Raw genomic sequence first — 42056 nt, 5'->3', positions numbered from 1 at the left:
CTATGATGAAACGTCTCGACAGCATCGCTCTATCCCACAACGACATCGCTTTTGCTTTCATATTCTTACGCACGTTCGTCACCAACTTCACGCCTTTCTCCAGCAATTCACTGGACAGCGCTTTACTGATATACCCTTTATCAGCATAGAGTTTATTCATGTCACTGTGCACCATCTCATTCACCGGTTTTGTGTCATGTACATTCGCAGGGGTCACTTTGGCCGCCACGATTCCGCCTTGATGATTCATAATCAAATGCAGCTTAAAGCCATAGAACCAACCCATGGTGCCTTTACCTCTGCACGCAAGTCCAGCTAAGGTTTTATGGCGATGAATACGTAGGTTATGACACACTTTGATGCTGGTTGAATCAACAAATTCGATGCCAGTAGGGTCACTCTTAAGGCTGGCAAAGTAGCTGCAAAGCGGCACTAAAGCAGTGGGCATCACCTCAAGAAAGCGGGTATAGCTGAGTAAATTGGGAAAAGCGGATTTGTAGAAATGAGCCAGATAGCCGATGTAGAAGTTCTTGAAATCACGGTGGTGAGACATCTGAAAAAGTATGATGATGGTCATCACTTCGCTCATCGTCATACGGCCAGCGCGTTGACGCTTGCGTGTACCATCGGTTAACAGCGTTTTTTCCCATTCTGGAATAAAAACAGCGCAAAAATCATCGACATCACAAAACACTTCCACTAATTTATGCATAGGCCCTCCGGTGTGATGGGGTTTCTCTTGGTCGAAAGATCCGATCACTTGGAGGGCTATTAGTTCAACATTTCTTATCCCGAGTTCAGGTTAGTTAATAAGGTATGGCTGGAATAGCTGCATAGTAAGTAATAGAAGGCTGCGACAAAATCTGTCGCAGTAATATGAAAATAGAATTTATGTAGTTAATTCGATTAAATAAGTTCGCCAAGTGTATATGTTAGCGGTATAAAGCAAACGGATTAACACTGCGGCCAAGTGTCAAGATGAAGGAATAAATACAATGGATGTTAAGACGTATCTACAAGCATTGAGTGCTATTTACGCCAACATGAATCAAACATTAGAACTGGATCGTGGCTTATCAAACTCAGTTTTAGATGAAGCCGAAAAACAATTAGGTTTTACACTTATTTCCCCGTTAAGGGAGCTTTGGGGATATGCCAATGGCGGCAATGAGTGGAGCACAGTCTTTGCCCGAAAAGATTACTTTTGCCGGTATGATTTTTTGTCACTAGCCTCATCATTTAAATTTCGTGACCGAATGAGAAAACAGGCCCAGTACTACGTTGATTACCACGAGCCAGAAGTGCGGGATCCCAAAATCCAATCAGGATGGTATCAAGAAGGTTGGTTGCCCTTCGCTCAATTTGGGGGCGGCACATTACTCTTGATTGCGGATCATTCACCCTCAGCATTAGGTAAAATGGGACAAGTCATCGCATACACCCATGACCCCGATATGATGGACTTTATCAGCCCAAACCTAAGCCAATTTTTTGCACAATCCTTGGCGCAAATCGCACTATATCCAGGTGAATTAATTGAGGATTAAGGATAACGAAAATGAACGATCCATTATTCAACAAACCTAGTGAACTGATTATTGAAGGTGAGCTTCAGGGCAACGATAAGTTACGCATAAAAATGCTCGAAGACGTTTCTCTGATGACACAAGAGACGAAGTATCAAATTCTAAATGCTATGCTCAAAATGCATAAATATTTTGAAAATTATTGCGGTGATTTGGAGGTTTCTTTAAATACAATCAATGAAATAGCAGAAAATACCCAGCCGTTGTACATTATATTGGATGACACCAGCACAATGGAGACTCGGGCAATTCGTTATCATTACGCCTGCAACTGGGAAACCGATCATGGGGTAGAAGTGATGGTACTCAATGGTAATCAAGTGATTTTTGTGGGCAACTGCGGTTACACCTATGGTGTGTTATTAGCCTCCATTGATAGTGCTTTATCCCTTCAAGATGAAGAGCTTAATTTTCTATGAGTTGCTGACTAAATTTTACTACTATTATTCCCGCGCAATACTGTGTTACTCAGAAAGGCAATTTTAGCTAAGCATTTTAGCCAGACATCTACATATGATGGCTCTTGTTCAAGTAATTTTAGCCAGTATAGGTGGTAGAGAAACCGAAAGTGCATTATGTTGTTGATTTAAAATGGGTGGCTAGACTTTGGCGGGTAAACCAAGCTAAGGAGCCAAAACGTAACAAAGCGTTTAAAATCCTTCGCTTTACTCACTGGAAGTTCAAACTACTGCTTCAGTTTGAAACTCCTTTAACACGGAGTTAACTTCTTATGACACCTGAATATCTAGCCAAACAAGTTGAATTTATTGACTGGCTCTCGGCTGCAAGTCCCATTGAAGGCGTATTGGGTTCTACATATGGATGGGAGTGGCTGCCTACAAGCAGAGATCAAGAGGATCCTTTGAATGGTCCGAAAAAATGTGAGGAAACAAAAGACGCGGAGATGCTTGTGTATAAATCGGCGCTCAGATCTCTGAGAAAAATTGGCCGGTCACATCCTTTGCTTGTGTATGGTCCTCATGATTTTACTGAGAGCTTTAGAGGCGGCGCACTCTTTGCCTTCAAAATGGCAGCGAGAGAGGCCGCTCTCAGACAAAAGGGCGTATGGAGTGAGGTGGCTGAGTTGTATAGCCAAGGCCGATGGCCATGTGGTTTTAAAGAAAATCGTGAATTTGTTGTTTTGTGACTAAAGCTAACTATGCCAAGCATTAGGACAGCTTTTCCGTTGCCTTGAGTTTCTTTAACTGAGATCCGCCATCCCTATCTTTTTTCAGGTTGATTTATCTAAAAGCTGGATTCCAGCCCACAGCATTGCGGGAATGACGGTTAAAGACAGCCTCTAATGAAGCACAGTCTTTTTTACCTTTATCATTAAATCTATTAACAATTTCTCCTTGTCCGTGTAGTTTAGGTAGCTTATAAAAACAACAATAGGCTATCGCTATGACTTTACCCTCAGTATCACTTGCTGCATCAACATCATTTGAATTTAAGCCCCTAGTAAATAAATCCCATTTTTCTAAGACCTTACTCGCTTCAGCCTTAGCCTTGAGTTTTATGGGCACGGGTTTTAATTCGGCGCAAGCGGCGACCAGTGCTATGCCTGATGCGGCTAAGTTGGCGGCGGGTGTGGAGCAAAAGGTGATCGACTGGCGTCGTGATTTGCATCAACACCCTGAGTTGTCTAACCGTGAGTTTCGCACCAGCAAGATTATTGAAAAACATCTGAAATCCTTAGGATTAGAAGTGCAAACGGGTGTGGCACATACGGGCGTGGTGGCCATTTTGAAAGGCGGGAAGCTGAAGGGCGGCAAGCCTGGTCCGTTGATTGCGATTCGAGCGGATATGGATGCACTGCCTGTGACTGAAGTGGTCGATGTGCCTTTTGCCTCTAAGGCGACTGACACTTATCGCGATCAAAAAGTGGGTGTGATGCATGCCTGTGGGCACGATACCCATGTGGCCATGTTAATGGGCGTGGCCGAAAACTTGGTTAAAGTGAAAGACAGCCTAGCGGGGGATGTGATGTTTATCTTCCAACCCGCTGAAGAAGGTGCGCCAGAGGGTGAAGAGGGCGGCGCGGAATTGATGCTCAAAGAAGGGCTGTTTGCTCAGCGCAAACCCGAGCAAGTATTTGGTATGCATGTCACCTCGAGTATGCCGAGTGGCATGATTGGCCTGCGCAGTGGCCCTGCGATGGCGAGTGAGGATTCTTTTACCATCAAAGTGAAAGGCCGCCAAACCCACGGTTCGCGCCCTTGGAATGGGGTCGACCCTATTGTCGCTGCGGCGCAAATTATTACCAATGTGCAAACGATCGTCAGCCGTCAGGTGGATATCACTAAAGCCCCTGCCGTGGTGAGTTTTGGTGCGGTTAATGGTGGCATACGCTCTAATATTATTCCCGATGAAGTCGAGCTGATTGGTACTATTCGCACCTTCGACCAGCCCATGCGCGCCGATATTAAAGTGCGTTTAGCGCAAATGGCCGAGCTGTCGGCGAAAACCCTTGGTGCGACCGCGACCACAGAGATCCAGCCAGGTTACCCTGTAGTGGTCAATAATCCCGAGTTAGTCGCTAGTATGAGGCCTGTGCTTGCCAGTGTGGTGGGCGATAAGATGCTGATTGAACCTGGGTTAATCACAGGTGCCGAGGACTTTTCCTTCTATGCCTTAGAGTCTCCTGGGATGTTTTTCTTCCTCGGGGTGACACCAAAGGGAACGGATCCAGAAACCGCGGCCAGCAATCATTCTCCGGCTTTTTATGTAGATGAAAGCGCGCTAAAAGTGGGAGTTGAGGCCATGACTAAAGTGGCGTTGACTGCGCTAAATGCGCAATAAGTCGGACAGACGTTATTCCGTAAGCTCTTCGGTATAACTTGAGCTTACAAAAAATCGGCGCTGGATACGCTTTCTGCGCTTGATTTGTTAAACAATTTACCTCTATATGTGGATATTTACAGCAAGGAGCAAACCAAATGAAGCGCACGCTATCGGCTCTTGTGTTGGCCATGGGATTTTTGACTCCCCTAAGCCAAGTACAGGCCACCACGGCAGAAGACATTAAGAGTTTCACGCTAGATAACGGCATGAAAATCATGGTGCTAGAAGATGCCTCAATTCCCAATGCCAACATGTATTTGTTTTGGAAAGTCGGTTCACGTAACGAAGTGCCCGGCATTACCGGTATTTCGCACTTTTTCGAACACATGATGTTTAACGGTTCGAAAAAGTACGGCCCGAAAATGTTCGACCGCACTATGGAAGCCGCAGGTGGTGCGAACAATGCGTATACCACTGAAGACATGACGGTTTATACCGATTGGTTCCCCGCCAATGCGCTCGAAACTATGTTCGATCTCGAGGCTGACCGCATCGCTAACTTAGATATCAACCAAGCCATGGTCGATAGCGAACGTGGCGTAGTGCAGTCGGAGCGTTCCACTGGCTTAGAAAACTCTAACTGGAATGCCCTCGAAGGCGAAATCAAAGGTGTGGCGTTTTTAGCCCACCCTTATTCGTGGTCGGTGATCGGCCATGAGTCGGATATCGCCGCTTGGTCGCTGGAAGATTTAGTCCAGTACCATAAAACCTATTACGCGCCGAACAATGCCGTGGTCGTGATTGCCGGTGATGTAAAGCTTGCCCAAGTAAAAGCCTTGGCAGACAAGTACTTTGCGCCTATTCCGGCACAGACTCCGCCTAAAGCGATTCGCACTGTCGAACCTGAGCAAAAGGGTGAGCGTCGCACCTTTGTGCAAAAGGCATCGGTCAGCACACCTAATGTGATGTTGGCGTATCACATTCCAGCGGCAACTCATGCGGATTTTTATGCGCTGGACTTATTAAGCTCGATTCTAAGCCAAGGTAATAGCTCGCGTTTATATCAATCATTGGTTGATAAACAAGTGGCCTTAGAAGCGCAAACCTACATGCCGATGTCGGTCGATCCTAACCTCTTCTATGTGATGGGTGTTGCTACACCTGAGGTGAAAGCCTCGACGCTGGAGCATGCGTTGATTGAGCAAATCGATGCGATTGCGGCCCAAGGTATTACCCAGCAAGAATTGGATAAAGTTAAAAATATTAAGTTGATGGATTTTTATCGCTCGATGGAAACCATTAATGGTAAGGCTAATACCATAGGCACCTATGAGATGTATTTTGGCAGTTACGACAAGTTATTTAATGCACCTGAAGCCTATAACAAGGTGACGCCTGCGGATATTCAACGAGTTGCCCAAACCTACTTACGTAAATCGAATCGCACTGTGGCTGTGCTGGCGGCAACTGAGGAGTCTTCCCTATGAAATCGACAGCAGTGAAATCACTTAAGATGGCATCACTTGGGAAATCGTCTAAGTTAATGGCAGCATTGGCTTTAGGCACAAGCTTAATCATAGCGGGCTGCGCGGCGACATCGGCACCAAAGCGGGTCGATACTGGCAGCTTTGCGATGCCAAGTTACGATAAGTTTGTGTTAGATAACGGCTTAACTGTGTACTTAATGCCGCAGCGCGAAGTGCCGTTAATTACCTTAAATGCCGTGGTACGCGCCGGTGCAGTGAATGACACCACCGCAGGCGTGGCACAAATGACAGCAGAAGGTTTGTTGTTAGGTGCGGCGGGGAAATCTAAGGCGGATATCGAGCAGCAAGTGGATTTTCTCGGTGCAAGTTTAGTGGCCGAAGCGGATAAGGAAGGCAGTTATCTGAGTGCTGACTTTATGGCGAAGGACATTGACTTGATGCTGGGCTTATTTAGCGCGGCGATGTTAACGCCTGATTTTGATGCCGCCGAGTTCGATAAACTCAAACAGCGCGCGATTGCTGGGCTGCAGCAGGATAAAGAAAGCCCACGAGCGGTGATTGGTCGTTACTTCGATAAGCTCGTATTTGGTGCACATCCTTATGGTAATGCGGCTTCGGGTAACAGTGATTCGCTTGAACAAGTGACTGTGTCGCAGCTGCGCGCCTTCCATAAGAGTTACTATCAACCTTCCAATACCGCGATAACTGTTGTGGGTGACTTTGATGTGGCGACGATGAAAGCCAAGCTGGCGCAAGCCTTTGGTCAGTGGCAGGGCAGCGAAAAGCTGGTGCAGCCTGATTTAAACCAAGGTTTGCCTCAGTTGAGTGAGGCCAAAGTCTTGCTGGTGGATAAACCCGATGCAATCGAAACTACTTTTGTGATTGGGGGCTTAGGTATTAGTCGTGACAATCCAGACTATGTAGGTTTAACGGTAGTGAACACTATTTTAGGTGGTCGTTTCACCTCTTGGCTTAACGACGAGCTGCGGGTGAACGCGGGGCTAACCTATGGCGCGCGCTCAGGTTTTAGCCCTTATACCGATTCGGGCGTATTCACAATCAGCACTTTCACTAAGACGGAAACCACTCAAGAAGCGATGGATCTAGCCTTAAAAACCTATGCACGTTTATGGGAGAAAGGTGTAGATCAAGCGACTTTAGATTCGGCTAAAGCCTATGTTAAGGGTCAGTTCCCGCCTCAGTTTGAAACCTCAGGTCAGCTGGCAGGGCTCTTATCTGGCATGTATTTGTACGGTTTCGATGATAAGTTTATCAATGAGTTCCAAGCTAAGGTGGATGGTTTGACCTTAGAAGAAACCCAAAGGTTAGTGAAAACTTACTTCCCGCAAAAAGATCTGCAATTTGTGCTGATTGGCAATGCGGCTAAGATTGCACCGATTGCTGCTAAGTACGGCAAAGTGCAAACCGTCGATATTAAAGCCACGGGATTTGGCCAATAAGCCATCATTGCGAGGCTTGATTCGATAAAGAAAAGGTCTGCATAGTGCAGACCTTTTGCTTTTCTGTTCTAGGTTCTAGGTGCTGCGTTTATTGTCCACCTGGCTTAGCATAATGGGTCATCCAATCTTTCACTTGGTTATACCAATAGATAGAGTTATTGGGTTTCATAACCCAATGATTTTCATCGGGGAAGTAAATCATCCGTGATTCCACATTGCGAGTTTGCAGGGTGCGGAACAGTTCAAATCCTTGTCCCACAGGTACCCGGTAGTCGAGCTGACCGTGGCTGACTAAGGTCGGAGTGTTAAAGTTAGCCGCAAAGTAATGCGGAGAAATAGCTTTATACAGCTCAGGATTATCCCAGTAGTTGCCAAATCGGGTGCTGTGCACGGCAAAATCCGACGCCATTTGTGAATACATGTCGTAAACCGCAGCGTGGATCAACAAGGCTTTAAAGGGATGTGGTTGACCTAAAATAATTGAGGTCAGATAACCGCCGTAACTTGCGCCACCCGCCACCATGCGGTCGCTGTCTATCCAGCTTTGCTGTTTAAACCAGTCGGCCGCCTTGAGCACATCTTCGAGGGATTTATTCTTCCAATCTGGGTTAATCGCATCGGCAAACGCTTGTCCGAAGCCGCTAGAACCATGGAAGTTTGGCCAAGCAGTGACATATCCCCAAGAGGCGAAGGTTTGTGCGTTCCAACGGTAATGGAAACCGTCGGTAATGGCGTTATGTGGCCCGCCGTGAACCAGCATAAAGAGGGGATATTTTTTACTGCGATCAAATCCGGGGGGATAGTGAACCCACATTTGAATATCTTGATCTTGATATCCCTTGTAGGTCACTGATTCGTAAGTGCCTAAATCAACATCTTTGAGAATATCGTCATTAAAATTCTCTAGGCGTACCGTCTTACCATTGCGGGGATTAATGCTGACCAAGCGCGCTGGGTGCAAAAAGCTCTCGTTGGTGGCAATCAGTTCACCGTCTTTGCCTATGGCGGGTTGGCCAAAGTCAGTTGCCTCTGTAATGGCTTTGACTTTACCGTTTTTGGCATCGATATGATAAATGCGGTTAGTGGCGGCATCTTCGATGGTGGCATAAAAGCCTTTACTGTCGGGGGTCCAATTAAATTGGCTGACCGAGCGATCCCAGTCTGGTGTTAGCGTATTAAGTTTGCGGCTATCAATATCCAGTAACATCAGCCTTATGGTATCGGCATAGAAACCGGGGATTTTCTGACGGGTAAAAGCCAGCGTTTTGCCATTGGGACTAAAGCTGGGATCAGCATCTGCGGCTTGATTTTCTGGGGTGATATTCTCTGCTTTACCACTGCCAATCGTCGCAAGGAAAATATCCAGTTTAGGGTCGACACGGTTGTCTGATCCATAAGTACTGAAGGCAATTAAGCGTTCATTAGGCGAAATATCGTAACTTGAACTGCTTTGGCTCGAGCGTGGTAACTCATGGCCGAGCGCTTGCGTCACGGATTCGACTTCGCCGCCCGAAGCGGGGATCTTAAATACATGGGCTTGGCGACGTTCATCTAACCAATGATCGAACTGAGCGTAGGGCAAAGCATTCCACTGGCGAGCGGAGACCTTATTGTCCTCGTCGGCTTTTAGTTGGGTTTTCATCTCGTCCCATGTTTGATTTGGGAATACATTGCTGATGAAATACAAATGCTTGCCAACCCATTTAATACCATTTACGCCAGTAGGTATGTCGGTTAAGCGCTGCGCTTCACCCGGACCGTCCATAGGCAATAGGTAGATTTGGCCTGCGTCGTCTTCATTTCGCTCACTCACAAAGGCCAAGGTTTTGCCGTCGGGCGAAAACACGGGCTCGCTCACCTTTAACCCTTTGACTGTAATAGCGCGATTATTTTTACCTTCGCCATCAAAACGCCATAACTGGGTCGAACCTTTATCTTCCTTCAGATCATATTCTGTGACTGGCGCAATAATATGCTCACCAGAGGGCGATACGACTGGGGTACCAATACGCTTAAGTTGCCAGAGTAATTCCACCGAGAGCGGTTTACCCTGCTCCGCAAATGCTGAGCCGAATGGCATCAACAGACAGAGCAATAAGATTCCTGTCTTCTTCACTGTGAGTCTCCTTATCATACATATAGTTATAATGATTTTATTTGTAGTGCAGATTCGAGAGTATAGAAACCGAGCATGAAAGCAAACTGAGTGATAACCCATAGCGGGACGCTTTGTGTAAGCATCTGTGAATGGTTGTCGGCTAATTGTGATTTGTTGATGACAGAATTACAGGCTAATCTAGGGTGATATTTCGGCTGAGGACTAGGTAGATGCAGAATAAAATCAACCGATTAAGACTATTATGGGGAGTGACAATTGCACTGAGTACTGTTATTCCTCTGGCTGCGCACGCGGCTAAGGTAAGTTTTAGTGAGTTTTGCCCTCAGTTTACCGGTCAATGGGTGGGCGATGCCGCCAAAGTGGGGGAAGTGCCACGAAAAGTCACAGTCACCGGATTTTGCTCCCATGATATGCGGCAGCTGTTATTGTCTGTGAGTGTTGGCACGCGTGCGCCCTATAGTGAAACCTGGTGGTTTAGGGAGCAGGGCGAGCAAGTGTTGTTGACCTATTACGATGGCGTGTCCCAAGAGAAGCAGCAAGTCTTTAGCTTATATCGTCAAAATGGCGATTATTCTTTGCTGGGTGAGGGCGTGGTGACTGCCCGGTCTGCGTTAATTCAATTACTGTTTGAGGTAAAGGGGGCGGGTGCTCAAGCTAACGCATGGCAATGGACGCAGAATATTCAATATTTAGATGATGATGTTGATCGCTATCAGCTTTTTCGCGGGATAGAGATGACGCCAGTCGCGCCATCTCCTTAGTCGCCAATCCGATTTACCTTCGATAGCGCTTAAAGTGCGCCAGCAAAATCCAGTTGGCGCCACGCTTCATAGCTGATAATTGCCACCGCATTAGACAGATTCAAGCTACGGCTGGTGGCCGCCATGGGGATGCGTAGTCTCTGCTCAGTGGGGATGGATTCGATAATCGCCATCGGTAAACCTCGGGTTTCTGGGCCGAATAGCAGCACATCGTCTTTGGCAAAACTCAGCTCTGTATGCGGGCGACTCCCCTTAGTGGTGCAGGCCATAATGCGTTTGCCTGCCATGGCTTCGAGGAAAGCATCGAAGTCTTTATGGCGAGTCACATTGGTTAAGTCGGCATAGTCCAAACCCGCGCGGCGTAGCTTTTTCTCTTCTAGATCAAAACCTAATGGCTCAATCAAATGCAGCTGGCAGCCATTGTTTGCGCAAAGGCGAATGATATTACCTGTGTTAGGTGCGATTTCTGGCTCATAGAGTGCGATATGGAACATACTGGCCCGCCTGTAGAAAATGACGGCCGATTATACGGCAAACGGCGCCCAAGCGCAGTGTCTGTTGTGGGTGGATTTGGCTAAGTTCATGCAATAGAGGTTGTAATCGGTGGAATTGTTAGCTCAAGGCTTGCCTGTTTTATTATCTCAAAGTAATATATCTCAACATCAAGATACTTTTTAAGAAGTCATTATGCCCTTTATTATTGCGTTACTCGCTCCTGTATTTTGGGGGACAACCTATGCGTTAGTGAGTCTCTACTTACATGACATGTCGCCCTACTGGGTAGCCGTGTGGCGCGCGCTGCCTGCGGGGATTCTGATGTTGATGCTGCGTCCTCGCTTGCCAACGCTGGTGTGGTCAAGGCTCGGTTTGCTGGCTTTTTGTAATATCGGCGCCTTCTTCACCTTGTTATTTATCGGCGCGTATCGTTTACCGGGCGCAGTGGCGGGTACCTTAGGGGCGACGCTGCCGTTAATTTTCTTAATTTTAGCTTGGGTGATTGATAAAAAACGCCCAGGAATGAAGTGGTTATTATTAGGTTTGATGGGATTAGGTGGGGTCATTTTACTGCTTAACCCTTCGGCAGATCTCGATCCTATCGGCGTACTTTGCATGCTGAGTGCCACGACGTTAATTGCCTTTTCTTCTCGCTGGATGCAAAAGTGGGATGTGGGTGACTTTTTAGTGCTGACCGCGTGGCAGCTATTATTGGGCGGTTTGATGCTGATCCCACTGGCTTGGTTTATGGCTGGGCCACCGCAGCTACCGAGTATGACGCTTGTACCTTCACTGATATGGTTAGTGATTGCCAACACCGCCGTTGCCTATTGGGCTTGGCTGTGGTCTATGCGAAACTTAGGGCCAGAAATCATGGGTATGGTCGCTTTAGTCAACCCTGTGGTTGCCGTATCATTAGGGGTCATGATTGTGGGGGAAACTTTAGATATGCGCCAATGGATGGGAATAGCTGTGATTTTATTGTCACTGTTATTGATGAAGTTGCCGCAGAATTTAAGGTTAAATCCATTTAAAAAAGTGCAACCCTAGTCATTATTTTGGGGTGAATGAGGCATAGATGCTAAAACGTTTGGATCTGAATTTACTGCCCGTACTCGAAATTCTACTTGAGGAGCAAAGCGTGACCGCCGCTGCTGCGCGGTTGCATTTGAGCCAGTCGGCGGTGAGTAAACAGCTCACACGTTTGAGGGAAGTATTTGATGATCCTTTATTTGAGCGTACCGCCTACGGCCTAAAACCGACGCCCAAGGCTTTGTCACTCGCGCCTGAGTTGCGCCAATGCTTACAGCAATTGGCGCAATTTACTCGGCCGGACACCTTCGAACCCGCCTTGAGCCAACGACAGTTTAGAATGCATTTGGTCGAAACCACCTATTCACTGACCTTTCCCCATTTTATGCCCATGTTGCTCACTCAAGCGCCCGGTGTGAGTCTCAATTGCCAAACGTGGCGACTCGATACCATGGACAGATTACTGCGCTGCGACATCGACTTAGCCATAGGTTGCCGCGAGTGGGACGAGCGCTCGCCCATGCATGTGAATAATATTCCCGATGACTTATGCCATGTTGAGTTAGTGCAGGATTATCCAGTGTGTTTGATGCGTCGTGATCATCCGGCGTTAACACAAGAATGGAATTTAGATACCTTCTTGAGTTATCGCCATCTGCAAGTGGCCTTTGGCGGTTTAGAGCATTGGTTGCTGGATGATGTGTTGCAACTCGAGGGCCGTAAACGGGATATTGCCGTGAATATGACCGACTTTCAGAGTGCTCTCACCCTGTGTGAACAGAGCGATTTGATCCTCTGTGCACCTTCGCGCTATGCCTTGGCTGTGATGAAGTCTTTTGAGCTTCAGTCTTTACCATCACCCATCAAGCTGATCCCCGGTGCGTATTTATTGATGTGGCACAAACACTTCGAACACGACTTGAGCCATAAATGGCTGCGAGAGTTGATTATTAGCCAAGTGCTGCGTTCGATTACACCTCAGTTTTAGGCTCTTTTGGCGCCGTTAACCAAGCGGTTAATGTGGGTAAGACTGCTTTTCCATCCGCTAGCCCTTGTTGATAGACGGCGGTCACCTTATCGATATTGCGACCGAGCCTGGATAAATTAAGTGGCAGTGCTGGACGGATCACAAAGGCGTTATTCGCTGCAACGGCTTGATCTAACTCGGTTAATGCTTGATTATAAACTCGGTGGCGCTCACTTAACGCATGGGCAACTGCGGGGTAGCGTTTATAGGTTTTGCGGGCTAACCAATTCATTTTCATCGCGGATTTTTGGTAATGCTGATCTTGAGTCAAGATCACCACTTGGCGTGCATAACCATCTTTGCGTGATTGCGCTAACGGTATCGGTTCGCCGATGCCGCCATCGAGGTAATGGTGTTGGTTAATCACGCTGGGTTTAGACATAAAAGGCAGGCTAGAGGAGGCAATGAGCACGTTGAGTAATTTATCGTGGTCGTTAAAATCAGCCATACCAAAGTAATCGGTGTTTCCTGTATTGCAGTTAAAGGCGCCGACCTTGAATTCGGTATTACTATTTAAAAATGTATCAAAATCAAATGGCAGCAACTCATAAGCCATGCGACGGTAGGTAAAGTCTGTATTGACATAATTACCCGTTGCCAGCCAATGGCGGATGCCCATATAGCGTTTGTCATTGAGATATTGCTGCTGAATGTGGAGATTGCGACCAAATTGGCGGGATACATAGGACGCGGGATAAATGGCACCTGCAGATACCCCAATTACATAGTTGAAGTGAAGTGACTGCTGTAAAAACGCGTCTAATACACCTGCGGTATAAATGGCCCTGAGGCCACCACCTTCCAACACTAAGGCCACATCTTTCATCGAGTTACATCTTTTTATCGGTTTATCACCGCAGAATACCCCAGCTTAGCGCAGAAATGAATGCGTGTAAGGTATCCTCAAGATGCGTGACCAACATCAAGATGATGTGACTTTTTCTTAGTTTTAATTGGTAAGATATTGGTTACGTTATCGTTTACGTCATCTTTTTGATGGCCCAGATTAACATGATAGGCTTGGTGAAAATCTGTCTGACTAAAGTATTGGCTAAGTGCATTGAGCGCTTCTTTCACTTTTGCGGGCTGCTTATCTCGCGCCGACGTTACGCTATAAACACTGTAGGTATTGAGTGACCATTCGGGTAATAGGGTGACCAGTTGGCCGCTTTCGAGGTATTTGTGTACTTCAGGTTCGGGCAGGGCGGCAAATCCTAGACCATCGAGTGTGAGTTGAATTAACGCCTGCATATTGTTGACGCTAATTCGCTGGCTTGTCAGTTCAAAACACGCTTGGCTGAAGGCGTGGGTTAAGATATCGCCTTTAGCATAAGTGTGATAGATCCGATTTAATTCAGTTAATTCCTTTGGGTGGCTAAGGTTTTTATGCATTGGCAGATAATTAGGTGAGGCGCACAGTAACATACGCCAATCGGCTAAATGGCGGGCAATTAGGTTGGAATCCGATAAGGGGCCGATGCAAATCGCCAGATCGATACCGTCGTTGACTATATCTATCGGGCCATCTTGCAGCAGTAAATTCAAACTTATCTGTGGATGTGCTGCCAACAGGTAATTAAAAGGTTCGCTTAACAGGCCGCCGCCAAATCCTATAGGCGCGGCAATCTTTAATTCCCCTGATGGAATACCTTTCAAGTTATTAAGTTTCTGCTCTGTGCTTTCGACTATCGCTATGACCTTGCGGCAATTCTCGTAGAACAAACTGCCCGCTTCGGTGAGTGTGAGGTTGCGGGTATTGCGGTGGAACAGGCTGATCCCCATGTCCATTTCGAGCTTGGTCACTTGCTGACTTACCGCCGACGAGCTGAGATTTAATTGCTGTGCTGCGGCACTCATTGAGCCCTTTTCTGCGATTGTCGCAAAAACGATCATCCCTTTGATCATGTTTTTATTCATTTTTAAGTAACTCTTACAAGTGAATACCTAAAGTCTAACTTGAGCTGATTGTAACATAGAGATACATTGCCGTATTGAAAATTGTTCTCATTTACAATCTTTGCTCTAATGGAGACTTGTCGGTTATGTTGTTAAGTCGTAAGAAGTACCTCGCTCAAGTGATCACCGCTTTATGTTTGTTGCCCACAGTACCAGTAACAAATGCCCTTGCGGATACCGCGTCAGATAAAGAAAAGATGATGGAAAGAATCGTGGTGACTGCATCGGGATTTGAACAGCAAATTCGCGATGCGCCAGCTTCTATCAGCGTGATCACCCGTGAGGATCTGGATAACCGCTTCTACCGCGACTTAACCGATGCCATGTTAGAAGTGCCCGGCGTAGTGATTACGGGCGGTGCAGACCGTCAGGATATCAGTCTGCGGGGCATGGGTAATCAATACACGTTAATTTTAGTGGATGGTAAACGCCAATCCTCGCGCGAGACACGGACCAACAGTGACGGCCCAGGCGTTGAAGGCGCTTGGACGCCACCATTGGCGGCCATCGATAGAATTGAAATTGTTCGCGGGCCTATGTCATCACTTTATGGTTCGGATGCCATTGGTGGGGTAATTAACATTATCACTCGCAAAGTGCCAAACGAGTGGCAGGGTGAGGTGCGACTCGACAGCACTTTGCAGGAAAAGTCTGACTCGGGAAATGTGTATCAAGGCAACTTTTTCGTCAACGGTGGTTTGATCAAAGATCTGCTAGGGATGCAACTTTATGGTCAATATACCCAGCGTGAAGAAGATCAAATCTATGGTGGTTACCGAGGTCGCGATGCGACTAATCTGACAGCGAGATTTGCGCTCACGCCTAATGAAAATCACGATATCATGTTTGAAGTTGGCACTTCTAACCAAGAACTCGACAGCAGTTTAGGTAAAACCGTCACACCGTTAGCACCGGGCGAAGCCTGTGGTCGTCGCGGTTGCCCTGAATCTTCAACGACAGAATATGAAAACAGCACCTTCTCCCTTTCACATACAGGTCGTTGGGACTTTGGTACTTCGGATAGCTATATCAAGCATGAAGTGTTTGATAATAAAACCCGTAAGATGAAAATCACTAACACGGATGCGCAATCTAGCCTTATCACTACGTTAGGCCAAAGTCATACAGCGACCTTTGGCGCAGCATTCAACCATCAAGATTTAACCGACGAAACAGGTAACCAAGTGAGTGACTTAACTGATATTAGTCGCAAACAATGGTCGGTGTTTTCCGAGGATGAATGGCGCATTGTCGATAGCTTTGCTCTGACCATGGGGCTGCGTTTGGATGATGATGAAAACTTTGGTAATCATGTCAGTCCGCGCGTTTATGGCGTGTGGGGATTAACCGACAGCACCACCTTAAAGGGCGGTGTATCAACAGGGTTTAGGGCGCCGAGTTTACGTCAGACAGTGCCCGACTGGGGACAAGTCAGCCGTGGTGGCAACATGTACGGTAATCCAGATTTACAACCTGAAACTTCAGTTAACTACGAGTTAGGTTTGTATTCTGATCTGACCGAGAGCATTACCGCCAGCGCGGGTGTGTTCTATAACGAGTTTAATGACAAGATCACCCGCGTTGCCTGTCCTGCGACTCAATGTACTGATGGTCCAAATCAATTTGGTTCTAATCCAACGACTTATGTGAACGTCGACGAAGCTGTGACCCAAGGGATTGAACTGAGTTTCGACTATCGCATTCGCTCAAACTTGAGTTTGACGGGTAACTATACCTATACGGATTCGGAGCAAAAGACAGGTGTTTATAAAGGTAGCCCATTGAATCAATTGCCTAAGCATTTGATCCAAGCGTCTTTCAACTACGAGCCTATTGATAATTTAAGCACTTGGTTAAGGGTGAACTACCGTGGCGAAGAGAGCCAACCGACGACAGGACCTTCATCGAGCAGTTTAATCGCCCCTTCTTATACTCTGCTGGATTTGGGGGCTAACTACCAGTTGAACGATAGCTTGAAATTTAGTGTGGGCATTTATAACGCCTTCGATAAGGAAATTACCCAAGAGGAATACGGTTATATCGAAGATGGCCGACGTTACTGGTTAGGTATGACCTATAGTTTTTAAATTAAAAATAGCGAGTTATAAAGAAGCCAGCACTTAGCTGGCTTCTTTTTTGATTATTCAAAATTCGGTTTACGAATAAACAGGACGCTGAGATCTTGCTTTGGCGTGAACTGTTTTTGCTGGAACTCAAAGGTGAGTGGGTCAGTTTTTTTAAGCTCGCCATCAAAACACAAACTAATAAGATCTGTGGGCTGGGATTTTTTTAGGGTGAGTTTGAAGTCCTTAATCGACCCTTGCCAGTTATTAGCTGTGACCAAAATATAGCTAAGATGGCTCCATTCGACGCCAATCTCCTGATCTTCACCGTCTTGTTTAACGATAAGGTTGCGCTTCCTAATGCCTTGCTTGGCGCTTTCATCTAAACAGGCCAGTTCAGTGTAAGTATCAATAATACTACTGGCAGTATCGGGGATACCTGTTGAGAGGCTTGGCGTGTAGCTATGGCTGATTGCGACAGATTGGCCTGCGGGAAAGGTTTGTTCCCACACAAAGTAATCACTTAGGGTAAAGGCGATTTGTTGGTTTTCATCCAACCATTGCTTGGGGAGTGCGGGTTTACCCTTGGGGACTTCGGCATATTCGGCAAAGTAAGCGACTTCATCTACACCCCAGCCAAGCTGTTTCAGCTCGGTTGAAATATCGGTTTTATCGGCAAGTTGGGCAACAAGCCTGTGTTGAGTTGGCTGGGTTTTGCCATTCACTTTAAGGGTGAAGTTATCAATACTGCTGTGATCGGCGGAGCCAAAAAACATCGGTGGCATGGGGAAGGCGATGGGGACGATAAGATCCTGCGAACTGGTGTTGGTAAACACATAATCGACCCTGACTTCGGTCTCGCTGATGAAGAGAGACTCTTTATCCATACTGATATTAGGCTGATATTTCAAGGTAATAGAGCCATTAGCATCGCCAAAACTGCTATCATTGGCAGAGGCAGTTTCTCCGTAGACGAGTAAAACTATAGCAAAAAGGGGTATGGCTAAGTGTGCTGACATGTACTTCTTAACTCTAGTTGGATGTTTTAGTATCAATGGGGAACGATTATTGCGCGCGGGCGAGGTCGATGGCCGCACTTATCGCATTTCGCGCTTGTGGGCTATTTTTCCAGCAAGTGGTGCGCAGCATGCTGGCGACTAAGTTAGCAATATCATCCACTTCGTGTTGGGCGAGTTGTTGCAGCGAGCTGATGCCAATTTCTTCGAAGCGTTTAATTACCGTAGGGCCAACGCCTTTGAGTGCTAATAAGGCTTGTTTTTCTTGTTCATTAAAACCCATAACGAATACTCCTTTATTGTTGGGATTGTGCTCAATTAATAGTACTGGGCAAGATTACCTTTAAACCGAGTTAACAAAAAGGCCCTCGAAGGGCCTGTTTAGTCTTTATGAATCAACAATCATCAATAAGTGTTACATATCGCAGGGTTTGAGTGGCTTACGCAATTGAGCGCGCACGTTGTCCATGCCTGAGTAAAACTCTTTCATCATCAATAGACCCATCATCTTGCCGTTATCGGTGACGATCAGATTGTCTGGATCTGTTGGGTCGTTTTTGATGGCGCCAATCAGTTTCATCGAGGTCATTTCTTTAAATAAGGCGGTATCTAAATTGACGCCAAAGGTTTCGCGGAAATATTTACGCGATAAACGGCCGGAGAACATGCCCAGCAAAAAGCGATATTGCATCACGTCTTTTTTGCTGTAGTTCTTTTGTTGCTCGACACCCATTTGACCCGCTGCGATGCGTTCTTGGTACTTACGTAGCGAGAAAGTGTTCACATAAAGCGTGTCATTTAAGAAACTAAATGAGCCCGAACCTACCCCTAAATATTCGTCGTAATCAATAACGTATTCGTCAAATCCTTCGTCATCGGTTTTACCAAATGCCCATGCAGATAATTGATTATATTGACCATTAAGACTGTTTAATATTTGGCGATATTGGTTTGCCATATCCGCTTGCGGCGCCGCTAATTTGCCTTTAACACTCTTACGGGTTTGATGAGTGATCATCAGCGGATAGGTGGTAATTTGTCTTGGGTCTAAGCGCGATGCCATGTCGAGATCGTGTTGGATCACTTCATCGGTTTGGCCGCGGAAACCAAAAATCAGGTCGACGTTGATAATAGGGAATAACTCTTTGGCACCCATGATCTTGTCGAAGGTTTGCTGACCCGTGCCGAATTTATCGAGTCGGTCGGTCATTTTTAAAATATCGTCATTAAAGCTTTGCACGCCGATAGACATGCGATCCACTAAGCCTTTGAGCTGTTTAAAGCCTGGGCTGTCTAAATGCTGCGGATCGGACTCGCAGGAGACTTCTTTAATGCTAGGAAATAGGGTTTTAGCGTGTTCTATGGTACGGGCTAATTCGTCTTCTAATACCGTGGTGGTACCACCACCAATGTACATAGATTCAAAGTCATAGCCGAGGGCCTTGACCATTTCCATCTCTTTACGTAATGAGATGAAGTAGGCACGCGCCTTGTCTTCCTTAAACATAAAACGGTGGAAGGTACAGTAAGAGCACAGGGTATGGCAGAAGGGAATATGTGCGTATAGCATATATTTTTTGCCTTCAACCGGTGCTGGCATCATTTCTGCGGAAAGCGTATCGAGGCGAAGATTCTTATCGACATAGTACTGCATGACCCGTTCCATCGAGCCGAGCATCCAGTTAGGGACGGTAATATTCGCTTGATAAGGCGTTGCGATAGCGCCGCTGAGCGTTTGAATAACTGATGACATAACGATTCCTATCTGAGAGTGCTAACCGTAAACACCGAAATTGCTTTAGGTAATTCACGACCACCTAGCGCAATAAGACTACCTCGTATGTAATTGTTAAAACGTGAACTGGTTATAAGTTACGGTTTCCTAACAAGGAAATCACGGGCTTTTTGTTAAGCAGATCATGTTTTAGCGATTGAGAATGCATTTTTATCATACATTTTTTAGCGGAATTTATTGTAGATTTGCGGGGTTAGCTTGCCGTGTCAGTCTAAATGCTGAGATTGAAAATCACCATTCTAGGCATTTTGTTGCTGGCGGATTAGCGCTTGTCTATCCAAGGGACGGCTGTCATCATCCGAGCGATAAAAATAACCTCTTGATGTAAAGGGCCCACTATGTTGGCAAAGGTAAACCGCTTCTTCCCGCTGTTGGCACTGATAGGCGCAATGACAGCTTATCTGATGCCGAGTTGGTTTACTGAGCTTAAATCCGCCATAGTGCCGCTGTTGGTGATCATCATGCTATCTATGGGGCTCACCTTAGATCTTCAGGATTTTGCTAATGCCTTCAAACAGAAACGTGCTGTACTCGCAGGACTCGTGCTGCAATTTTCGGTCATGCCGCTCAGCGCATTATTGATCAGTCTATTATTAGGATTAGATAGGGAACTCACCATAGGCATGGTGTTGGTGGGCAGTGTTGCAGGCGGCACCGCCTCAAACGTGGTCTGTTATTTGGCAAAAGGCGACGTGGCTTTATCGATAACCATGACGGCATTGTCAACCTTAGCGGGAGTGGTGTTAACACCACTGATTATTAAGCTGTTGATTGGGGAGATGATCGATATACCCTTCGCCGATATGCTGCTGAGTTTAGTGAAAATTGTGCTGATCCCTGTCAGCGTTGGCGTGATTATCAATCATTTTTTTAAATCGCTGGTGGCTAAAGTCGCTCCTGCATTGCCACTGATTTCTATCTTGGCAATTGTGATGGCAATTACGATTATCGTGGCGTTAAATGCCAATCAGTTTGATAAAGTTGGCCCCATTATTCTGCTGGCCGTGTTCTTACATAATGGTCTTGGTCTCGCCTTAGGCTATTTCTGTTGCCGTTTATTAGGCTTTAACCACACAGTCTGTAAAACTATCTCCATCGAAGTTGGCCTACAAAACTCCGGTCTCGCCACTGCTTTATGTATTAAATTCTTTAGCCCCATTTCTGCCATTCCCAGCGCGATATTCTCGATATGGCATAATTTGTCTGGCGCCATGTTGGCGGGATATTGGGCGAGGGAATCGCAAGATTAATAAGATGTTGCTGTCGAAAATAGATAATTCCTGTGGCCTAGCAAGCGAGGCCACAGGCTTAAATTGCTGTAACTAATTAACCGGTAATGGGGTCTCGACAGGCATGAGTGTTAGCTGCAAGATATTTTCTTGCCGGCTTAATGCCAGTGGCAGTGTGTAGTTGGGAAAGCGTAATCCGAATACGGCACCTTGTTGTAACAAGTGATACAGCTGATCTGTCATGGTAATCGTTAAACTGGCGCAGCCATGTTCATCGACTCTGCCTTCTAGTGGTAAGGCGATTTTGTCAGCTAAGGTGAGATACGCCGCCATACGCCAGTGAGAGTTTTCTCCAATATTGTATGTGCTGCCATGCAGTTGGTTGTAGCCTAAACCACAGGCCTGCAAGCTTAATTGGGTTTTGGCCGCTGTTGGCAACGAAATAATCTGTTGTCGCTGCTGTGCCAGAAACTTACCCCACGTCAGGCGATGAATAACTGAGTCAAGTGAGATGGGAACATACTGATCTTGCTGTTTTAGTGCATTAAAGCGGGCAATGCCCTGTTCCAATTTCGTGAGATCATTTTCATATTCCAGTTGTGCCTTAAGCAGATTATATGCGGGCGTTTTAGCTTGTTCCATGCCGGCTAATGCCGCTTTCTCGTAGTATGCCAGTGCTTGCACTTTATCGGCTTCTGCGCCCAAACCGTGCTCTTCCATGCTGCCTAAATGATAGTTAGCTATGGCAACTTGACGCTTAGCACCTTGTAAAAATACGGCTTTCGCACCGCTGTAGTCATTTTCATTCAACAGCAGAGCGCCGTAGTTTGTCCACGCCGTACCATCATCTGCTGCCATACCCAATTCCAGCCACTTTATGGCTTGCTGGCGTAACTGCGGGATGTCGAGACTTTCTCTTTCGCTGCCGACACTTTGCATCGCCATTAAATAAGCACGCAGATACTCGCGTGAGGCATTATCCAGATAGAGGTTATCGGGCTGGAGTTCAAAGGCTTGCCCAAAGTAACTCCCCGCTTGCTGCGCAGCAGTGATTGCTTTCGCTAGATAGAACCTTGAGCTGGGATCTGCCGGACTGTGTGCTCGTCCTAGGTTATATAAGGTCGGTAGTTTAAGACCCCGCGCCAGCGCTTCTTCTAAGAAGGGGATGGCCTGCGTTTTGCTATCATTATCCAGCGCCATGCTGCCTAGATTATGGCTGGCACGGGCCGAACCTAAGGCTCTGGCTTGTTCATAGTATTGGCTGGCGGTGGCATTGTCTTGCGTGACGCCACGGCCGAGATGGTAGGCTTTACCCAGTAAGAATAACGCCTCAGCATTGTTCTCTGCTGCTTGCTGCTGTGCATGTTGCAAGAAAGCGTCGTATTGTTGTTGCTCCAATAGCTGTTCCAGCGCGGACTTTTCTGCAGTTGCTGCAAAGCTTACGGTCAACAGTAATAGGAGAGTCGCAATAGTGAATATCTTCATAACATCCTTGTCGTTAAGCGGGTACTTGTAAGCGGTAGTGCTAGTGAAGTTGTTTAACGTAGAGGCTTGTTATGCTACAAGCTAGCCTTGCGGTTTACCACTGTGTTATGGACAGGCGGATGAATTGCAGCGGTAGCACTGCCGTGTGTTGGCGTTACATGGAAGCCGACGATAGCTAATCGTTTATTAGCTGAGTCCGAAGTTTTTTAGTGGTATTCAATATTGTGGGAGTGGGAGATGGGCAATACGTATCTTCATTCCTGAACTATAGGCTTCACGCTCTTATTATTGCTTTAGTACTGTTGGCACTGAATCAATTTAATCATTTTTTGATAAATAATTTTTCTAAAAATACAGTATTAATAATAGGTTAGTTTTCTTGGCTGCGATTTATATTGCAGGTGTGTGACTCGCTTTATATCTCATCTAAAAATCTGACAGCCCAATAATTTTTGTTATTAGGCCGCAGATTTAAAAGCTTTTTTCAGGGAGCCTAAATCTAAAGCTTAAAATGCGAGACCACGCCGACGAGTTGTTCCTTCGTCGCGGCCAAAGAGGTTGCGCTATTGAGGGTGGCTTTACCGCTTTGATTCAGTTCATCGACCATTTCACGAATGGTGGTCAGATTACGGTTTATCTCTTCGGTCACAGCGCTTTGCTCTTCTGCTGCGGTGGCGATTTGATTACTGAGCCCATTAATATCGAACACATAAGTGGTCAGGGTATCGAGATTTTCCGTTACCAGATTGGTGGTATCGGCGGCTTGCTGGCAACTGTGTTTAGTTTGCTCCATTGCGGTTACGGCGGCATTGGCACCAAGATAAAGTTGTTCCAGCATCTGGTTGATTTCTGCGGTACTTGCTTGAGTGCGTGCGGCCAGTGAGCGAACTTCATCGGCGACAACAGCAAAGCCTCGACCTTGTTCACCTGCACGGGCGGCTTCGATGGCTGCATTAAGCGCTAGCAGATTGGTTTGATCGGCAATTTCACCTATTACATTCAAAATCGCGGCGATATGACGGGTATTTTCGTTCATATCATTAATCGCATCAGCAGCGACATCGACTTTAGCGACCAAGGCAATCACAGTGTTGGCAGCTTGTTCAACGGCTTTCTTCGATTTATCCGCTTGCGCATTTGCTTGTTGAGTAAACTGGGCTGCGGATGCAGCATCACCCGCGACATTATGGGCCGTGGCGCTCATTTCAGTCATGGCTGTCACGACTTGGTCGGTTTCAACGGCGTGGATTTGCAGTGCATGATTATTGGCATTTGACTGTACATTCAATTGCCCAATTTGGTCGGACATATGATCCGAGGCTTGGGTAATTTCAGACATAATTTCACGTAGATTACCTATCACGCTGTCGAGATCTTCTGCGAGTGAGCAGAGCTCATTTTGTCCTTTAATATTTGTTTTATGAGTTAGGTCGCCATGGGCAAGACGTTCCATTACCCGTTTTATCTCATTGATTATGTGGACGAGTTGTTTACTCATAATGAGGGCGCTGAAGAGTGACGCTACAATCGCGAACAAGATCAATCCCAGTAGGATGCTTTCTGTTGAGGTGACTTTATCTTCAGCTTGTTTGCCTAACTCATGATTTCGCTGAGTGATCAGCGCGACTAATTGGTTGATTTGATTACTGACCTTAGGCCCGAGCGCTGCACGCTCAGCGGTTAGCTCAGGTACTGCTCCAGTTTGTTTAGCGAGTGCCAGTTCTTCTTGGTAGAGACGAACATAATGTTCTGTTTGTGGTAAAAGAGTGTGAATAGCTTGAGCATCAGTGCCCATGAAGTCGGTATTAAATTTGGTCAGTTGAGAGACAAGTTGTGCGACCTTATGTTGTTGATCGGCGATAGCTTTACCGTTGTGGACTAAGGTGGCTAAGCGCAGCTCAAAAAAGGATTCTCGTACTGTAGTGAAAGTTTCTGCGAGCTGAGTGTTGTCGACTAGGCTTTTACTGGTCTCACCGAGTTCGTTAAAACTGCGATAGCACGAAATACCTATGATGATCAGTAAGATACTTGTAAACACTGATGGCAATGCCGTCAATGTACTGGTTTTGGCATTTTTAAACATGGTGACCTTCTAGGATAAAAAGCAGCAATGCGTAATTTAATTACGCTATAGGTAATTTTAGCGTGTGCGTGAGCTAGCCAGCAAGAGAGTATTTTATGGAAATGTCCACTAAGATACTGTTTTTAATTGAATTGTTTTATTGGTGTTGCATCTGGTTGGTTGCTAAGTTACGAAATGTTGTGTTGTTTAAATTCAACTTTTATCTAGATTATTGTTTTTATTATTAAATGACTATGATACATGCAATTTTTTTACAGTGATTTAGCATTTAAATTGGTCTTTGTGATCTCGTACTCAAATGCTACAAATGATTCAAAATGTAATTCAGACATATAGTTAAAGCCGATGACTAATGCTGAAATAAAAGCCCCCGCCAGTAGTGATTGACGGGGGCTCTACGTTTGCTAGTGGCTAAGTATTTTTTGGAATACCTACAACTAGATTCCAGTCTTATTCTTTATATTTAAGCGTGCCGTTGGCTTTGATTTCATCAAACCATAGGTTGTGATGTTGGCTTGCCCAGTTTTCATCACAGTAGCCTGACACCATACATTCCATACCACCTTCTGACATCACAGTTGCCATGAAGATGTGTACGATAGAGAAAGCACAGATCACGATAGCGCTCACTGAATGCAGTACCAGGGCGATCAAGCTTAATGTACGGCTTGGCTCGAACAGGTTAGGGAAGAGTAATAACATGCCCGAGGCCGAAATCACTAATCCAAACAGGGCAAATGCCCAGAACCACATTTTCTCACCCGCGTTAGCAAAACCTGCATCTGGGTGCTTACCTTTGAACGGACCAAAGTTAATGTAACCGCCTACTACCATGAACCACTTTACGTCGTACATTTTTGGCAGTTGGTTTTTTGCCCATAGGGTGGTCATCAATGCCCAACCTATCATGAAGGGAATCGCCATCACGTCATGGATTTGCTTCGCGCCATAGACGATTGCTTCCCAGATGCCTTCACCCAACCAAGGTTGGAAGAAGAAGCGACCCGCCAGCAAGGTTAAGCCTGTTAAAATCAACAGTAAGCATGGAATCGCGCCTAACCAGTGGATTGAAACATCAAACTTAGACCAGCGATGCACTAACTTGCCTGAAAAACCATGGTGCAGCTTGGAGATGCCATTCACCTTGATAAATAGGACAAAGATAATGATCATACCGAATAGTGCTGCCATTAAGGCGGGCGCTAACCAGTCGCTACGCAGCGCTAATACCCGTAAATCGTAGGTATTGATAGGCTGAGCATGAAACTCACTTTGGGAGGTAGTGTATCCCGTGGCACCATCCTTCAGTTGCGCCCAAATTTGGGCATCAGACTGTTGAACTTGATTCGCCAGTTCATCACCACCATTGGCTATACACACAGCACTAAATAACAGTGCTATGGCTAAACCTATGTGTTTGAACCATTTGTTCATCATACATCCTCTCTCACTTAGTCGCGCCCACCTAGATAGGCGCTAAGCTAAGTCTGTGGACAGATCCTGTTGACCTGAATTAATTCCAAGCCGCGTTTTTAGCACCACGATAAGCCACACGCTCACGGAAGATGCTTGAAACCACTTCGGCATCACCCGCTAACAGTGCTTTAGTCGCGCACAGTTCTGCACACATAGGCAGTTTGCCTTCGGCAATACGGTTTGAACCGTATTTTTGGCGTTCTGCATCTGAGTGGTTTTCTTCTGGGCCACCGGCACAGAAGGTACATTTATCCATCTTACCGCGGCTACCAAAGGCACCTTTCTTCGGGAACTGAGGTGCGCCAAATGGACAGGCGTACAGGCAGTAACCGCAACCAATACAGGCATCTTTGTCGTGTAGCACTATGCCGTCGTCGGTTCTGTAGAAGCAGTTTGCTGGGCAAACCGCCATACAAGGTGCATCTGAGCAATGCATACAGGCGACAGATATTGAGGCTTCACCACGTTGACCATCGTTGATCGTCACTACGCGGCGGCGTTGGATCCCCCACTCGAGAGCGGAGTCGTTTTCGTTTTTACAGGCAGTGACACAACCGTTACATTCGATGCAGCGCTTGGTATCACACAAAAATTTCATTGTAGCCATAATGGCAATTCTCCTAGCTTAAGCTGCACTTACGCTTTAACAATCTGACAGAGTGATGCCTTGGTTTCCTGCATTTGTGTCACAGGGTCATAACCATAGGTCAGCGCAGTGTTACAAGATTCACCAATAACGTAAGGCACTGTGCCCTCTGGATAATTAGGCGCTAAACTTTCTCCGTGCATCACACCCGCAAAGTGATATGGCATAAAGGTAACGCCGGGTTTTACCCTTGGGGTAACCATGGCTTGTACCTTAATACGGCCACCTTCGGCGCCTTCTAACCAGACGTCTTCACCGTTACGAATGCCGCGATCGGCAGCGTCGGCAGGGCTTATCTCAACGAACATTTCCTGTTGAAGTTCAGCCAGCCAAGGGTTGGAGCGAGATTCTTCACCACCACCTTCGTATTCAACCAGACGACCCGATGTCAGTACCAGCGGGTACTTGCCGCTCATGTCTTTGTCTTGGATAGACTTATACAGAGTAGGGAGACGGTGTACTTGCATGTCGTCATAGGTTGGGTATTTCGCCACTAAGTCACGACGTGCTGTGTATAACGGTTCACGGTGTACAGGGACTTGATCAGGGAAAGTCCATACAATACAACGAGCTTTAGCATTACCAAAGGGGATACAACCGTGCTTGATCGCCACGCGCACTATGCCGCCTGACAAATCTGTTTTCCAGTTTTTACCTTCGGCTTCCGCTTTTTCCTCTGCCGTAAGATCATCCCACCAACCGAGTTGCTTGAGCAGCTTGTCGGAGAACTCTGGATAACCGTCTTGGATTTCAGCACCTTTAGAGAAAGAGCCTTCAGCCAATAGGTTTTTACCATTGTATTCAACGCCGTAACGGGCACGGAAGTTACCGCCACCGTCTTTAACGTGTTTGGCTTGGTTATAGAGGATTTGAGTGCCAGGGTGCTTAGCTTCTGGCGTGCCCCAACATGGCCAAGGTAAACCGTAGGTTTCGCCTTTAGCTGGGCCGCCTGCGGCTTCCAACGTCTTGTTGCTGAAAGTGCCCCAGTTTTGGGTGTGTAACTTGATACGCTCAGGGCTTTGACCTGTCATACCGATAGTCCACATACCGCGGTTGATTTCACGGGTGATTTCTTCAATCACAGGTAAACCATTTTCAATCGCGATGCGTTTAGTGTACTGCTCGGCAATACCCAGTTTTTGGGCCAAACGGTACATGATTTCGATGTCGGTTTTAGACTCGAACAGTGGCTCGATGACTTGCTCACGCCACTGGATAGAACGGCCTGAGTTAGATACTGAACCGTGAGTCTCAAACTGAGTTGCCGCAGGCAGCAGATATACGCCATTCTTACGACGGTGCATAACACCTGCCATCGTTGGGAATGGGTCGACAACGACGACTGTGTCCATCTTGTCTAAGGCATCACGCACTTCACGCTGACGGGTTTCAGTGTTGACCGATTGTCCCCAGAAAAACGCCATACGGATATTATCTTTCTGCGCTAACTTACTCTTATCTTCTAACACACCATCGTGCCAACGAGAACAAGGGATACCCGGTGTCGTCATTGGATCTTTGCCAAGGTAGGCTGTTTGATCGAAACGACCTTTCACCCATGCCATGTCCAGATCCCAAACATGGGTCCAGTGACTCCATGCTGCTGAGGTCAAACCGTAGTAACCGGGTAAGTTATCAAATAATAAACCTAAGTCAGTTGCGCCTTGTACGTTATCGTGGCCACGGAAAATGTTAGTGCCGCCACCTGAAACGCCCATGTTGCCCAGTGCTAATTGCAGAATACAATAAGCGCGAGTGTTGGCATTACCAACGTGGTGTTGAGTTCCACCCATACACCAAATCACAGTGCCAGGACGGTTATCAGCCATTAATTTAGCCGCTTGATAAACCTCGGCTTCGCTCACACCAGTGATGTTTTCGACTTCTTTAGGTGGGAATTTCTTCACTTCAGCACGGATACTTTCCATCTCGAATACGCGGTGCTTGATAAAGGTTTTATCTTCCCAACCATTTTCAAAAATGTGCCATAACATACCGTAAATAAAAGGAATGTCAGTGCCTGGGCGAATTGCACAATGCAAGTCTGAATGCGCTGCAGTGCGAGAGAAACGTGGGTCAACGACGATGATTTTGGCGTTGTTTCTTTCTTTAGCGATCAGAATATGTTGCATCGAAACGGGATGCGCTTCTGCTGGGTTTGCCCCGATCAGGAAGATGGCATGAGCATTCTGGATATCGTTGAAAGAGTTAGTTTGCGCACCGTAGCCCCAAGTGTTAGCAACACCGGCTACCGTGGTAGAGTGACAAATACGAGCTGAATGGTCGACGTTGTTTGTGCCCCACATAGCCGCCAACTTGCGGTACATGTAACAACCTTCGTTAGAAAACTTAGCGCTACCCATGAAGTACACTGAGTCTGGGCCAGATTCTTTACGAATGTTGAGCATTTGGTCGCCAACTTCGTTAATAGCATCTTCCCAAGAGATTTTTTTCCACTTGCCATCAACCAACTTCATTGGATATTTCAGGCGTTTTTCACCATGACCATGCTCACGCAGTGCAGCACCTTTCGCGCAGTGACCGCCAGCGTTGAATGGGTGGTCAAATGCGGGTTCTTGGCCCGTCCACACACCATTTTGTACTTCGGCATACAGGCCACAACCGACGGCGCAGGCACTACAAATAGTACGTTTGATTTCGATTGGCGCATCATGCGGCACTTCTTTGGCTTCGACACGACGCATCATGCCTGTGCCCATCAGAGATGCTGCGGCAATACCACCTGTGGCGATACCTGCGTGCTTCATAAATTGACGACGGCTGATGCCTAACGCCGGTTTGTCTGCCACTGTGGCAACATTGGACTTGCGAGTTAACTTCATCGCTGACTTCTCCTAGATTAGCTGCGCAAGCTATCGTAATAGCTGCTGATATGCGCAGTTTCGTGGTAACCCTTTGACTCTTTAGTGGTTACCTTGCTGCTCTCGCTGGCCTGTGCCACGCTCATGCCGGTTGCGGCAATGGCGGCACCCGCTACGCTGCCGACGGTGAGCGCTTTGAGCAAAGATCGGCGAGATAAATCGCTGGGTTGCTGCTTCATGCTGACTCCTGAAATTAGGGTTTAGTTTTTGAGATCGCACGGCTTTTTGTGGGGTTCATCTTGTTATCAAAAAGTGAAGATTAGCGGCGAAAAAGATAATGAAATCATCTTGTTTACCATCAATCATCGCGCGTGACGGCAATATAGTAGGAAAGGGTTGAGTAGGAATTGATCTAGGACAGTTTGCAGCCCTGAAATCGGCGGCCGTTCTCTTAAAGCGTTAACTCGCTCATAGTTTAGTGAATTACTGGGGAGGATGGCGTTGGCGGATTTTTGTATCTCGCTGTTTCAGTTGTTAATTTTTTGTGCTTTTGAATTAATGCTATGGGTATCAGGGCGAATAAAAAACACCCCGCGATGCGGGGTGTTTTGAGAATGTAAAAGCTGCGGTTTAACTTAGTCTTTATACTTTAAGCTGCCGTTGGCTTTGATTTCGTCATACCAGAGATTATGGTGCTGGATTGCCCAGTTTTCATCACAATAGCCTGACTTCATACACTCCATACCGCCTTCGCTCAGTACGGTCGCCATCCAAATATGCACTATAGTAAAGGCAATCAAGATAATGGCGCTGATAGAGTGGATCAGCAGCGCGCCCATAGAGGCTTCGCGGGGTAAATCCAAGCCTGGTAATACCAACATGATGCCAGATACGCTGATGAATAAACCAAACAACATCAGGGTCCAGAACCACATTTTTTCACCGGCGTTGGCAAACCCACTGTCAGGGTGCTTACCTTTGAACGGGCCAAAGTTGATATAACCACCTACCACTAAAAACCATTTCAAATCATACATCTTGAAGGTTTGTAACGGCATCCATTTCACCACACATACAGCCCAAGCCGCGATAAAAATGGGACCTGCCCAATCGTGGATTGTTTTGCTGCCATAGATCAATGGCGCCCAAAGGTCGGGCCCTAACATTGGCTGTATGACATGCTTACCTAACATTATGGTTAGACCGGTAAACATCAGTGCCAGACAGCTGCTCGCCATGATCCAATGGATCCACAGATCCGCCTTTGACCAGCGCGAAACCATCTTGCCTGAAAAGCCATGACTCAGTTTTGATGGACCATTCACCAGATAAAACAATAAGAAAGCACCAAACACACCTACCACGGCTAGCGCCATGACGGGGGTTAAGTATTCATTTCTCAGTTCTTTACCTTGGTTACCGGCAACGTTAATCAACACCCCAGTATCTATCCCTTTGGCAGTGGTATAGCCGGCATCGCCTGCTTTTACCGCTCGCCAAAGATCGGCATCGCTGGTTTGCGCTTTCGCCTGTTGTTGACTCGATTGCTGATCACTTGCGTGTACTGGGTTTGAGCTCATAACTGAACCTAATCCCAATCCCATGACGAGCACCAACAGAGCAAACAGACTGCGCAGTGATTTGTTTAACTGTTTGTTTAACATTTTCACTCCTTGCCAGAGGTTAGGGATTTCTCCCTAACCCTCGCTCTGCTTAGTTAATCTCACCTGTCTTGGGGTTGTAACCCCAAATCACGTTAGGATTGCCTCGAGAGGCCATACGTTGACGGTAAATGTTTGATACCACTTCCGCATCACCTGCGAGCAGCGCTTTAGTAGAACAAAGCTCAGCACACATAGGTAACTTGCCCTCAGCAATACGGTTGGCACCGTATTTTTTACGCTCGGCTTCGGAGAAGGTTTCTTCTGGGCCACCGGCACAGAAAGTACACTTGTCCATCTTGCCACGACTACCAAAGGCAGTCTTTTTCGGGAATTGCGGTGCACCAAATGGACAAGCATAGAAGCAATAACCACAACCGATACAAGTATCTTTGTTGTGTAGCACTATGCCGTCTTCGGTACGGTAGAAACAATCTGCCGGACATACGGCCATGCAGGGAGCGTCAGTACAGTGCATACAAGCTACTGAAATTGAGGCTTCGCCAGGTAGACCATCGTTGATCGTCACCACGCGGCGACGTTGAATTCCCCACTCGAGAGCGGAGTCGTTTTCGTTCTTACATGCAGTGACGCAACCGTTACACTCGATGCAGCGCTTGGTGTCACACAGAAATTTCATGACTGCCATAATGGCTTATCTCCTCATCAAGTAGGTTAGGCTTTGCTGATTTGGCATAGGCTGGACTTAGTTTCTTGCATCTGAGTCACAACGTCGTAGCCATAAGTTAAAATGGTGTTTGCAGATTCGCCTATCACGTAAGGCACAGTGCCTTCAGGATAGTTTTTCGCTAGGCTTTCGCCTTCAAACACCCCAGCAAAGTGGTATGGCATAAAACATTCACCGGCAATAACGCGCGGTGTCACCATAGCCTTAACCGTGATTTTGGCGCCTTCTGGACCATGAACAAAAACATTGTCACCGTCACGAATACCACGATCCGCTGCATCTGCAGGGTTCATTTCGATGAACATTTCTTGTTGTAGTTCAGCTAACCAAGGGTTAGAACGGGATTCTTCACCACCACCTTCATATTCCACTAGGCGGCCTGATGTGAGTGCCAATGGGAAGTCTTTAGCAAAATCCTTGTCTTGAATTGACTTATACAGTGTCGGTAAACGTGCAACCATACGATCTTCGTAGGTGGGGTATTTAGCGACTAAGTCACGACGAGGCGTGTAAAGTGGTTCGCGGTGGCGTGGAATATCGTCTGGGAATGTCCATACAATACAACGAGCTTTAGCGTTACCGTAAGGGATACAGCCGTGCTTGATAGCAACACGTTGGATACCGCCGGAAATGTCAGTTTTCCAGTTTTTGCCTTCGGCGTGTTTTTTCTCGTTTTCGGTCAGGTCATCCCACCAACCTAATTGCTTAAGCATATCGGCGGTAAATTCAGGATAGCCATCTTGGATCTCACTGCCTTTAGAGTAAGTACCTTCGGCAAGAATATTATTGCCTTCATGTTCCACACCATAGCGAGCACGGAAGTTACCGCCACCGTCTTTCACATGTTTGGCTTCGTTATACAGAATCTGGGTACCAGGATGTTTCATCTCTGGTGTGCCCCAACATGGCCAAGGTAAGCCGTAGGTTTCGCCTTTGGCAGGACCGCCGGGGGCTTCTAGGCTGTCAGCATCAAAAGTACCCCAGTTTTCTTGGTGCATTTTTAAACGCTCTGGGCTTTGTCCGGTATAACCGATAGTCCACATACCTGTGTTAAATTCGCGGGTGATATCTTCAATCAAAGGCTCTTCACCATTGACTTTAATATGCTTGAATAGCTCTTTATCTATACCCACTTTTTTGGCGAGTTTGTACATGATCACATGATCAGGCAGGGATTCGAACAGGGGTTCTATGACCTTAGAACGCCATTGTACTGAGCGGTTAGTCGCAGAGATTGAACCGTAGGTTTCAAACTGGGTTGCCGCAGGAAGTAAATAAACCCCATCTTGACGTTGGTGCATAACACCCGCCATGGTTGGGAATGGATCGACAACGACGACGGTATCCATTTTATTTAAAGCTTCACGCACTTCACGGCCACGGGTTTCAGTGTTGACCGATTGTCCCCAGAAGAACGCCAGACGAATATTGTCTTTTTGCGCTATCTTGGTTTTATCTTCTAACACGCCATCGTGCCAGCGCGAACAAGGAATACCCGCAGAGGTTTGCGGTTTTTGTCCTAGATATTCGCCTTGATCGAAACGGCTCGCTACCCAATTAGGGTCGAGATCCCACACATTATTCCAATGGGCCCAAGCGCCAGTCGTTAAACCGTAGTAACCCGGTAAGTTATCAAATAACAAACCAAAGTCGGTTGCGCCTTGCACGTTATCATGGCCGCGGAAAATGTTAGTGCCGCCGCCAGGTACACCCATGTTGCCTAAAGCGAGTTGTAACATGCAGTATGAACGGGTGTTCGAGTTACCCACGTGATGCTGAGTACCACCCATACACCAAATAATGGTGCCGGGTTTGGTTTCAGCCATCATTTTGGCGACGCGGTACATCTGCGCTTTTGGTACACCCGCAACCAGTTCAACTTCTTCTGGGGGGTATTTTTTCACTTCTTCGCGGATACGATCCATGCCATAGACACGGTGTTTGATAAACTCTTTATCTTCCCAGCCGTTTTCAAATATGTGCCATAACAGGCCATAAATGAAGGGGATGTCTGTGCCTGGACGGATATGCACGTACTCGTCAGATTTCGCTGCAGTACGGGTGAAACGTGGATCAACAACGATGATTTTGGCACCGCGTTCTTTACCAATCAAAATATGCTGCATGGCAACAGGATGTGCTTCACTGGGGTTTGCCCCAATAAACATGATGCACTTAGAGTTGCGAATATCGTTGATTGAGTTGGTTTGCGCACCGTAGCCCCAAGTGTTAGCAACACCGGCTACCGTGGTAGAGTGACAAATACGGGCAGAATGGTCGACGTTGTTCGTACCCCACAATGCCGCAAATTTGCGATATAAATAAGCTTGTTCGTTAGAGAACTTAGCGCTACCCATAAAGTAGACTGAATCTGGGCCTGACTCTTGACGAATTGAAGCCATTTTATCGCCGACTTCATTAATCGCTTGATCCCAAGAGATCTTTTTCCATTTTCCGCCTTCTAACTTCATGGGGTATTTCAGGCGTTTTTCGCCGTGACCATGTTCACGCAGTGCAGCACCTTTCGCGCAGTGACCGCCAGCGTTGAACGGGTGATCGAATGCGGGTTCTTGACCCGTCCATACACCATTTTGTACTTCTGCATACACACCACAACCTACGGCACAGTGAGAACAGATGGTACGTTTGACTTCGGTGGGAACATTATGGCCAATATCTTCTTGGGCCTGTGCTTTACGCATCATGCCTGTGCCCAGCATGGACGCCGCAGCGATCCCTCCTGTGGCAAGACTTGCCGATTTTAAGAATTGACGACGATTGAGACCCAGTGCTGGCGCTTTAGCTTCGACAACCTGGTCTGTTTTGCGGGTTAATCGCATCACACACTCTCCTCTATTTTAGTTTTAAAGCGACGCATAATAGCTACGAATATGGTCGGTTTCGCGGTAGCTCTCACTTTTAGGCTCTGTGGTTGCTGCCGTTTTTGTCGAAGCTAACGCTTGACTACTCACAGTGACCACAGCGCCTGCCGCACTGCCGAGTGCCAATGCTTTAAGCAATTGACGACGGCCCATGTCGGAAGCTGGCTTCTTCATAGTGTCTCCTTGTGTTACTGGATAAGGTGGTACAAACGGCTACCACCTCGGTTATTGTGGAAGCCTAAGCTTCCGTTATTGCTGCTAAGGTGAACATTAATCCCACCTTCGCAGTTTGAACTCATCTCTAACATTTATATCTAGCACGCACATGCCGCGCTATCACTCAGTTTAGTCTTAGTTCATTAACTCTACTGGTTTGGCTAAATCGCTGGTGGCTGGCTGTAAGTCTGCGCTGCCTGGGCAATTGACTGGAATATCTAAGCTTAATTGCTCAAAAGCACTGGCTTCCATTGCAAAAAACGCTTTTGCTAGCTGTGCAACCGTGGCGTAAAACGCCGCACTTGGCGCCTTGGCTAAATTGTCGCAAAAACGGCCAATCCAGCTGCCGATATGGCGTTGGTAAAAAGCCAATTGGCGATAACTTGGCGCTTCTAAAATCAGAGTACCCATCACTTCACACAGTGCTGCAACGTGATCTTCGGGTTCCTTGACGTTGTCTTCGCGTTCAAACCCCAGTTGCATTAAGTCTTGGCGTAGCAATGCCAGTGGTTTATCCATCAATGAGCCCGTCATAAACCAGCTGCCGTAGGGCAGGATCTCACCGCAACCTACACCGAGGAACAGGGCAAAATACTCGTCTTCTAGTTGTGCACTGTTGAACTGCTGTGCGGCGAGTTGGAGTGATAACCAAGCTTTAGTCATCTCGTTGTCTTCATTGGCATCAATTTCAAGATTGGCCAAAAAGTGTAGCAGTTCAGGGCTTGGCTGACGGCGCAATAGGGCGGCTAACAGTTGATAGATATCGGCTCTCAACTGATCGTTTTCTGAAACTTGTCTTACTGATTCGGTCATAGCGGATCTCTTATCGCAGTTGCTTTTCAGGATCTTGAAGAATGTCTTCAAACATGTCTTTTACCCGGCAGTCGCCACACATTTTCAAGCGTTCAATATTGGCAGAAAATGCGCTGTGCGCGCCGACCATATCCAGCATCCGATGCACCATAGATTGGGTCGCAAAAGGAGAGCCGCAGCGAATACATTCGAAGGGGGCTTCTTCTTTCAGGGTGTGTTGTTGCTGACGGGCAGCTTTATCAAAGTTAATTTGTGGCGTAAGGCTTATCACTTTTTCAGGACACGCTGCCTCACATAAACCGCATTGCACGCAGTTTTGCTCGATAAAGTGTAGTGCAGGTTTGTCGCCACCATCTTGTAATGCCATCGTGGGACAAATTGCCACGCAGGACATACACATAGTGCACTTTTCTACATTCACACTGACTTTGCCAAAGGGAATATTGTTGAGGCTAAGGCAAGTATCAATTTCACCCGCTTGGCTATTGAGGTGATCGATCGCTTCAAATAGCGTATTGCGTTTAGTGGTCGAGGCAAATGCAGCGGGCACGATCACGAGCCAATCTAAGCTGATATCGAGCATCGAATCTAAATCGGCAAGCATGCTTGGGTCGATGAGGCTGATACGTTGCGGCTGACCCATCTCATCTAAAATACTGTTGGCTAAAGAAAGTTCGCCTTTAAGCATTTGCGTTAGGGTTGGAGCTGTTGCGTCTGTGTTGAGGATCAGCACTTGGCGCGCGCCCCAAGCGAGAACTGACAACCAATGATCTACGCTAGCAACGGTAATTTCTTCGAGGGCAACGGGGATGATGTCGCCTGCTAAATCGTCGCTAATAAAGTTGGCGCCGACGGCATTATCGTGGAACAAGATCACTGGTGCGGTTTGTGCTTGCTCGCGGAAACGGCTAACGACTTTGTTCAGGTATGAATGCAAAGCTTGCGGCGTAGGTAAATCGTAACTGATGGCACCCGTTGGGCAAGCGCTGGTACAACTGCCTGCGCCATGGCAAAGATATGGATCGATTTCAATTTTCTTTGCGACACTGCTGATCGCATCTGCTGGGCAGAAGTTGAGGCAACGATTACAACCATTGATGCCATTGCGGTCGTGGGCACAGATATCTGGGTTAATTTTGACGTAGCGCGGCTTATCAAATTGGCCGATGAGTTCGGGAATTTGCGCAAGGGCATCTTCGAGTTTTTCAGCGTCTTGGCCTACGTAAAAATAGCCGGGTGGCAGCATTTCTAAGTTCAAACAAGCTGCGCTGCTCAAATCGAGCACGATATCGAAATGGGGTTTACGGATTGACACTAAACTGAGTTCGGCAGCCCCATCTTGATGTTCAACACTGACTTGAAATTGGCCTAAAAAGCCTTTTACGCCAATGAGTTTGTTGTAATAGCTTTCGACATCAGTTGCCGCTGCCATGACACGTTCTAGGTGCGCTTCATCTTGGCTGGTAATGGCTTCATTGGCTAAAATCACTCTATGGGCCATAGTGGACAATTTGTCCGCGGCGAGGCGAGCCAGATCTTCTGGGCCAATAATAAGAACATTGCCTTCGGTGGTATAGCTGACAGTTGGCGGGATCAGATTCTGCAACATCTGAGTTTGCGTTAATACCTGTTGTCGCGCTTGTTTTAACGCTTCTTGGGTTTGATTGGTCATCAAATAAGTGCTCACATTGCGTTCCTGAACAGTACTTTGGCTGTTTCTTGTTTTACTGTATCTGGGCAGATTTAGGCGGCTGGTAATAAGTAAGTCATTGCCTTTTCTGCTTTTATCTAAGCTTTTTATATCTTAGTACAGCAATTCACATACCAAAGTTACGGACATTAAAATTAGCTAAACTGACGTTAAACAACTCGGGTATGTACCTGAGCTAAGGGCTCTGGTGCATTTTGGGGTAGGTCATCAGTCTCCCCATCCAAATTGTCCGTTATCGGCTCAGCTGCCCATTCGATTTCGACTTCATTAGTCTCATGAGTTGTTGTTTCGCTTACATCAAGACTCGTGGATGGATTGCTTTCTTCAGTTTGTTTGGCTAAAACAGCTGATTCTTCATCCGAGGTCTCGCTGTCTTTGGCTATGTAACGGAAGACTTTTTGCATCAATTCAGCTGAGACTTCTGCACTGAGTTTCGGTTGATTACTGTAATCGAGTGCATATTCCAAAAGCCCATCTATCTCGTTGAAATGCGGTTGTTTCCACAGTGCACGTAGCGCTGCTGATTTAGCCGCAGGGTCAACATTGTCGCCCATAAAACTCGCAAAGCTGCCGCCTATTTCAATCTCGTCGGGATTGGGTAAATCCGCTGCAGTGAGGATGCGATTAGGATCGTCATGCTCTGCAGTATTAGGTTCAATGGCGGACTCTGTGGGTTGAAGTTGCTCAACTGCCATAGTGGGCTCGGTTACGATGGTCTCCTGAGGTGTGATTTCCCCGTCAGCCTCTCGCGCTTCTTCTGCTGCAACTTGTTCGCGCCGTTGGTTCCAGCGACTCAGTAGCCCGCCTGTTTTTTGTATGGGTTCAGCCATTAGTCCCTCCGCAATGGATCGTGACTCGGGCCTTGATTATTACGGCCATCGACATGTTTACGGCGATGAGCGGCAATTTCGACTTCACCATATTGGGTGATAAAGGCTTCAATCCAACAAGCGATAGCTTTTGGCATCAATAAGTTGAGGACAGGGGTATTGCCCTCAAGACAACCCGCCGCGACATTCTGATCCGCCGATAATGCCGCCGGTATCCAAGTGCCATCGGCCGTTTCATCACATACTAAATACAGCATGGCGTTATCTAAATCGAGATTGAGGCGATAGCTGGCGCGTTCGTCTTTGTGCAGTTCGAGTAGCACTAAGGTTGCATCGTCTGGGGCTTGATGGGTGGCGGGAAGTAGGTGATCAATTTCCCATTGTACTGAGGTCCAGCGGCCAACTTGCTTCTCTACTTTCTTAAGTGAAACGTACATAGGCCAAACACTAGTTGTATGTTGCATTGTCTCTCCGTCTCAGCCGTGTTGATGGACAAACCGTAGAGTGAACGGTTCGGTTTTACCAACAAATTGCGATAAAAGGTCACTGCAATATTGGTGCCAGTAAACATAGTGGATTAGTTTGAGCTAGATCATCAAAAACACCCTATAAATTGGACATTTTGTCCAGTACAGGATTTTGTTTGGGACATAAAAGGGCTAATGAAAAATCAGCATTGCGGCAGATCACGCATTTAACCCCGAATTTTATGTCTAGGTATAAATATTGCTATGCTCTGGCCATGACTCGTTAAGCGGTAACATTATGATCTCTGAAAATATCACTATTCCTGATAACAACATGAGCACAGATAGCGAAATAGCGGCAGCCAATCCTTCTCAAAAAACTCAGCATCAGTGTTCTTTTGTGAGAACTCAAGTGGAAGTACCGCTAACCATTGCTGTAAAAGCAGTGAATGAAGCCGGGGAAGTGTTGGATAAATTTGTCGCCTGCGAACGTCCGCTTACCGTGTATTTGAACTGGCGACCAATAGTGACACTTATGACCCTAGGGGCGAAACCTGAGTCACTGGCGTTAGGTTATCTTAAGAACCAAGGCTTTATTTCGGATGTGAACTTACTGGACTCTGTTATCGTCGATTGGGATGTGAGTTCTGCAGCCGTGGTTACCCGTGAACAAACCGCCGATCTGGATGAGAAACTCTCCGAAAAAACGGTGACATCAGGCTGTGGTCAAGGCACGGTTTATGGCAGTTTTATGCAAGATTTAGACGGCATCAATTTACCAACGCCAAGTCTTAAGCAAAGCACCCTTTATAGCTTATTAAAAAATATCAACGAATATAATGAAACCTATAAAAATGCGGGTGCTGTGCACGGTTGTGGCTTGTGCGAAGACGATAAAATTATGGCTTTCGTCGAGGATGTTGGCCGTCATAATGCCGTAGATACTTTGGCTGGGGATATGTGGCTGACTCAGGATCGCGGCGATAATAAGATATTTTATACCACTGGCCGCTTAACTTCGGAAATGGTGATTAAAGTCGCCAAAATGGGGATCCCTATTTTGCTATCACGCAGTGGCGTGACTCAGATGGGCTTAGCACTAGCGCAGCAGTTGGGTATTACTATTATTGCCCGCGCGAAAGGCCGTCACTTTTTGGTGTACCACGGTAGTGAAAATCTGCAGTTTGATGCCAATACGGCTCCTTAGCCTCAAGTCAGCTAAGACTTACATGCAGTAATGAAGAATAAGACAAGGAAACAAGATGACGTCTGCCAGTGAATTGGTCTACATGAGCGCGAAGCAAGTGGCCGAGTATTTAGACCTTAATGAGAAAAAAGTCTACGCCATGGCTAATGACAGAATTCTCCCCGCCACTAAAATCACCGGTAAATGGCTATTTCCGAAAGTGTTAATCGACCGTTGGGTAATGGATTCTTGCCACAGTGGCATGCTGACCGACCGTTTATTGATCACTGGTAGTGACGATCCACTATTATCTATGCTGGTGGCGCGTTTGATGGCGCAAGTTGGTAGCCGTGAGTTGATAAGCTACAGCGCAACAGGTTCACGCTTAGGGTTAGAGTTGCTTGCTAAAGGTTATGCCGATGTGTGCACCTTACACTGGGGTAGCATGGAGGATAGAAATATTCGCCACCCAGCTTTACTTAAAGGTTATAACAACCATCAGCAATGGATCATGGTGCATGGTTACTCCCGTCAGCAAGGGTTGATCATGCGTGCCGATATGCACCACAGATGCCAAGAAGAAGATAAAGTCGTGAACTTGCCTTGGCGTTGGGTGAGTCGTCAGGGGGGCGCAGGTAGCCAACAGCACTTAGAGCATTGGTTGTTAAAGCAAGGTGCTCGCTTAGATCAACTTAATGTCGTGCTAACTGCCTATAGTGAACGCGAGTTGGCGGGTTATATCGCTAGGGGGGATGCCGATATTGGTTTTGGTTGTCAATCTGTGGCTTTGGAAAGTGGTTTAAGTTTCGTGCCGCTGATTAAAGAGTCTTTTGATTTCGTTATGCCGCAAAGCATTTACTTCCGTCGTCAGCTTCAACAACTTTTTACTATGTTGGCGAGCGGTCACTCGAGGCAAATGGCGGCACTACTTGGTGGCTATGATCTTACCGACTGCGGACAACTGCTATGGAGTGCGAGCTAATCCACTCAACTCGGTAATGGATTAAGGTGAATAGAGTTGAATGGTCTCTGAACTACTTATTACTGCTACTACTATTATATGCTGATATCTAATGTAGCCAGTTGCTAACGAATAAGTATCAAGGAGACCCTCTTTCTATTGCTGAGTACATCGTTTCGACTTTCTATGGTGGGTTGATGGGAGGCAACTACTATATATAAGTAAAGTATCTTCATCGCCAAATACACTCAGAGTGTCATCTTCTTCTGTTGTTCCCCGTAATTCTCCCATTAACGACTCTATATAAAAGTGGAGGTGAGATATTCCAGTTCGAGCAGCCGTTATTCTCATTTAAATCTGATAGCATTCATGCTCATGATCCCTTTGTCTTGATACTGTACGCTGGCAATCAATTGGGCCAAATTACAGATAAAGCGCTATTTTGTGGATAACTTTGGGGGTAAGTGGTGGGTATCTTGTGGCTAGATTAGATAATTAGAATTAACTGCAAATTTCCTTAAAATAGGGGTTGCACAAAATCTTCTGCTGCCTATAATGCGCATCCATTGACACGGCAGACAGCGTTAAGCAGCCTGATGTGACAGTTCATCGATGAGTTTACTGATTGATGAGTGTTGAGAAAGTTTGCAAAAACTCCTTGACGCGAAACGGGAAATGCGTAAAATGCACGACCCTGAGCTGATGAAGCATCAGCACGACCCGCCGGCAACGGTATGTGGTCAACGCTCTTTAACAAGATAAAACAAGAAATCTGTGTGGACACTCACAGGTGTTGAGTTAATCGAAACTGCTTAACCTTAGGGTTGGCAGTCAAAAATTTAAATCAATGTAACAATGAGTGTTCATAGCAATATGTACAGTTTGTTTTAGCCCTTCTTTTATAGGGAGCGCGAGAAACAAAAAATCAGAATTCATTGAGCCGCTGAAGTCGCAAGACGGAAGCAACAAAACTTTAATTGAAGAGTTTGATCATGGCTCAGATTGAACGCTGGCGGCAGGCCTAACACATGCAAGTCGAGCGGCAGCRCAAGGGRGTTTACTCCTGAGGYGGCGAGCGGCGGACGGGTGAGTAATGCCTAGGGATCTGCCCAGTCGAGGGGGATAACAGTTGGAAACGACTGCTAATACCGCATACGCCCTACGGGGGAAAGGAGGGGACCTTCGGGCCTTCCGCGATTGGATGAACCTAGGTGGGATTAGCTAGTTGGTGAGGTAATGGCTCACCAAGGCGACGATCCCTAGCTGTTCTGAGAGGATGATCAGCCACACTGGGACTGAGACACGGCCCAGACTCCTAC

The 42056-nt window shown here is 46.7% G+C and carries 35 protein-coding genes and 1 rRNA gene; 14 read left to right on the top strand and 22 right to left on the bottom strand.

Annotation, left to right across the window (positions count from 1 at the left end):
* Window positions 1-712, bottom strand: a 712-nt coding sequence (locus tag L5L98_RS20855) for an IS982 family transposase (RefSeq protein WP_263143268.1), incomplete at its 3' end; no start/stop codon positions are given.
* A gap of 283 nt (window positions 713-995) precedes the next feature.
* Here L5L98_RS20855 and L5L98_RS20850 point away from each other — a divergent pair.
* From L5L98_RS20850 to L5L98_RS20825, 6 genes are all read left to right on the top strand, one after another.
* Complete coding sequence (locus L5L98_RS20850) at window positions 996-1547, top strand: SMI1/KNR4 family protein (protein WP_212599568.1); 552 nt, start codon at window positions 996-998, stop codon at window positions 1545-1547.
* An 11-nt stretch (window positions 1548-1558) separates the two neighbouring features.
* The gene (locus tag L5L98_RS20845) at window positions 1559-2005 is read left to right on the top strand and encodes a DUF6985 domain-containing protein (RefSeq protein ID WP_263143266.1); all 447 of its coding nucleotides are present in this window, start codon (window positions 1559-1561) and stop codon (window positions 2003-2005) included.
* A 311-nt stretch (window positions 2006-2316) separates the two neighbouring features.
* Entirely contained in the window at window positions 2317-2733 is a 417-nt protein-coding gene (locus L5L98_RS20840; RefSeq protein ID WP_113940298.1) for a hypothetical protein, read from the top strand.
* A 257-nt stretch (window positions 2734-2990) separates the two neighbouring features.
* The gene (locus tag L5L98_RS20835) at window positions 2991-4388 is read left to right on the top strand and encodes an amidohydrolase (RefSeq protein WP_263143265.1); all 1398 of its coding nucleotides are present in this window, start codon (window positions 2991-2993) and stop codon (window positions 4386-4388) included.
* A gap of 137 nt (window positions 4389-4525) precedes the next feature.
* The gene (locus L5L98_RS20830) at window positions 4526-5857 is read left to right on the top strand and encodes a M16 family metallopeptidase (RefSeq protein WP_263143264.1); all 1332 of its coding nucleotides are present in this window, start codon (window positions 4526-4528) and stop codon (window positions 5855-5857) included.
* Window positions 5854-7317, top strand: a complete 1464-nt coding sequence (locus L5L98_RS20825) for a M16 family metallopeptidase (protein ID WP_263143262.1) — start codon at window positions 5854-5856, stop codon at window positions 7315-7317. The genes L5L98_RS20830 and L5L98_RS20825 overlap by 4 nt, the downstream gene beginning before the upstream one ends.
* A gap of 88 nt (window positions 7318-7405) precedes the next feature.
* Here the strand turns inward: L5L98_RS20825 and L5L98_RS20820 are convergent, their stop codons facing one another.
* On the bottom strand, window positions 7406-9433 hold the full coding sequence (locus L5L98_RS20820; RefSeq protein WP_263143261.1) for an alpha/beta hydrolase family protein: 2028 nt from the start codon (window positions 9431-9433) through the stop codon (window positions 7406-7408).
* Between the two features lie 212 nt (window positions 9434-9645).
* Between L5L98_RS20820 and L5L98_RS20815 the strand changes: the two genes are divergently transcribed.
* A complete protein-coding gene (locus tag L5L98_RS20815) occupies window positions 9646-10197 on the top strand; it encodes a hypothetical protein (RefSeq protein ID WP_263143259.1) in 552 nt (183 codons plus the stop codon).
* A gap of 29 nt (window positions 10198-10226) precedes the next feature.
* Here the strand turns inward: L5L98_RS20815 and trmL are convergent, their stop codons facing one another.
* Window positions 10227-10691, bottom strand: coding sequence for a tRNA (uridine(34)/cytosine(34)/5-carboxymethylaminomethyluridine(34)-2'-O)-methyltransferase TrmL (trmL, locus tag L5L98_RS20810; RefSeq protein WP_006079682.1), 465 nt, complete (start codon window positions 10689-10691; stop codon window positions 10227-10229).
* Between the two features lie 193 nt (window positions 10692-10884).
* On the opposite strand from trmL, the gene L5L98_RS20805 reads away from it, so the two are divergent.
* Both L5L98_RS20805 and L5L98_RS20800 read left to right on the top strand, forming a co-directional pair.
* Window positions 10885-11742: a DMT family transporter gene (locus tag L5L98_RS20805; RefSeq protein ID WP_263143256.1), complete on the top strand. Its 858-nt coding sequence runs from the start codon at window positions 10885-10887 to the stop codon at window positions 11740-11742.
* A 28-nt stretch (window positions 11743-11770) separates the two neighbouring features.
* Entirely contained in the window at window positions 11771-12712 is a 942-nt protein-coding gene (locus L5L98_RS20800; RefSeq protein ID WP_131525529.1) for a LysR family transcriptional regulator, read from the top strand.
* Here the strand turns inward: L5L98_RS20800 and L5L98_RS20795 are convergent.
* Window positions 12696-13577: a patatin family protein gene (locus L5L98_RS20795; RefSeq protein WP_263143255.1), complete on the bottom strand. Its 882-nt coding sequence runs from the start codon at window positions 13575-13577 to the stop codon at window positions 12696-12698. The two genes, L5L98_RS20800 and L5L98_RS20795, sit on opposite strands and share 17 nt — an antisense overlap.
* A 77-nt stretch (window positions 13578-13654) precedes the next feature.
* On the bottom strand, window positions 13655-14668 hold the full coding sequence (locus L5L98_RS20790; protein WP_263143254.1) for a LysR family transcriptional regulator: 1014 nt from the start codon (window positions 14666-14668) through the stop codon (window positions 13655-13657).
* A 125-nt stretch (window positions 14669-14793) separates the two neighbouring features.
* Here L5L98_RS20790 and L5L98_RS20785 point away from each other — a divergent pair, with 125 nt between their 5' ends.
* The gene (locus tag L5L98_RS20785; protein ID WP_263143253.1) at window positions 14794-16794 is read left to right on the top strand and encodes a ligand-gated channel protein; all 2001 of its coding nucleotides are present in this window, start codon (window positions 14794-14796) and stop codon (window positions 16792-16794) included.
* A 53-nt stretch (window positions 16795-16847) separates the two neighbouring features.
* Here L5L98_RS20785 and L5L98_RS20780 read toward each other — a convergent pair whose 3' ends face one another.
* The 3 genes from L5L98_RS20780 to L5L98_RS20770 form a co-directional block, all read right to left on the bottom strand.
* Complete coding sequence (locus L5L98_RS20780; protein WP_263143251.1) at window positions 16848-17789, bottom strand: DUF4424 domain-containing protein; 942 nt, start codon at window positions 17787-17789, stop codon at window positions 16848-16850.
* Window positions 17790-17835: 46 nt separating this feature from the next.
* A complete protein-coding gene (locus L5L98_RS20775; protein WP_011787794.1) occupies window positions 17836-18069 on the bottom strand; it encodes a hypothetical protein in 234 nt (77 codons plus the stop codon).
* Between the two features lie 132 nt (window positions 18070-18201).
* Window positions 18202-19539 (bottom strand): coproporphyrinogen III oxidase family protein, encoded by a 1338-nt coding sequence (locus L5L98_RS20770; RefSeq protein ID WP_105250563.1) that lies wholly within the window; start codon window positions 19537-19539, stop codon window positions 18202-18204.
* Between the two features lie 380 nt (window positions 19540-19919).
* Here L5L98_RS20770 and L5L98_RS20765 point away from each other — a divergent pair, with 380 nt between their 5' ends.
* Entirely contained in the window at window positions 19920-20831 is a 912-nt protein-coding gene (locus L5L98_RS20765) for a bile acid:sodium symporter family protein (RefSeq protein WP_263143248.1), read from the top strand.
* Window positions 20832-20903: 72 nt separating this feature from the next.
* On the opposite strand, the gene L5L98_RS20760 is transcribed toward L5L98_RS20765, so the two are convergent.
* The 14 genes from L5L98_RS20760 to L5L98_RS20695 all read right to left on the bottom strand — a co-directional run bounded on the left by L5L98_RS20760 (window position 20904) and on the right by L5L98_RS20695 (window position 38587).
* Complete coding sequence (locus L5L98_RS20760) at window positions 20904-22295, bottom strand: tetratricopeptide repeat protein (protein ID WP_263143246.1); 1392 nt, start codon at window positions 22293-22295, stop codon at window positions 20904-20906.
* Between the two features lie 499 nt (window positions 22296-22794).
* Window positions 22795-24378, bottom strand: a complete 1584-nt coding sequence (locus tag L5L98_RS20755) for a methyl-accepting chemotaxis protein (RefSeq protein ID WP_263143244.1) — start codon at window positions 24376-24378, stop codon at window positions 22795-22797.
* 450 nt (window positions 24379-24828) lie between these two features.
* Entirely contained in the window at window positions 24829-25812 is a 984-nt protein-coding gene (locus L5L98_RS20750; RefSeq protein WP_131525797.1) for a formate dehydrogenase subunit gamma, read from the bottom strand.
* 79 nt (window positions 25813-25891) lie between these two features.
* Entirely contained in the window at window positions 25892-26461 is a 570-nt protein-coding gene (gene fdh3B / locus L5L98_RS20745; RefSeq protein ID WP_105250558.1) for a formate dehydrogenase FDH3 subunit beta, read from the bottom strand.
* A gap of 29 nt (window positions 26462-26490) precedes the next feature.
* Window positions 26491-29343, bottom strand: a complete 2853-nt coding sequence (locus L5L98_RS20740; protein WP_263143243.1) for a molybdopterin-dependent oxidoreductase — start codon at window positions 29341-29343, stop codon at window positions 26491-26493.
* A 17-nt stretch (window positions 29344-29360) separates the two neighbouring features.
* Complete coding sequence (locus tag L5L98_RS20735) at window positions 29361-29561, bottom strand: twin-arginine translocation signal domain-containing protein (protein ID WP_253989766.1); 201 nt, start codon at window positions 29559-29561, stop codon at window positions 29361-29363.
* A gap of 396 nt (window positions 29562-29957) precedes the next feature.
* The gene (locus tag L5L98_RS20730) at window positions 29958-30986 is read right to left on the bottom strand and encodes a formate dehydrogenase subunit gamma (RefSeq protein WP_113940318.1); all 1029 of its coding nucleotides are present in this window, start codon (window positions 30984-30986) and stop codon (window positions 29958-29960) included.
* Between the two features lie 49 nt (window positions 30987-31035).
* A complete protein-coding gene (gene fdh3B / locus L5L98_RS20725) occupies window positions 31036-31632 on the bottom strand; it encodes a formate dehydrogenase FDH3 subunit beta (protein WP_006083566.1) in 597 nt (198 codons plus the stop codon).
* 26 nt (window positions 31633-31658) lie between these two features.
* Entirely contained in the window at window positions 31659-34511 is a 2853-nt protein-coding gene (locus L5L98_RS20720; RefSeq protein ID WP_219235014.1) for a formate dehydrogenase subunit alpha, read from the bottom strand.
* 24 nt (window positions 34512-34535) lie between these two features.
* Complete coding sequence (locus L5L98_RS20715; protein ID WP_263143236.1) at window positions 34536-34727, bottom strand: twin-arginine translocation signal domain-containing protein; 192 nt, start codon at window positions 34725-34727, stop codon at window positions 34536-34538.
* 177 nt (window positions 34728-34904) lie between these two features.
* Window positions 34905-35582: a molecular chaperone gene (locus L5L98_RS20710; RefSeq protein ID WP_113940321.1), complete on the bottom strand. Its 678-nt coding sequence runs from the start codon at window positions 35580-35582 to the stop codon at window positions 34905-34907.
* A gap of 10 nt (window positions 35583-35592) precedes the next feature.
* Entirely contained in the window at window positions 35593-37254 is a 1662-nt protein-coding gene (locus tag L5L98_RS20705) for a 4Fe-4S binding protein (protein ID WP_263143271.1), read from the bottom strand.
* A 188-nt stretch (window positions 37255-37442) separates the two neighbouring features.
* On the bottom strand, window positions 37443-38123 hold the full coding sequence (locus L5L98_RS20700) for a DUF3306 domain-containing protein (RefSeq protein WP_263143231.1): 681 nt from the start codon (window positions 38121-38123) through the stop codon (window positions 37443-37445).
* Entirely contained in the window at window positions 38123-38587 is a 465-nt protein-coding gene (locus L5L98_RS20695) for a DUF3305 domain-containing protein (protein WP_105250549.1), read from the bottom strand. The genes L5L98_RS20700 and L5L98_RS20695 overlap by 1 nt, the downstream gene beginning before the upstream one ends.
* A gap of 337 nt (window positions 38588-38924) precedes the next feature.
* Between L5L98_RS20695 and L5L98_RS20690 the strand changes: the two genes are divergently transcribed.
* The 3 genes from L5L98_RS20690 to L5L98_RS20680 all read left to right on the top strand — a co-directional run.
* Window positions 38925-39797 (top strand): formate dehydrogenase accessory sulfurtransferase FdhD, encoded by an 873-nt coding sequence (locus L5L98_RS20690; RefSeq protein ID WP_168827777.1) that lies wholly within the window; start codon window positions 38925-38927, stop codon window positions 39795-39797.
* A 55-nt stretch (window positions 39798-39852) separates the two neighbouring features.
* A complete protein-coding gene (locus L5L98_RS20685; RefSeq protein WP_006083558.1) occupies window positions 39853-40758 on the top strand; it encodes a helix-turn-helix transcriptional regulator in 906 nt (301 codons plus the stop codon).
* 953 nt (window positions 40759-41711) lie between these two features.
* A 16S ribosomal RNA gene (locus L5L98_RS20680) occupies window positions 41712-42056 on the top strand; the annotation flags it as partial.

Source organism: Shewanella sp. SM23, from assembly GCF_025654295.1.
Lineage (GTDB): Bacteria > Pseudomonadota > Gammaproteobacteria > Enterobacterales > Shewanellaceae > Shewanella > Shewanella oncorhynchi.
The sequence above is the reverse complement of the archived record's forward strand: the minus strand, read 5'-3'. Positions and strand labels throughout refer to the sequence as shown.

What these genes read in the sequence shown, in the direction of transcription:
- L5L98_RS20850 (WP_212599568.1), top strand. Translation starts at nt 996, where the DNA reads ATGGATGTTAAGACGTATCTACAAGCATTGAGTGCTATTTACGCCAAC.
- L5L98_RS20845 (WP_263143266.1), top strand. Translation starts at nt 1,559, where the DNA reads ATGAACGATCCATTATTCAACAAACCTAGTGAACTGATTATTGAAGGT.
- L5L98_RS20840 (WP_113940298.1), top strand. Translation starts at nt 2,317, where the DNA reads ATGACACCTGAATATCTAGCCAAACAAGTTGAATTTATTGACTGGCTC.
- L5L98_RS20835 (WP_263143265.1), top strand. Translation starts at nt 2,991, where the DNA reads ATGACTTTACCCTCAGTATCACTTGCTGCATCAACATCATTTGAATTT.
- L5L98_RS20830 (WP_263143264.1), top strand. Translation starts at nt 4,526, where the DNA reads ATGAAGCGCACGCTATCGGCTCTTGTGTTGGCCATGGGATTTTTGACT.
- L5L98_RS20825 (WP_263143262.1), top strand. Translation starts at nt 5,854, where the DNA reads ATGAAATCGACAGCAGTGAAATCACTTAAGATGGCATCACTTGGGAAA.
- L5L98_RS20815 (WP_263143259.1), top strand. Translation starts at nt 9,646, where the DNA reads ATGCAGAATAAAATCAACCGATTAAGACTATTATGGGGAGTGACAATT.
- trmL (WP_006079682.1), bottom strand. Translation starts at nt 10,691, where the DNA reads ATGTTCCATATCGCACTCTATGAGCCAGAAATCGCACCTAACACAGGT.
- L5L98_RS20805 (WP_263143256.1), top strand. Translation starts at nt 10,885, where the DNA reads ATGCCCTTTATTATTGCGTTACTCGCTCCTGTATTTTGGGGGACAACC.
- L5L98_RS20800 (WP_131525529.1), top strand. Translation starts at nt 11,771, where the DNA reads ATGCTAAAACGTTTGGATCTGAATTTACTGCCCGTACTCGAAATTCTA.
- L5L98_RS20795 (WP_263143255.1), bottom strand. Translation starts at nt 13,577, where the DNA reads ATGAAAGATGTGGCCTTAGTGTTGGAAGGTGGTGGCCTCAGGGCCATT.
- L5L98_RS20790 (WP_263143254.1), bottom strand. Translation starts at nt 14,668, where the DNA reads ATGAATAAAAACATGATCAAAGGGATGATCGTTTTTGCGACAATCGCA.
- L5L98_RS20785 (WP_263143253.1), top strand. Translation starts at nt 14,794, where the DNA reads ATGTTGTTAAGTCGTAAGAAGTACCTCGCTCAAGTGATCACCGCTTTA.
- L5L98_RS20780 (WP_263143251.1), bottom strand. Translation starts at nt 17,789, where the DNA reads ATGTCAGCACACTTAGCCATACCCCTTTTTGCTATAGTTTTACTCGTC.
- L5L98_RS20775 (WP_011787794.1), bottom strand. Translation starts at nt 18,069, where the DNA reads ATGGGTTTTAATGAACAAGAAAAACAAGCCTTATTAGCACTCAAAGGC.
- L5L98_RS20770 (WP_105250563.1), bottom strand. Translation starts at nt 19,539, where the DNA reads ATGTCATCAGTTATTCAAACGCTCAGCGGCGCTATCGCAACGCCTTAT.
- L5L98_RS20765 (WP_263143248.1), top strand. Translation starts at nt 19,920, where the DNA reads ATGTTGGCAAAGGTAAACCGCTTCTTCCCGCTGTTGGCACTGATAGGC.
- L5L98_RS20760 (WP_263143246.1), bottom strand. Translation starts at nt 22,295, where the DNA reads ATGAAGATATTCACTATTGCGACTCTCCTATTACTGTTGACCGTAAGC.
- L5L98_RS20755 (WP_263143244.1), bottom strand. Translation starts at nt 24,378, where the DNA reads ATGTTTAAAAATGCCAAAACCAGTACATTGACGGCATTGCCATCAGTG.
- L5L98_RS20750 (WP_131525797.1), bottom strand. Translation starts at nt 25,812, where the DNA reads ATGAACAAATGGTTCAAACACATAGGTTTAGCCATAGCACTGTTATTT.
- fdh3B (WP_105250558.1), bottom strand. Translation starts at nt 26,461, where the DNA reads ATGGCTACAATGAAATTTTTGTGTGATACCAAGCGCTGCATCGAATGT.
- L5L98_RS20740 (WP_263143243.1), bottom strand. Translation starts at nt 29,343, where the DNA reads ATGAAGTTAACTCGCAAGTCCAATGTTGCCACAGTGGCAGACAAACCG.
- L5L98_RS20735 (WP_253989766.1), bottom strand. Translation starts at nt 29,561, where the DNA reads ATGAAGCAGCAACCCAGCGATTTATCTCGCCGATCTTTGCTCAAAGCG.
- L5L98_RS20730 (WP_113940318.1), bottom strand. Translation starts at nt 30,986, where the DNA reads ATGTTAAACAAACAGTTAAACAAATCACTGCGCAGTCTGTTTGCTCTG.
- fdh3B (WP_006083566.1), bottom strand. Translation starts at nt 31,632, where the DNA reads ATGGCAGTCATGAAATTTCTGTGTGACACCAAGCGCTGCATCGAGTGT.
- L5L98_RS20720 (WP_219235014.1), bottom strand. Translation starts at nt 34,511, where the DNA reads ATGCGATTAACCCGCAAAACAGACCAGGTTGTCGAAGCTAAAGCGCCA.
- L5L98_RS20715 (WP_263143236.1), bottom strand. Translation starts at nt 34,727, where the DNA reads ATGAAGAAGCCAGCTTCCGACATGGGCCGTCGTCAATTGCTTAAAGCA.
- L5L98_RS20710 (WP_113940321.1), bottom strand. Translation starts at nt 35,582, where the DNA reads ATGACCGAATCAGTAAGACAAGTTTCAGAAAACGATCAGTTGAGAGCC.
- L5L98_RS20705 (WP_263143271.1), bottom strand. Translation starts at nt 37,254, where the DNA reads ATGACCAATCAAACCCAAGAAGCGTTAAAACAAGCGCGACAACAGGTA.
- L5L98_RS20700 (WP_263143231.1), bottom strand. Translation starts at nt 38,123, where the DNA reads ATGGCTGAACCCATACAAAAAACAGGCGGGCTACTGAGTCGCTGGAAC.
- L5L98_RS20695 (WP_105250549.1), bottom strand. Translation starts at nt 38,587, where the DNA reads ATGCAACATACAACTAGTGTTTGGCCTATGTACGTTTCACTTAAGAAA.
- L5L98_RS20690 (WP_168827777.1), top strand. Translation starts at nt 38,925, where the DNA reads ATGAGCACAGATAGCGAAATAGCGGCAGCCAATCCTTCTCAAAAAACT.
- L5L98_RS20685 (WP_006083558.1), top strand. Translation starts at nt 39,853, where the DNA reads ATGACGTCTGCCAGTGAATTGGTCTACATGAGCGCGAAGCAAGTGGCC.